The 57,671-nt window shown below is 46.1% G+C and carries 42 protein-coding genes, 1 tRNA gene and 1 pseudogene (2 of these 44 only partly in view); 24 read left to right on the forward strand and 20 right to left on the reverse strand.

Features of this window, described 5'->3' with window-relative positions; genetic code table 11:
- Both HMPREF1222_RS06155 and HMPREF1222_RS06160 read left to right on the forward strand, forming a co-directional pair.
- Positions 1 to 2,567, forward strand: the 3' portion of a protein-coding gene (locus HMPREF1222_RS06155) for a helicase-related protein (RefSeq protein WP_038076935.1). Its footprint begins 121 nt before the window's first position; the window shows 2,567 of its 2,688 coding nt (coding positions 122-2,688); its start codon lies beyond the left edge, outside the window; its stop codon occupies positions 2,565 to 2,567.
- Positions 2,568 to 2,626: 59 nt separating this feature from the next.
- The gene (locus HMPREF1222_RS06160) at positions 2,627 to 3,151 is read left to right on the forward strand and encodes a hypothetical protein (RefSeq protein ID WP_016518664.1); all 525 of its coding nucleotides are present in this window, start codon (positions 2,627 to 2,629) and stop codon (positions 3,149 to 3,151) included.
- A gap of 121 nt (positions 3,152 to 3,272) precedes the next feature.
- On the opposite strand, the gene pta is transcribed toward HMPREF1222_RS06160, so the two are convergent.
- The 3 genes and pseudogenes from pta to secA form a co-directional block, all read right to left on the reverse strand.
- On the reverse strand, positions 3,273 to 4,283 hold the full coding sequence (pta, locus tag HMPREF1222_RS06165; RefSeq protein WP_016518665.1) for a phosphate acetyltransferase: 1,011 nt from the start codon (positions 4,281 to 4,283) through the stop codon (positions 3,273 to 3,275).
- Positions 4,284 to 4,434: 151 nt separating this feature from the next.
- Entirely contained in the window at positions 4,435 to 4,584 is a 150-nt protein-coding gene (locus HMPREF1222_RS13410) for an SEC-C metal-binding domain-containing protein (RefSeq protein WP_425314952.1), read from the reverse strand.
- 86 nt (positions 4,585 to 4,670) lie between these two features.
- Positions 4,671 to 7,182: pseudogene (gene secA, locus HMPREF1222_RS06170) on the reverse strand (preprotein translocase subunit SecA); the annotation flags it as partial.
- A gap of 86 nt (positions 7,183 to 7,268) precedes the next feature.
- Between secA and HMPREF1222_RS06175 the strand changes: the two are divergent.
- Positions 7,269 to 7,967, forward strand: coding sequence for an HAD family hydrolase (locus HMPREF1222_RS06175; protein WP_016518667.1), 699 nt, complete (start codon positions 7,269 to 7,271; stop codon positions 7,965 to 7,967).
- A gap of 133 nt (positions 7,968 to 8,100) precedes the next feature.
- Positions 8,101 to 11,346 (forward strand): SpiroCoCo family coiled-coil protein, encoded by a 3,246-nt coding sequence (locus HMPREF1222_RS06180; protein ID WP_016518668.1) that lies wholly within the window; start codon positions 8,101 to 8,103, stop codon positions 11,344 to 11,346.
- Between the two features lie 2 nt (positions 11,347 to 11,348).
- Here HMPREF1222_RS06180 and ispF read toward each other — a convergent pair whose 3' ends face one another.
- From ispF to murI, 7 genes are all read right to left on the reverse strand, one after another.
- Positions 11,349 to 11,822: a 2-C-methyl-D-erythritol 2,4-cyclodiphosphate synthase gene (gene ispF, locus HMPREF1222_RS06185; protein WP_016518669.1), complete on the reverse strand. Its 474-nt coding sequence runs from the start codon at positions 11,820 to 11,822 to the stop codon at positions 11,349 to 11,351.
- Between the two features lie 166 nt (positions 11,823 to 11,988).
- Positions 11,989 to 12,696 (reverse strand): IspD/TarI family cytidylyltransferase, encoded by a 708-nt coding sequence (locus HMPREF1222_RS06190; RefSeq protein ID WP_016518670.1) that lies wholly within the window; start codon positions 12,694 to 12,696, stop codon positions 11,989 to 11,991.
- The gene (locus HMPREF1222_RS06195; RefSeq protein ID WP_016518671.1) at positions 12,665 to 13,261 is read right to left on the reverse strand and encodes a CarD family transcriptional regulator; all 597 of its coding nucleotides are present in this window, start codon (positions 13,259 to 13,261) and stop codon (positions 12,665 to 12,667) included. Before HMPREF1222_RS06195 ends, HMPREF1222_RS06190 begins: the two co-directional genes overlap by 32 nt.
- Positions 13,262 to 13,507: 246 nt before the next feature.
- Positions 13,508 to 15,415 carry an ABC transporter ATP-binding protein gene (locus HMPREF1222_RS06200; protein ID WP_038076940.1) on the reverse strand — a complete coding sequence of 636 codons (1,908 nt, stop codon included), beginning with the start codon at positions 15,413 to 15,415 and terminating at the stop codon, positions 13,508 to 13,510.
- Position 15,416: 1 nt separating this feature from the next.
- Positions 15,417 to 17,234, reverse strand: coding sequence for an ABC transporter ATP-binding protein (locus tag HMPREF1222_RS06205; RefSeq protein ID WP_016518673.1), 1,818 nt, complete (start codon positions 17,232 to 17,234; stop codon positions 15,417 to 15,419).
- 77 nt (positions 17,235 to 17,311) lie between these two features.
- Positions 17,312 to 18,262 carry a ribosome small subunit-dependent GTPase A gene (rsgA, locus tag HMPREF1222_RS06210; protein ID WP_016518674.1) on the reverse strand — a complete coding sequence of 317 codons (951 nt, stop codon included), beginning with the start codon at positions 18,260 to 18,262 and terminating at the stop codon, positions 17,312 to 17,314.
- Positions 18,262 to 19,050 carry a glutamate racemase gene (murI, locus tag HMPREF1222_RS06215; RefSeq protein ID WP_016518675.1) on the reverse strand — a complete coding sequence of 263 codons (789 nt, stop codon included), beginning with the start codon at positions 19,048 to 19,050 and terminating at the stop codon, positions 18,262 to 18,264. Before murI ends, rsgA begins: the two co-directional genes overlap by 1 nt.
- A 279-nt stretch (positions 19,051 to 19,329) precedes the next feature.
- On the opposite strand from murI, the gene HMPREF1222_RS06220 reads away from it, so the two are divergent.
- Together HMPREF1222_RS06220 and HMPREF1222_RS06225 are read left to right on the forward strand one after the other, a co-directional pair.
- Positions 19,330 to 19,938 (forward strand): putative ABC transporter permease, encoded by a 609-nt coding sequence (locus HMPREF1222_RS06220; RefSeq protein ID WP_016518676.1) that lies wholly within the window; start codon positions 19,330 to 19,332, stop codon positions 19,936 to 19,938.
- Between the two features lie 111 nt (positions 19,939 to 20,049).
- Positions 20,050 to 21,363: an AAA family ATPase gene (locus HMPREF1222_RS06225; protein ID WP_016518677.1), complete on the forward strand. Its 1,314-nt coding sequence runs from the start codon at positions 20,050 to 20,052 to the stop codon at positions 21,361 to 21,363.
- Here HMPREF1222_RS06225 and HMPREF1222_RS06230 read toward each other — a convergent pair.
- From HMPREF1222_RS06230 to HMPREF1222_RS06260, 8 genes are all read right to left on the reverse strand, one after another.
- Positions 21,330 to 22,061 (reverse strand): RNA-directed DNA polymerase, encoded by a 732-nt coding sequence (locus HMPREF1222_RS06230; protein ID WP_016518678.1) that lies wholly within the window; start codon positions 22,059 to 22,061, stop codon positions 21,330 to 21,332. The two genes, HMPREF1222_RS06225 and HMPREF1222_RS06230, sit on opposite strands and share 34 nt — an antisense overlap.
- Positions 22,062 to 22,146: 85 nt before the next feature.
- Positions 22,147 to 22,275 carry a hypothetical protein gene (locus HMPREF1222_RS13280; protein WP_016518679.1) on the reverse strand — a complete coding sequence of 43 codons (129 nt, stop codon included), beginning with the start codon at positions 22,273 to 22,275 and terminating at the stop codon, positions 22,147 to 22,149.
- Between the two features lie 22 nt (positions 22,276 to 22,297).
- Entirely contained in the window at positions 22,298 to 22,702 is a 405-nt protein-coding gene (vapC, locus tag HMPREF1222_RS06235; RefSeq protein WP_016518680.1) for a type II toxin-antitoxin system tRNA(fMet)-specific endonuclease VapC, read from the reverse strand.
- Positions 22,702 to 22,935, reverse strand: coding sequence for a type II toxin-antitoxin system antitoxin VapB (gene vapB / locus HMPREF1222_RS06240; RefSeq protein WP_016518681.1), 234 nt, complete (start codon positions 22,933 to 22,935; stop codon positions 22,702 to 22,704). The genes vapC and vapB overlap by 1 nt, the downstream gene beginning before the upstream one ends.
- 60 nt (positions 22,936 to 22,995) lie before the next feature.
- A complete protein-coding gene (locus HMPREF1222_RS06245) occupies positions 22,996 to 24,327 on the reverse strand; it encodes an ATP-binding protein (protein WP_016518682.1) in 1,332 nt (443 codons plus the stop codon).
- Positions 24,324 to 26,135: a TerB N-terminal domain-containing protein gene (locus tag HMPREF1222_RS06250; protein WP_016518683.1), complete on the reverse strand. Its 1,812-nt coding sequence runs from the start codon at positions 26,133 to 26,135 to the stop codon at positions 24,324 to 24,326. The genes HMPREF1222_RS06245 and HMPREF1222_RS06250 overlap by 4 nt, the downstream gene beginning before the upstream one ends.
- A gap of 547 nt (positions 26,136 to 26,682) precedes the next feature.
- Positions 26,683 to 28,593 carry a bifunctional metallophosphatase/5'-nucleotidase gene (locus HMPREF1222_RS06255; protein ID WP_016518684.1) on the reverse strand — a complete coding sequence of 637 codons (1,911 nt, stop codon included), beginning with the start codon at positions 28,591 to 28,593 and terminating at the stop codon, positions 26,683 to 26,685.
- 91 nt (positions 28,594 to 28,684) lie between these two features.
- A complete protein-coding gene (locus HMPREF1222_RS06260) occupies positions 28,685 to 29,821 on the reverse strand; it encodes a YibE/F family protein (RefSeq protein ID WP_016518685.1) in 1,137 nt (378 codons plus the stop codon).
- A 150-nt stretch (positions 29,822 to 29,971) separates the two neighbouring features.
- On the opposite strand from HMPREF1222_RS06260, the gene HMPREF1222_RS06265 reads away from it, so the two are divergent.
- From HMPREF1222_RS06265 to HMPREF1222_RS06280, 4 genes are all read left to right on the forward strand, one after another.
- Positions 29,972 to 30,373 (forward strand): hypothetical protein, encoded by a 402-nt coding sequence (locus HMPREF1222_RS06265; protein ID WP_016518686.1) that lies wholly within the window; start codon positions 29,972 to 29,974, stop codon positions 30,371 to 30,373.
- Positions 30,374 to 30,407: 34 nt separating this feature from the next.
- Complete coding sequence (locus tag HMPREF1222_RS06270; protein ID WP_038076554.1) at positions 30,408 to 32,504, forward strand: methyl-accepting chemotaxis protein; 2,097 nt, start codon at positions 30,408 to 30,410, stop codon at positions 32,502 to 32,504.
- A gap of 95 nt (positions 32,505 to 32,599) precedes the next feature.
- Positions 32,600 to 33,787 carry a patatin-like phospholipase family protein gene (locus HMPREF1222_RS06275; protein WP_016518688.1) on the forward strand — a complete coding sequence of 396 codons (1,188 nt, stop codon included), beginning with the start codon at positions 32,600 to 32,602 and terminating at the stop codon, positions 33,785 to 33,787.
- A gap of 576 nt (positions 33,788 to 34,363) precedes the next feature.
- A complete protein-coding gene (locus tag HMPREF1222_RS06280; RefSeq protein ID WP_006187746.1) occupies positions 34,364 to 36,457 on the forward strand; it encodes a methyl-accepting chemotaxis protein in 2,094 nt (697 codons plus the stop codon).
- A gap of 140 nt (positions 36,458 to 36,597) precedes the next feature.
- Here HMPREF1222_RS06280 and HMPREF1222_RS06285 read toward each other — a convergent pair whose 3' ends face one another.
- Positions 36,598 to 38,469, reverse strand: a complete 1,872-nt coding sequence (locus HMPREF1222_RS06285) for an MFS transporter (RefSeq protein ID WP_006187745.1) — start codon at positions 38,467 to 38,469, stop codon at positions 36,598 to 36,600.
- 263 nt (positions 38,470 to 38,732) lie between these two features.
- Between HMPREF1222_RS06285 and HMPREF1222_RS06290 the strand changes: the two genes are divergently transcribed.
- The 10 genes from HMPREF1222_RS06290 to HMPREF1222_RS06335 all read left to right on the forward strand — a co-directional run bounded on the left by HMPREF1222_RS06290 (position 38,733) and on the right by HMPREF1222_RS06335 (position 51,734).
- Positions 38,733 to 39,575 carry a hypothetical protein gene (locus HMPREF1222_RS06290; RefSeq protein WP_006187744.1) on the forward strand — a complete coding sequence of 281 codons (843 nt, stop codon included), beginning with the start codon at positions 38,733 to 38,735 and terminating at the stop codon, positions 39,573 to 39,575.
- A gap of 110 nt (positions 39,576 to 39,685) precedes the next feature.
- Complete coding sequence (locus HMPREF1222_RS06295; protein WP_016518690.1) at positions 39,686 to 40,141, forward strand: flavodoxin domain-containing protein; 456 nt, start codon at positions 39,686 to 39,688, stop codon at positions 40,139 to 40,141.
- 15 nt (positions 40,142 to 40,156) lie between these two features.
- Positions 40,157 to 41,179, forward strand: coding sequence for an ABC transporter substrate-binding protein (locus HMPREF1222_RS06300; protein ID WP_016518691.1), 1,023 nt, complete (start codon positions 40,157 to 40,159; stop codon positions 41,177 to 41,179).
- A 62-nt stretch (positions 41,180 to 41,241) separates the two neighbouring features.
- Positions 41,242 to 42,216: a FecCD family ABC transporter permease gene (locus tag HMPREF1222_RS06305; RefSeq protein ID WP_244870125.1), complete on the forward strand. Its 975-nt coding sequence runs from the start codon at positions 41,242 to 41,244 to the stop codon at positions 42,214 to 42,216.
- Positions 42,213 to 43,007 carry an ABC transporter ATP-binding protein gene (locus HMPREF1222_RS06310; RefSeq protein WP_016518693.1) on the forward strand — a complete coding sequence of 265 codons (795 nt, stop codon included), beginning with the start codon at positions 42,213 to 42,215 and terminating at the stop codon, positions 43,005 to 43,007. The genes HMPREF1222_RS06305 and HMPREF1222_RS06310 overlap by 4 nt, the downstream gene beginning before the upstream one ends.
- Before the next feature lie 223 nt (positions 43,008 to 43,230).
- The gene (locus HMPREF1222_RS06315) at positions 43,231 to 45,843 is read left to right on the forward strand and encodes a hypothetical protein (RefSeq protein WP_016518694.1); all 2,613 of its coding nucleotides are present in this window, start codon (positions 43,231 to 43,233) and stop codon (positions 45,841 to 45,843) included.
- Positions 45,844 to 45,873: 30 nt separating this feature from the next.
- On the forward strand, positions 45,874 to 47,211 hold the full coding sequence (locus tag HMPREF1222_RS06320) for a DUF5723 family protein (RefSeq protein WP_016518695.1): 1,338 nt from the start codon (positions 45,874 to 45,876) through the stop codon (positions 47,209 to 47,211).
- 253 nt (positions 47,212 to 47,464) lie between these two features.
- Positions 47,465 to 48,742 (forward strand): ribose-phosphate diphosphokinase, encoded by a 1,278-nt coding sequence (gene prs, locus HMPREF1222_RS06325; RefSeq protein ID WP_006187733.1) that lies wholly within the window; start codon positions 47,465 to 47,467, stop codon positions 48,740 to 48,742.
- Positions 48,743 to 48,815: 73 nt separating this feature from the next.
- Entirely contained in the window at positions 48,816 to 50,333 is a 1,518-nt protein-coding gene (creD, locus tag HMPREF1222_RS06330; RefSeq protein ID WP_016518696.1) for a cell envelope integrity protein CreD, read from the forward strand.
- 12 nt (positions 50,334 to 50,345) lie between these two features.
- Positions 50,346 to 51,734 carry an FGGY-family carbohydrate kinase gene (locus tag HMPREF1222_RS06335; protein ID WP_016518697.1) on the forward strand — a complete coding sequence of 463 codons (1,389 nt, stop codon included), beginning with the start codon at positions 50,346 to 50,348 and terminating at the stop codon, positions 51,732 to 51,734.
- A gap of 14 nt (positions 51,735 to 51,748) precedes the next feature.
- On the opposite strand, the gene HMPREF1222_RS06340 is transcribed toward HMPREF1222_RS06335, so the two are convergent.
- Positions 51,749 to 53,713, reverse strand: a complete 1,965-nt coding sequence (locus HMPREF1222_RS06340) for a fructose-bisphosphatase class III (RefSeq protein WP_016518698.1) — start codon at positions 53,711 to 53,713, stop codon at positions 51,749 to 51,751.
- A gap of 204 nt (positions 53,714 to 53,917) precedes the next feature.
- Here HMPREF1222_RS06340 and HMPREF1222_RS06345 point away from each other — a divergent pair, with 204 nt between their 5' ends.
- The 4 genes from HMPREF1222_RS06345 to HMPREF1222_RS06360 all read left to right on the forward strand — a co-directional run.
- Complete coding sequence (locus tag HMPREF1222_RS06345; RefSeq protein WP_016518699.1) at positions 53,918 to 55,573, forward strand: ABC-F family ATP-binding cassette domain-containing protein; 1,656 nt, start codon at positions 53,918 to 53,920, stop codon at positions 55,571 to 55,573.
- A 309-nt stretch (positions 55,574 to 55,882) separates the two neighbouring features.
- A tRNA-Lys gene (locus HMPREF1222_RS06350) sits at positions 55,883 to 55,955 on the forward strand.
- 76 nt (positions 55,956 to 56,031) lie between these two features.
- The gene (locus HMPREF1222_RS06355; protein WP_016518700.1) at positions 56,032 to 56,436 is read left to right on the forward strand and encodes an acyl-CoA thioesterase; all 405 of its coding nucleotides are present in this window, start codon (positions 56,032 to 56,034) and stop codon (positions 56,434 to 56,436) included.
- Positions 56,437 to 56,903: 467 nt separating this feature from the next.
- Positions 56,904 to 57,671: the beginning of a methyl-accepting chemotaxis protein gene (locus tag HMPREF1222_RS06360; protein ID WP_016518701.1), read on the forward strand. It continues 1,326 nt past the right edge of the window; the window shows 768 of its 2,094 coding nt (coding positions 1-768); it begins with the start codon at positions 56,904 to 56,906; its stop codon lies off the right edge, out of view.

Below are 57,671 nucleotides of genomic sequence, written 5' to 3' on the forward strand. Positions count from 1 at the left end.
TTATTTTACATGAAGCGGGCTATACGCAGACCGGCATAATCGGCGTTACCCAGCCGCGGCGCATTGCAGCGCTTTCGGTGAGCGAGTTTATTGCGAATCAGCTGCGGGTGCCGCTCGGCGAGCTGGTCGGGTACAAGATGCGGTTTGAAGATCATACCTCGCCGGATACCAAGATAAAGATTATGACCGACGGTATCCTGCTGCAGGAACTCAAACTTGACCCGTGGCTCAGTAAATATTCCGTTATAATGGTAGATGAAGCGCATGAGCGGAGTTTAAATATCGATTTTATCCTCGGTCTCCTCAAGCGGATTTTGCAGGAGCGGCAGGACTTTAAGGTGATTATTTCGTCTGCGACGATTAACACCGATATGTTTTCGATGTATTTTAACGAATGTCCGGTGATTAAAATCGATGCGATGACCTATCCGGTTACGCTCATCTTTGACCCGCCTGCGCTTACCGCCTCTACGGAAACCCTTGCGGCGGAAACGGCGCTGCTCGATAAAATCGCCGTGATTGTCGGGCGGATTTTGAGCGAGGGACGCCCCGGAGCAATCCTCGTGTTTCTCCCCGGTGAGCGGGCAATTAAGGACTGTATCGAGCGGCTTTCGCACGAGCCGTGGTTCCGTAAGCTCTATCCGCTGCCGCTGTACGGCCGCTTGAGCAAGGAAGAACAGGAGCGGGTATTCAAGTCCCCGCCGTTCGGCAAAAAGAAAATCGTCATTGCGACGAATATCGCAGAAACGTCCATCACCATCAACGACATTGCCGCCGTTATCGATTCGGGCCTCTCGAAGCTCAATTTTTACAACCCCTTTACCTACACGTCCAGCCTTGACGAAGCGCCCGTGTCCAAAGCATCGTGCAATCAGCGGCGGGGACGTGCAGGGCGGACGCAGGAGGGTGTATGCTACCGTCTCTATACCCGCAAGGATTTTGAAACCCGCGTGATGTACACCACGGAAGAAATCTACCGCACCGACCTGTCGGAAGTTGTTATGCGGATGGCGGAACTCGGTATCTACGACTTTGCAAACTTCGATTTTATCTCCCCACCCGGCAAAAAAGGTATCATCGGCGCGGTGGATACGCTCAATATGCTCGGGGCGCTTGAAAGCGATAACAGCCTCAGCAAGATCGGGCAGATGATGTGTCTGTTCCCGCTCAGCCCGCGCCAGTCCCGCATGATTGTGGAAGCGGTGCTGTATTATCCTGAATCGATTGAAGATGTGCTGATTGCCGCGGGCTTTTTGTCGGCACGCAGCCCATTCCTCTTCCCCGATGGGCAGGAACTTGAAGCGCGGAAAGCCCATGCGGCATTCCGCGATCCGCTCGGCGACTTTGTGTCGTTCCTTAAAGTGTACCGGCAGTACATGCAGGCTGAAAACCAAAAGCGTTTTTGCGAACGCTCCTACCTCGACGAGCGGATTATGGCGGAAATCGCCAATATCAAGGAACAGCTGGAACTGATTGTCTCCGATATGGGCGTGCCGATTCTCTCCGGCGGTAAACCGTCTGATTATCTAACGGCAGTTGCCCGCGGTATGATTCAGTTTGTGTGTGCGGCGCAGGGGCGGGATGTGTACCGCAGCCTTACCACTGAAAAGATTTCCATCCATCCGGGTTCTTGCATGTATAAAGAGCGGCCTTCCTACATCGTTGCAGGAGAAATCGTACACACCTCGCGGATGTACGCTATGTCGGTCTCTCCGCTTTCCAAAGACATTGTCGCGCTCGTAGCCCCTGCCCTCCTCGGCAAAAAAGCCGGACAGGAAGCGCGGGCAAAGGCCGGCAAAGGCGAAGGATCGGCCGCAAGTGCAGGCGAGAAAGGAGCCGGTTCATCGGAAAAACGGCAGGGCGGTGCATCCGGCAAAGTATCCGGCAGCGCAGGGAATGCCGCGGCACTGGGTGCCGCAGCTGCAGCAGAAAAACAGCCGCAGACGGTATCCATTTGCGGCACACCGTATATCGTACAAAAGATTAAAGGCAAAAAGCAGCTTCTGCTGCCGTGGGAGCAGTTCAGCCGCACGGTTGAGCAGCTGCGGGCAGAGCGGCAGCGAAAAAGAACGGATGAGCCGGACACAAACACACAAGAGAATATGCCGGACAGCGGCGGTATTATGTATGACGGCCGGTTGGAGCAGCTGAAAAACCTGCGGGCAAAGATTACCATCGGCAGCTATGAGCTGCTCGCCGGAGAAAAATTCGGCTTGGTGTTAAGCATTGCCGAAGCCTTTCCGTTGCAGCCGCTGGAATCGGACACGCCGTTCCCGCGTACCAAGAATTTTACGCTGCCTGAGGATACTGCAGCCCTGTTGGATCAGCTGCCGCTCATCTTCCGGACGGTAACGGCAAAACAGAAAAGCAAGCAGCTCGGTTTTATCACCCTGTTCAACGACGGGAACGGGACGTTTTGGCTTAAAACGTCCCGCGGCTTTCATACGGCACTGCACGAAAACCTCGCCTCCCTGCAGCAGCTCATCGACAGCGCGGGTGCAGAACTGAGTGAAGCGCAAACCGCCGCGGTCAACAGCCTCTACAGCAAAATCGCCAAGCTGATTTAATGCTTTTTCCGGTGCAGTTGCCCTAGTTTTTTATTCTTCTCTCGTTTATACTATAGATTATGGAAACTATGGAAATTTTAAAGCCGCTTTTGGAAAAAGGACTGTTGAAGGAAAGCCTTGCGTTAGCAGAAAGCGAAGGTAAAGAATTAAGCAAAATCAGCCATGAAGGACTTAACTTTGTAACAGCTTCTATACTTGCTGATGTTCCATCTGTTGAAAAAACCGAACTGATTAGAAGGACGGGAGCTTTTTTCTCCGCGCAGGATTATTGCAATTTGTTAAATGAAAAGGTTTTTACTATTCATCCTGTAACCCGAGACCGATTAAAAGATCAGGGAGCTTCATTAACCGATGAAAATATGAAACAATATTACGCCTGGTATAATATTTTTGATATTGCTTTCCCATGGCTTCCATTATCGGTATTTGAAGATCTGGTGATATATTTGCGAGATGAAAAAAGACTGGTGCTGGATAAAGAAACTCGCGAATTGGTGAAAGAAAATTTCTTAAATTCCAAACGGTACTCTGAAAGAGAATTAAACACCCTCTTTGAATCGCCTATTTTTGATAACGAAATTTAACGGACGGCGGGAGCTGCCCATACATTTTTAATACGGTTAAAAACATGGGGATGCCTCAAAAACCGGTTACTTTTTCGACAGCCCCATATCTTTATTAAACTTATTTAAGCTGAGCCGGTGCTTATTTATTTTTATCGGCCTGTACAAGCGTTACAACTGCCGTTACGACAATGTCCTCGACTGAACAGCCGCGGGACAAATCCGACAGCGGCTTAGCAAAGCCCTGCATAAAAGGCCCGTAAGCATCGGCTTTTGCAAAACGCTGCACTAACTTATAGCCGATATTTCCGGCATTAAGATCGGGGAATATCAACGTATTTACTTTATCGCGGATAGGACTACCGGGAGCTTTTCTATCGGTTACTTCCGGTATAAGGGCGGCATCGAGCTGCAATTCACCGTCATAGCAGAAATTAACCTTCCGCTCGTCAAGCAGTTTAACCGCTTCGCGTACTTTAAGGATGCTTTCATCCTTATCGCCGCCCGAACCTTTTGTAGAGTAAGATAGAAGCGCAACGACAGGTTCATGTCCGATAAATGCACGATAGCTTTCCGCAGCCGCTGTTGCGATATCCGCTAACTGTTCAGCGGTCGGATTAGGAATAACCGCAGAATCGGAGAAAATCAATACACCGTTTGTTCCCCATTCGGTACTCTTGGTATCCACAATAAAACAGGAAGAAGCAGTCTTAACTCCTTTCTTTACCCCTACAATAGTAAGTCCTGCACGCAATACGTTTGCAGTCGTATTTTCTGCACCTGCAACCATAGCATCGGCTTTGTCTTGAGCTAACATCATTGCGCCGAACCGTAAAGGATCATGCATCTCCTTTTTTGCTTCCTCAGGCGTCATTCCCTTAGCCTTCCGTTTTTCATATAAAGCTGTAGCAAAACCTTCCGTCCATTCGGAATGCTCCGGATCGATAATGGTGAAACCATCGGTCGCAACGCCTACTTTTTTACAGGCATCTTCAACCTCAGCTTTCTTTCCGATTAAAAACAGCTCGGCGGGAATTTGTTGATCGACAAGTATACGAGCCGCACGAAGAGTTCGCGCTTCCGTCGCCTCAGGCAAGACCAAGCGATTGTGATATTCTTTCGCTTTGTCTTTCATTATTTGAACAAACCGCATAATAAAACCTCCGGATTACATAACCATTGGGCATCTCTAAAAACCGAAATTTTTAGAGGTTCACCATTGCAATTTACGCGTAAGTTTACTATTTTCACGGTTTTTCTGCAAGTTCGCGCGGCAATCTATACGGAAACCGGTTTGTACAAATTCATCTTCCGCAGCAGTGCTTGTATTTTTTGCCGGAGCCGCAGGGGCAGGGATCGTTTCTGCCGACTTTAGGCGTAGTGCGTACCACTTGGACATTTTCCGGTTTGCTGCTTGAGCCCATCGGGGAGCCGCTTTGATGGAAGGAGCCCATAGAGCTGTGATGCGCAGAGCCTTGCGCGATACGGCGGTTTGAAGCGCGTGAGGATGCGGGTTCGTCGGTGCTGATCCGTACCAATACCAGTAAGGAGGCGATGGAGAAGCGGATTTCGTCGAGCATTGCGTAGAAGATGTCGAAGCCTTCGAGTTTGTATTCCGTGAGCGGGTTTTTCTGTCCGTAGGAACGGAGATACACCGCTTCGCGCAGGGCTTCCAGATTTTCCAAGTGATCGAGCCATTTGCGGTCTATCGCCTGTAAATACTGATAGCGGATAAACATATTGAGGTTTTCGTTACCGGCAAGCGCGACCTTTTCTTCGATATTTGCTTTAAGCGCGACGTAGATTTTCTGCTGCAGTGCGCTTGTATCGGAGCTTTGAGCCAGCTTTGTGTCTTCATCACTGAAGATGTAGCCGAACTTTGTCTTTAAGTTTGCTTGCAGCTCTTTCAGCTCGTCCTGCTTTTCCTTGCGGGAGCCGTGCTTAAACTGCTCGAATGCGTCATCGAGGTATTCTTCTATCGTAGTGTAAATACGTTCAACCAGATGATCGTCCTGCAAAATCTTATCGCGCTGCTCATAGATAAAGCTGCGCTGCTCGTTTAACACATCGTCGTATTCAAGGAGGTGTTTACGGATGTCGAAGTTGCGCTCTTCAACCTTCGTTTGCGCTTTTTCGATACTCTTGTTGAGCCACGGATGTTCGATCGGTTCTCCGGGTTCCATACCGACCCGTGCCATCACCCGTTTCAGGCTTTCGCCGCCGAATAGGCGCATCAGGTCGTCATCGAGGGAGAGGAAGAATTTTGAGCGGCCGGGGTCGCCCTGCCGTCCGGAACGTCCGCGCAGCTGATTGTCGATACGGCGGCTTTCGTGCCGTTCGGTACCGATAACATACAAACCGCCGAGCGATTTAACTTCCTTGTAGTCTTCCTGCCACTTCTTGTATTCTTCGTCGTATGTTTTTTGATAGGTTTCAGGATCGGCTTCGGTTCCCGCCCGCTTGCGTGCCCTAAATTCGGGGCTGCCGCCGAGCTTTATATCGGTACCGCGTCCCGCCATGTTGGTGGCGATGGTTACCGAGCCTTTTGCGCCCGCTTCCGCGATGATGAGCGCTTCCCGTGCGTGGTTTTTGGCGTTCAATACCTCGTGCCGGACACCTTTCCGGGTCAAAAGAGACGAAAGTTTTTCGGACTTTTCGATGGACACCGTACCGACCAGCACCGGCTGTCCGCGTTTATGCGCTTCGGCAATTTCATTGCAAAGCGCTTCCCATTTTTCCGCTTCGTTGAGGTAGACGACATCGTGTTCGTCCTTGCGGATAACCGGCAGGTTGGTCGGGATAACGACGACATCGAGCGAGTAAATCTTGTTGAACTCTACCGCTTCGGTATCAGCAGTACCGGTCATACCGGAGAGCTTATCGTACATGCGGAAAAAGTTCTGGAAGGTGATGGTTGCCATTGTGCGGTTGCGCTGGGCAATGCGGATATGCTCCTTCGCTTCGATAGCCTGATGCAAACCGTCCGAATAGCGGCGTCCTTCGAGGATACGGCCGGTGAACTCATCGACAATCTGCACCTGCCCCTCTTTTACGACATAATCGACATCGATGTGATAGAGGATGTGCGCGCGCACCGCCTGCGTAAAGTAGTGGATGTATTCAAAGTTTTCTTCTTCAAAGAGGCTTCCGTTGATCAAGCCCTGTTTTTGCAGAATGTCCTGAATGTGCAACATACCGGAGTCGGTAAAGGACACGCGGCGGCTCTTTTCGTCAATCGTGTAGTCGCCGACAATCTCTTCGCCTTCAAGCTCGTTGGGATATTCGCCCGTTTCGGGATTCTTTTTGACTTCTTCAAGCTGATCGACGAGCTTATCGACATCGAAATACCGCTTGGTGTCGTCCTCGGCGGAACCGGAAATGATGAGCGGGGTACGCGCCTCGTCGATAAGGATGGAGTCTATTTCGTCCACAACCGCGAACGAAAAGCCGCGCTGCACTTTTTCTTCCATTGTAAGCTGCATATTGTCGCGCAGATAGTCAAAACCGAACTCGTTATTGGTACCGTAGGTGATATCCGCATTGTAGGCAGCTTTCCGCGCGGCGTTGTCCATGTTTGACAAGATTGCCCCAACGCTGACACCGAGGTATGTGTAGACAGGACGCATCCAATCGGCGTCGCGTTCTGCAAGGTAGTCGTTGACGGTTACGATATGGACACCCTTCCCTGAAAGGCTATTGAGGTATGACGCTGCGATGCTCATCAGAGTCTTACCTTCACCGGTCTTCATTTCTACGATGCGCCCCGAATGGAGTACCAGCGAACCTAAGAGCTGCACATCGTACATACGCTCATGCAAAATACGCCGCGCCGCCTCCCGTGCAAGCGCAAAGGCTTCGGGGATAAAGGCATCGAGCGATTCGCCTTTTGCAAACCGCTCCTTAAACTCGGCTGTTTTTTGCTTAAAATCTTCCGGGGCAAGAGCAAGCGCCCATGATTCTTTTTCATTTATCTGATGAAGAACGGGCAGCAATGCTTTAATGTCCCGTTCGTGCTGTGAACCGAAAACGGCTTTAATTATTTTATCTGCAATCATTATATCAATGTACAGCGATTTAGCTGAAATGTCAATTTTCAAAAGAAATGGACAGGCCGTAATCATTATTATATAATAGAAGGATGATTATCAGTAAAATACCCGGCATTGAAGCTATTGCATTTGACATAGACGGTACGCTCTACCCTGCATGGAAACTGACATTGCGCGCTGCTCCGTTTTTTATCCGCAACATCCGCTTTATGCAAGCCTTTAGAAAAGTCCGCCGTATTTTACACAAGCATAGCGCATCGGAGCCCGATAAACCGCTGCCGGATTTTTTTAAACTGCAAAACGAACTGCTTGCAAGTCATCTTAATATCCCAGCACAAGAAGCGGGAGATTTTTTAGAGAAAGAAATATATCTGGGATGGCAAAAGATATTTTTGCATATCCGCCCTTACCCCTTTGCAAAAGAAGCGGTTATGCAGTTGAAAGAAGCGGGGTTTAAAATCGGGATTCTATCGGATTTTCCGCCCGAACAGAAAGGTTCCGTATGGGGCATTCTTCCGCTCTGCGATGCCGCGTTGGATTCCGAAGCGCTCGGCGCTCTTAAACCCTCCCGCATTCCGTTCCTTAAACTTGCGGAAGCTTTGAATACATCATGCGAACGTATCCTATATGTCGGAAACAGCAGAGCGTATGATGTTGCCGGCGCCTCCGCTGCCGGTATGAAAACCGCATATATCGCAAATCCGCTTATTTCGGTTTTCAGAAAAAAGTCTCCTTATGCGGATATTTCCTTTTCAAACTATCGTCAATTCTTAAACTATGTGTTATAATAGAAAAAGAGCGCTTCTCAAAATTTTATTTTTCGGAAGTTCTCTTTAGATTTATTTTAAAAAAAGCCGACCTTGAGCTTTTGAATATGTCTTATAAAATCGGAATTTATTTTAAGTAAGGGTGGAACTTAGAATGTCAATGCAACTTTTGACCTCTGCGATAACGCTTATGCTATCTCTCATGCTGATCCTTTTCTTCCGGCAAACGGACAAAAACAGCCGATCGATTGAAAAAGCAAAAAAATACGGCGACCGTGTTAAAGACGAAATAGAAGGTTTTGTCAAAGAACGGACACAGAATTTGCGCGATGCGGCAATAGAGCTTGACGCAAAACTTTCGCAGGCCATCGCTGCCGTCAACCGACTGGATTCCATCTATAACGATTTTATGAAAAAATCCGATGTACTGACCGCCCGTTCATCATCCATCGATGCAATAGAAAAGAACGTTGTAGGGGCGGAAGAAACCATTAAAACCGTTATGGACATGGCAGCGCTTGCGGAAAAAAACCTTGCGCGGGTCAGTCAAGAATCCGACTTTGTCGATTCGCTTGCAAAGAAAATTACGGACGCCCGAAGTGAATTGAATCATATTTCAAAACTCATACCCGAAATGCAGGACAGCTTTTACAAACAAAACCGCGAACATCTCCAGATGATTGAAGAACAGCTTACGGCCGGATTTAATAATACCATCACCGCTTTTGAAAACCGTGTTGCCGGCGCTCAGAAAAAAAGCGAAGAGCTGCTTGAAGTAACGTCAATTCAATTAAACGATTTGTACAAAAAAGCATTTACGGAGGCGAGCAAAAAAGCACAAAACCTTGAAGACGAATCTTTTGCCAAACTGCAAAGCCAAATGGAAGCGCAGATGCAGCACTACAAGTCGGTACTTGATGACCGTTCCGCCGCGCTTGAGGCGGAGATTACCGCCGGTATGTCCGAAAACAAAGCACTTACCGAAAAATTCAAAAAGGATTGGCAAGAAGAAGCAAATAAGCTTGAAAGCTCACTGCATTCTCAGTTCAGCGCAGCGGAGATCGCGTTTACGCAGCGCATCACCAATCTTGAAAAAGACTTGGATAAAACCGAGTCGGATATGCAGAATACGAACCGGCAGCTTGATTCGCGTCTCACCGAGTTTGAAACGGGATTAAATACCCGGCTCGAAAAAACGGCGGCGAAAGCGGCGCAAAGTATCGCTGCGCTTTCCCAGTCGGCGGACACAAAGTTTGCCGAATATAAAAAGCAGGCAACCTACTATTATGAAAAATTTGATAAGTCCATTGCGGGTATCGATAAGCTTTCCGCAGAAATGGAAAAGGCGCAGGAATCGATTAAAGATAGACTTTTGCAGGACTTCGGAAAACATACTTATACCATGCAGGAAAAATACAATGGTTTTGAAAAACATTTTTCAGAGCGGGCAAATGCGCTTGCAGGCCGCCTTCAGGAAATAACCGAACAGTTAACCGTGTTGCGCGAAGAATCTCAGGCAGCGCTTTCCGAAAAACTGCACACGTTTGAAACCGATTTTTCAAGCGAGCTGACCCGGCGCAGCGATGCCTTGAGCGGCGATATTCAAAAACTGCGGAATGACGTTACCGAACGGCTCGCGCTGATGGGATCGGAAAGCGAATCGGCGCGCAAAGATTTGGAAGATGCTTATAAACAAGATTTAAAGGCGCGGCTTGCGCAAACAGCCGAAGAATACAAGGGACACTTTGCTAAATTTAAAGACGATATAGCCGCAATCGAAGAAGGGATTGCCAAACGTATTACTGCAAGCGACGAAGCGCTGCTTGCGTATAACACTCAGTTCAAGGGCATGATGGATCAGACAAAGGAAAAAGCGCAAACCTACATGAGGAATGAGCTTTCCGGCCTCAAGCTTGAATTGCAGGAAACGATGCGGCAGCAGAGCGTCGAAGTTGAAAACGTTACCAAAGAGGTAAAAGCGTGGCTGGATACCGTTAAACAAGAATCCGGCGGGCAGCTGGACGCGGTTAAAACCGACTTTGAAACATGGAAGGCGCGTATCGACCAGCAGCTTGCCGATATGCGGACTACGGTTGACGAAAAAGTTGCTAACTTTGCCGCTTCGACGGAACGAGCTATCGAAGGTATCAGTTCAAAATACAATTCGCACTATAAAGACTTTAGCGTAAAAAGCGACGAAGCATTTAAACTGATGCAGCAGAAAATCAATGATCTGAATGCAAAGGTGCAGAGCGCCGAAGAAGAATTTACTACACAGGTACGCGGCGTTACCGAAAACTTTACACGCGATGCCGAACAGCTTACCAATGAGTTGGATAAACGGATAAACAATGCAACGGGAGAAGCAACTCATTCGCTGGATAACATACGCGAACTCGTGCACGGTCTCCGCTCAGAGGTGGAAGAAACCCAGCATGATTTGTTTGAAAAGATACGCCGCGATTCCGAGCAGCTGACGGAAACCGTCGAAGAAATCGATAAACGGCAAAATGCCTTTATTACGCAGACACGAGTGTTTGATCGTGCGGATGAGTTGAAGGCTGATTTGGAGCAGAATATCGAAAAACTGAAGGCGGAGGTTACCCGCTTTGAAATCTACCGTAATACAATGGATGATCTAAATCTGAAATACGAAAAAGTAACCCATCTGGAAGAGGAAGCAACCCAGAAAATCGCCCGGTTTATGGGTGAACGTAAAAATATCGAAATCTTGGAAAATGATTTTGCAAAGCTGAGTGTGCTGTCCGACTCGATGGATAAAAAGCTTGTCGAACTTGCTTCTGCCGACGACGAATTGCAGCGCTACCAAGTTCAAATTCGGCGCATTGAAGAGAGCATTGCCGATGTAAACACCCGCTACGACCGATTGGAGAAAAAGGGCGCCGTGCTCGACCAAACGGTACAAAGTATCGATACTGCTTTTGAAGATTTAAAGACTGTTGAAAAAGATATTAAGTCCGTACAGAGTAAGCTCTATACCATTCCGCCGGAACTGCAGGATATCCAAGAAAAGATGGAGTACCTTGTTTCCAATCAGGAAAAAGCGGACAAGGCGCGGCAGCAGCTTGATACCATCGATGAACTGCTTGGAGAGCTTGAAGGACGTATTGAAAAACTGCATAACGCCCGCGAATGGCTTGCCGGTACCGAAACACGCTTGCAGGACATATCCAAAAACTCCGAAAACCAGCTCAAGCTGTTGGCGGATTTGGTTAAGACTGAAAAGCCGGTCAATAAGACGGAAGGCGCACCGGCAGTCGGCACCCGCGAAAATGTATTGAAGCTCTTTAGAAGCGGATGGACGCAAGACGCGATTGCCAATGCGTTAAATCTGTCGCAGGGAGAGGTTCAGCTCATTCTTGAGCTTGCCGAAAAATAAGCCTATCGGGACAGCAGGCAGGTGCACCACACGGCGGCTGCCGTACCGCTGCCGATAACGCCGACTCCTTCGCCGGTTTTTGCTTTAACAAAAATTTGATCGATTCTTACCGAGAGGATTTCGGCAATAGAGCGGCGGATTGCATCACGGTGCGGTAGAATTTTCGGCTGCTGGATTGCAATAACGCAGTCGGCGTTTTCAAGTTGCCATCCTTCTGCCTGCACCCGCTGCCACACCGTTTGTAAGAGCTGCCGGGAGTCGGCATCTTTCCAGTGCGGATCATTCGGCGGGAAAAGCTCGCCGATATCTCCAAGACAGGCGGCTCCGAGGAGGGAATCCGCAAGGGCATGAAGCAATACATCACCGTCGGAATGCCCCGCCTCACCTTTTTCAAAGGGAATATGAACCCCGCCTAAGAGTAACGGTCTACCTTCCACAAGCGTGTGGAGGTCATAGCCCAGTCCAATTCGTATCATAGCGTCTTCCTTCCATAAAAAGTCAAGAAGAAAGTATCAACTTTCGATTGACTTTTTACGCACGTTCGCAACGAAGTGAGAACGTGCAGATGATATACAAGTTTGCGCACCGCAAACTTGAGTAAACAAAAGCCGTGTCATTGGTACGGCTTTTGTTTTACACTCCTTAAAGGTCTTCGCGGTAGGTAATTTTTTTATTTTCACGCGCGCCGGAACAGATGTAGACGGAGCCGCAATACCGTGCGTAGATTTCGCTGTCGTCGGTGTAGACATTGCCGTCATTGCAGGCTTGGCGGTGCGCGTACAGCAACTTATCAAAGCAGAAGCCTTGCGGCGTTTGTACGGCGGCAAGTCTGTCCCTCCGCAGATGCCGGATGATTTTTCCCGTTTCGTCAACCTCTTTTTGAGTGTCCGTTACAGGTATGGCCGGGACAGCCGCTCCGTGTTGTTCCGCTGCCGCCAATACCGACGCAATCACCTTACCGGAAACCCACGGACGCGCTCCATCGTGTACAAGTATATAGGCTATGCCTATATCCGCAAGAGGTAACAAGCCTTTGTACACCGACTCCTGACGGGTTGCACCGCCTTCAACAATATGGAGACTGTTTCTGTATTTTTCAAAAAAAGAGGAAAGCCGCGTATCGGCAGTCAACAGTGCATAAGCTGTTTCGATTTGCCCCGCCGGTACGGTTATGACATAACGGCTAAAGCGCCCTGCCTCTACAAAGGCATAGAGGCTCGCGGATAGAACCGATGTATGCGTATCGGAATGTAATGGGAAAAATTCTTTTTTTTCTCCGAATCGTTGAGAAGTGCCGGCCGCAGTGATGAGGACGGCATTATTCGTCGTCATCGAAATTGTCTTCGTCATCCATATCGCTCATGCCGTCGTCAAACATATCGTCATCAAGTTGTTCTTGTTTTCCGGCAGGGGCGTTTTTACTTAAAACTTCCAGATATGAATGAATCATCGCTTCGATTTCCGATTTCGGTTTTTGCAGCGCATAAGACAACTCATCGTAAAAAATGCGGTATGCGGAATCGTATAATTTACGTTCTTGGATAGGAAGTTCTTTGATTTTACTACGGTGGTAAAGAGAGCGGACAATGGAGGCATTGTCTAAGATGCTCCCCGTTTTGAATAAATCAAGGTTCATTTGATACCGCATCTTCCAATCGCTTGGAATAGGGTCAAATTTTTCGGACAAAAATGCCAACGCAGCTTGCGCTTCGTCGGCGGAAACAATTGTTCTAATACCTAACTCAGCCGCCTTCATCGCAGGCACCAGAACCGTCATATCGGATTCGTCGAAATAAATGACGTAATACGTCAGCATTTCATCTTTGAATTTCTTTTTGCTTATTTCGACGATCTCACCGACACCTTGACCGGGATAGACAACCCGTTCTTTCACTGTAAATGAACATTCAGTCATATATCGTTATTATAGCATAAAAAACGGCCTTGGTCAAAGGAGCCCCCTAGATCAAACGCATCAAACATTGTGTTCAGCAGCCCGCAAAATAATTCATAATTCATAATTCATAATTCATAATTCATAATTCATAATTATAAAAAAGCACCTCCGTAAGCCTTTGCAAATAGACAGTACAGATACTGATACGTTGAGGACACTTTTTTGCTGTACGACGCAGTAGATGTGCTGTATATTTGCAAAGGTCTAGTCAAGTTCGAAAGCTCCAGTGTAAAGGCGATAATACACTCCCTTCTTCTCCAGCAGGCTTTCATGCGTACCGCGCTCGATAATTTCGCCGTGGTCTAAGACCATGATGACGTCGGAGTTCATAACGGTGGAAAGGCGGTGTGCGATGACGAATACGGTTCTGCCTTCCATCAGTCTATCCATACCCTTTTGGATGAGCGCCTCGGTTCGGGTGTCGATTGAAGAGGTCGCTTCGTCTAAGATCATAACGGGCGGGTCGGAGACTGCGGCGCGGGCGATGGATAAAAGCTGCCGCTGCCCCTGCGAAAGGGAGTTTTTGTTGCCTTCAATAACGGTATCGTAACCGTGGGGCAGCATCATAATAAAGTTATGCGCATTGGCAAGTTTTGCAGCTTCGATACATTGCTCGTCGGTGGCATCCAAATTGCCGAAACGGATATTTTCCATAATATTGCCGGTAAACAAATTGACTTCCTGCAGTACGATCCCGAGCGAGCGCCGCAGGTCTTCTTTCTTAATATGAGTAATCGGTATACCGTCGTAGGTTATCGTACCGCTGTTAATATCGTAAAAGCGGTTGATCAAATTGGTAATCGTTGTTTTACCCGCACCGGTTGCTCCGACAAACGCAACCTTTTGTCCACGCTCGGCAAAGAGGTTTATATCCTTCAACACTTTTTTCTCGGGTGAGTAACCGAAATCGACATGTTCAAAAATCACCTTTCCGGTGAGCCGAGTCAATGTAACGCTGCCGTCTTCGCGGGTTTCTTTCCATGCCCACAGTCCCGTGCGCTCTGTCGTTTCGGTCAGCATACCGCCTGCTTCGTGAGCGTTTACAAGCGTAACGGTACCCGCATCCTCCTCAGGCGCTTCGTCCATCAGCGCAAAAATCCGCGAGGCGCCCGCGACGGCATTGATAACCGAATTGAGCTGATTGGAAAGCTGAGAAATAGGATTGATAAAACTCCGCGACAGCGTTAAAAACGAGGCAATGGTACCGAGCGTCAGCGTGTTGATACCGGCGATAGTCGGATTGGGAATTTTTGCAATGGCAAACCACGCACCGACAAGCGCGACAATCACATATTGGAGATAGCCGAGCGCATTCATAAACGGCATGATAACGTTTGCATACGTGTTTGCTTTTGCCGCGCTTTCCTGCCATGCCGTGTTTTTCTCCTTAAAATCGGCTTTTACCGCCTCTTCCCGGCAGAACACTTTAATCACCTTCTGTCCGTTCATCATCTCTTCAACATAGCCGTTCAAATCGCCGAGCGTTTCCTGCTGCTGGACAAAATAGTAGCCGCTCTTTCCTGCAACGAACTTAATCACTTTCAAAATTGAAAAAATGGAAGCGACAACAATAACCGTCAAGTACACGCTCTGGTACAGCATCGCAAAGAATACCGTCACAATCGTGCACACGGAAGAAACCAGCTGCGGCATCGACTGGGTAATCATCTGCCGGAGCGTGTCGGTATCGTTGGTGTAGCGGCTCATAATATCGCCGTGGGTATGCGTGTCAAAATAGCGGATGGGGAAGCTCTGCATCTTGCCGAACATTTCATCGCGGATACGCTTGAGCGTCCGCTGCGCAACATTGATCATAAGCCGGCTGTAAATCCATGAGCAGAGCACCCCGACGCCGTAAATTGAGGCGATAATCATAAGAGCCCGTAACAGACCGGTAAACACCGGATTAGTTTCCGCAAGCAGCGGCATAATATATTGATCTATCAATACTTGCAGGAACAGAGATGAAGCGGCGGTTGCTCCTGCGCTTAACAAAATACAGACCGTAACAATCACCAAGACGGCTTTATACTGTTTGAGGTACGCAAGAAGCCGTTTGACGGCAGGCATGGAAAGCTTCATTTCCGGTTTAGCTGTGTGAGCTGGTTTCATATTACTCATCGGAACCTCCGAAAGCCTCGGTTTTGGAAGCTTTTCCATAGTCATTTGTTACACTGTTTGTAGCTATGTCATCGGTTCCTTTGGATTGAGTTTCAAACACTTCCTTATAGATGGCGCTCGTTTGTAACAGTTCATCATGCGTGCCTACCGCCGTGATGGAGCCGCTATCGAACACGAGGATTTTATCCGCATGCTGCACGGAAGAAATCCGCTGCGCAATAATAATCTTCGTCGTTTCGGGAAGAAATTCCTTAAATGATTTTTGAATCAGCGCATCCGTTTTGGTATCTACCGCACTGGTCGAATCATCAAGTATCAAAATCTTAGGCTTTTTTAATAACGCCCGCGCGATACAGAGCCGCTGCTTTTGTCCGCCCGAAACATTCGCACCTCCCTGCTCGATATGGGAGTTGTAGCCGTCCGGCATTGCTTCCACAAATTCGGCGGCGCAGGCAAGGCGGCACGCTTCGGCAATTTCCGCATCGCTTGCGTGTTCGTTGCCCCACTTCAAATTATCCTTCACCGTACCGGAGAACAATTCATTTTTCTGCAATACCATCGCCACCGCATCCCGCAGCGTTTTTATATCGTAGTCCTTGACGTTCACGCCGCCGACGCAAACCGAACCTGCGGTAACATCGTACAAGCGGGGTATCAGCTGCACAAAAGAGGTCTTTGACGAACCCGTGCCGCCGATAATTCCAACCGTCTCTCCCGACCGGATACTTATATTTGCATCATCGATGACTTTTTTATCAGCACCGGCGGTATACATAAAGTCGGCATGGGCAAATTGAATTTCACCGTTTTTTACCGCCATTACCGGATGCTCGGGATTTTTAATATCGGGATGTTCGTTCAAAACTTCTGCAATGCGTTCCGCAGATGAGCGGGAAATGGTGATCATCACAAACACCATCGAAAACATCATCAAGCTCATCATAATCTGCGTTGCATACGAAAAAAGCGCCATCAGCGAGCCGGTCGTTAAGCCCTGCGCGGCATCGTTTCCGCTTGCGACAATCGCCCGTGCCCCGAACCACGAAATCAGAATCATACAGGTGTAAATACAGAACTGCATCAGCGGCATCATCAGCGTGATGTACTGCTCGCCTTTTGAAAAGCCCCGGTAAATCGATTCGGAAATCTTTTCAAACTTAGCAATTTCGTACTCTTGCCGGTTAAACGATTTTACCGCCCGCACGCCCCGCACGTTTTCCTGCACCACATTGTTGAGCTTATCGTAGGTCTTAAAAACCGCCGTAAAGATGGGATGCACGTTCCGGATAATGAAATAGATACCGAGTCCCAAAAACGGAATCATAAAAAGGAAGATCATGGAAATTTCCCTACTGATTCTGAACGAGGCAATCATCGCAAAGAGCATCATACCGGGAGCGCGCACTGCAAGTTTTACCAGCATCTGATAGGAGTTGAGCACGTTCGTTACGTCGGTTGTAAGCCGCGTTATAATAGAAGATGTTGAGAATTTATCGATATTGGAAAAAGAAAAGGTCTGCACGTTGTCGTACATATCTTGCCGGAGGTTTGCGGCGAACCCTGCCGATGCCTTTGCAGCGGTAACCGCAGAAAACACACCGGTGCTGAGTTGCATAAGCGCAAAAACCAACAGCGCCGCCCCGTACTTGAATACCGTCTGCATTGCACCGCGTTCAATACCCAAATCGATTAAATACGCCATACACGAAGGGATGATAATTTCAAACACCACCTCCGTAATAGTCAGCAGCACAGCAAAAACGGACGTCCGTTTATATTCCCGCAGGCTTTTTGATAAAGTTTTCAGCATGATGACTTATCGTAGCACAGTCTAAAAAAAATGAATATACGGCGGGTTGGAACGCAGAATTAACCGATACATTTGACCTAGTATTCATCCGCGGTAAGCAGTGCCAATTCGTCGCGCATGGAACGCCAGCTTTCGTATCGATCAGGGTGGATACGCCCTGCATTCAGCTCTTCCAAGATGCGGCACCCCTGTTCATGGATATGCGAGCAGGAAAGCCCGAATGCACACTGTAGCGCCGGCGCTTCCATTTCGGGAAAGTAAAAAATAACCTCTTCCGGTTTGATACCCCACAGTGCAAAGTGCCTGATGCCGGGCGTATCGATAATGTTAAACGACAGTTGTGTTCCGTCTTGAGCGGTGAAGGTCATCGGTAAAAAGACTCCTTGTGTTGTCGTATGAATGCCGCGGTCGTACTTAAACGAAATATCGGCGGTTTTCAATGCATGGCAGGGGTCAAGGCTATTCAGCAGGCTTGACTTCCCGACACCCGACTGACCGGTAACGGCACAGGTTTTACCCGAAAGGAGACGTGCGAGCGGTTCAAGTCCTTCCCCCGTCTTTGCGGAGACCTCGCATACCTGTATGCCGATGCGCTGCCAATCTCGTATCCGTTCCCGCACCGCTTCCGGAATACCCAAATCGATTTTGTTCACAATGATAAGTGCGGAGATTCCTTCCGCGGCGGCTTGAACCAATGTGCGGTCGGTAAAGCGCGGACGAAAGGGGGGATTGGCAGGGGTGGTAACGCAGAGCAGCAAGTCGATGTTTGCCGCTAATAGCTGCGGACTGCGCGTTTTCTGATTCCAGCGGATAAAACCGTTGCGCCGCGGCACAAGCGCCGTGATTTGCCCCTGATCGGGATGGATAGCGTCATATTCGATGTCGACCGTATCACCCGGTGCTAACGGATTGTAATACCCGCGGATTTCCTTGAGCTTCTTGCCTTTAATGGAACAGCGCACTACGTTGCCTTCGGGCGTCCGCACCGCAAAAAAATTATTTGCGCCGCTTAAAACCAGCCCCTGCATTACAGCGCACCCTTCCAGTCGAGGTCAAAAAGTCCGCAGTAGCCGCGGTAGAGCCCGTCGATGCGTTCGGTGATTTCGCCGGTAACATAGCAACTGCTGCGGGATGCTTCCCCACCGGACGGCGGAGGCAGCACATCCAATGCATGGGAAACAACGCCGGGCAAGGAATCGACAACCTTTATTTCCGGAGCGGCGCATTCGGTAAAGGTATCTGCAAGATGCAAAAAGTGAGTGCACGCCAGTACAATCGTATCGACACCGGCGTCTTTAAACTGCCGGATTGCAGGCATTACTGCTTTTCGTTTTTCTTCATCCGGGGCGGTAATCAGTCCGTTTTCAATTTTTGCAACCAGTTCCGCATCCGCTCGTCTTTCGATAGTACAATCGGCGGCAAATGATTCAATCAGTTTATCAAGATACGGATCGTTGATTGTCCGTGCGGTGGCAATAATCCCGATTCGTTTATTGGCGCTCACCTCCGCCGCGACCTTTACCGCCGGTACTGTGCCGACAAAGGGGATGGAAAAAGTTTTCCGCAGCGCATCGAGGGCAGCAGTCGACATCGTATTACACACAACGATAATCATTTCGGGATTCAAACGGTTTATTATCTTTTCGGTAACTCCGACGGCAAACCGGATAACCTCATCCCGTGTTTTTTCTCCGTAAGGGAAATGCTCCAAGTCCGCCACATACGCAGCGGGGGCTTGCGGCGCTTTTTGATGAAAATACCGGAAATACGGCAAACCGCCTATTCCCGAATCCAAAAAAACATATCTTTTATGCATTTAATTCAATACCTCGTAAAATAATTAAGAATTAATAATTATGAATTGAATCTATATCTGTAAAAAGCTTATGGAGTCAGTGTAGGATATGCGGTATATTCTGTCAATTATATAGTAAGGGTATCGCCGACTGGACTGGCATCCGGAAAGGCGTAGATACAACTTGACAGCCGCTGCCGGCACAAGTACATTGATTATGACCTTTGTTGCCCTTGTGAGGCAATCAGCCATGTCACCCTTTGCACAAAGATGTTTCTATCGTAACTGAGGTATCCGCAAATGTCTTTTCTCATACTTGCTTACCTATTTTTTATTGGTTCCGTATCCGGCTGGATATTGGAGGTTTTCTACCGGCGGTATATTTCTTCTGCAAATCCCGAACGGAAATGGATCAACCCCGGTGCGTGTACCGGACCATACCTTCCGCTGTATGGCTGCGGTCTGTGCATTTTATATCTTCTTGTTCAAGAAGAAACAGAAATTTTTCATATATATACAGCATGGCGCAGTGTTCTGACAGTCGCAGTTATGGCAATCTGTATGACGGTGATCGAATACATTGCCGGTATATGTACTCTGAAATTTGCAAAGGTACGCCTCTGGGATTACAGCCGCGAATGGGGCAATATACAAGGCGTTATCTGCCCAAAGTTTTCTCTGGCATGGGCATTTATCTGTATTTTTTATTATTTTTGCCTTCATTCATATATTTTGCAATCAGCCGGATGGGTTAAGCAACATCCATACGCATATTTCGGAATCGGTGTGTTTTATGGGATTTTCTCCGTGGATGCTGTAGAATCTGCTCAGCTTGTAGGCAAACTTAAAAAGTTTGCAGAGGAAAATCACATCATCATCCGTTACGAAGCAATTAAAATGGAAATTTGATTGTTTTTATCAAAATCATTCTTGATTTTACACTATTCTTGCAGAAATAGCTTGTATTTTATGAATAAAAGATGGTATTGTATGCGCAGTTGATGATAGAGGAGCTGCGCTATGGTGCTTGAGTTTTCTATAACAAATACATTTTCTATTAGTGAAAGACAAACTATTAGTTTTGAATCGGCTCTGAACGATCCCGCAACCGACAGGCAGCACTGTATAGACTGTAACGGTAAGAAAATACTCAAAATGGCGTGTATATACGGCGCAAATGCTTCAGGAAAAACAAACATACTTGAGGCGCTTCGCTTTTATGCGTATTTTATGCTCAGCTCATTTACCCGCTTAAAACCGGGTGATGCGATTAATTTTACTCCCTTTAAGTTTGATTCGCAGCTTCAAAATCAGCCCGGTGCGTTTGAAATTGTCTTGTATCTAAAAAATAGCGATACCGAAGGCTATACCCGCTATGAATATAATCTAAAACTGACCCGTACCGCTGTTGTCTACGAATCGGTATATTATGCACCGAAAGGACAGAAAAAACTGATCGTTATGAGGGATGAGCATACAGGTATAAAATGGGGTAGTGATATTCCCGGTCCTAAGAAAGCAATTGAAAACCTCGTGCGTCCGAATTGTTCGCTTCTTTCGGCAAGTCAGCAGCTTCCATTTCCCGCGTTAAAACATTTAACACTCTACTTGACCGTGTTCTTTGCCGGAATAATAGGTATGTCAAACGAGTTTTTACGAGGAAACGCGTTTGCTCACATAAGACCTCGGTTCCCTCAATTTAAGGACTATCTTGTGCAATTACTTTCTGCTTTTGATATGGGAACAATCAGCGATATAAACGTTGAACATATACCGATTACCGAAGATTTAGCGGCAACGCTTCCCCAAGAAATGCAAGAACGTGTTGTAAACTACAATGGAAAATTGACAGTGCAAGATGTGCAAGTAACACATCGCTATGATAATCATGACTATACGTTATCAATTGATGAAGAGTCGGCAGGAACAATACGGATGATAGAACTGAGCGCACTATTGCACTCATTGAAATACGAAAACATTGCTTACATTATTTCTATTGATGAACTTGAGACCTCATTACACCGTGAATTGATAGAGACGTTTCTCGAGCTTTTTTTGTATGTTGCTGCAGAGTCACAACTCATTTTTACCACACATGATCAAGATTTATTAGATTCCGGTCTTTTACGGGATGATGAAGTCTGGTTTTGCTATAAAACGGATAAGGGGAATAGCGTATACAATAGCATCACTGACTATACAGGGATCCGCAAAGGAGTTTCGCGCAAAAAGCTGTATAATGCCGACAAATTCGGTGCCTTACCGCTTGTGAACGTCAATGTATTGAAGGAGCTGTTTTATGCCGAGAAAAACTCGGAAAATACAAAGTAACAAAACGGTGCTGAAATTGGAAGAAAGAAATAAGAAGGATGAAGATAAATCTGCGTCATTTTGTAATGTGCATAAACTTTTTGAAGAGATTGAAAAGCTGAAGAAATAGTAAGCATCAAAACAGAACCTTGCGGAATGCCATTTGTTTGACCATAACGCATTGCACGAATGTATTTATCTATGATATTGCCGATTAAATTTTCCCGTCTCTGTTGCTTTGCGACATCTTTTGTGTGTAATGCCCATGCTATCGAATGGGTATAGAGTGCGCCGTAACAGTTTGTTATATCAGTTTCAATAAGGTACTCATAATCTAAAGATAATTCAATTGAGTGTTGTTCAATATTTTCCCACCATGCTAATATCTGTGCTTTCTGATTTGTTTGCAATGCATTTTCAACAACGGGAATACTCATACATTCTATGTCTGGATTTGCAGCAAAGTCTTTAAATCGGTTACAGATATCTTGCCAATGTGTTTCTTCTGTAATCGTTCTTGCAAGCTGTACATAAAGAATAGGATTGATTAATTCAAAAGGTCTCCAATCGTACTTTCCGTCTTTGTTTGCTGCTATAATATAATTGACATTCTCATAATTCTCGGGATGTACGTGCTTGAGTATATCAGGATGATTCGATAGAAAGTTATTAATAGAGGTTAGTAACGTACCAAAAGTAATATACGGCGGAAAATCCAATGAACAATATATTTTTGAATCTAGAAAAAGAGTGCTTCTTGCGCTTCTAAATCTAAGATAGTTTTTTGCAACATATTGGTGCTTCCTACCTCTTCCCCCGTTTCCTCTTCCCCGTAAGCAACCCCTCCGTCTTCTTCGCCGCTGCCGCCTTTTCTTTCCAGTTCAGTACAAACTGCTGTGCTCGCGTTTTAATTTCGTTTAATGATAATGCCATATTGCCCCTCCCCGATAGTGTCCTATTCCTTTGTCCAGTCTTCTAGTTTTATCCAAGGGATTCTCACAAATTCATCGTAATTATTCGTTACAACAATTAAATTTCTTGTCATCGCTTGAGCTGCAATTTGCATATCATACGGACCTATAATATTTCCTTTTTTTTCAAGATAGGCTCTAATCATACCATACGCTTCCGTATCTTCTGTTGTGAAATCAAGAATAGTATTAAAGTCAGCACAAAAGTCTAATAAAGCCTGCCGATTTTTTTCTCTCTGTTGACTTTTTGAAGCTCCGTATTCTATTTCCGCGATTGAAATAGCTGATAAAAAAAGATCATCGCTATTTGCCGAAAAAATCTTTTTAGTAAGAACAGGAAATTTATTTTTTATGAGAAAAATACAAATATTTGTATCCAATAAATACATTAAAATAAACTTTCTCTTTCCGGCAGTGCAGGCTGATTTCTTCCATCTGACATAAAATCATCGGAAAATTCCGATAGACTTTTCCTTAGATTTTCCCAAGGATGATTTTGAGGATAAAGAATTATTGTTGTTCCTATCTTCTTAATACTGAGTTCAGAATGGTCGATATGAAATTCTTTTGGAATCCTTACCGCTTGACTATTTCCGCTCATAAATACTTTTGCACAAGCCATATTACTCCTCCGTATATATCTTAGTATATACATAAGAGTTTGCAAATGTCAATATTCACCTTAAATCGTAAACTCGGCATAGTGTTCATCCGAGGTATCCGCCACTGCCTCCGACTTTGTATATGAAAACGAATCGGAGTTCAAAAGCCCGAGAACGTTCATACCCGGATTCTGATATAAAAGATCAAGCAGCTCGATAAAATCCCGGATAACTTCGCGCGGGGTGATGTTTATATCGGCGCCGATTCGCTCATATTCAATTTTGATAAACGCTGCCAAATCATCTGTGTTGATTTTCTGCTCATACCCGTAGAGCCCTGCGTGCATCGCGGCGAGTTTTTCACAGAGGATCAGCATTTCTTCCGCAGTAATCGGGTCAAGCCTGATCACCGGCGCGAGTAAATCCCGTGTGCCGGGCTTGGAAAACTTCCCTTCTGCAAGCCGGGAGCGGAGCGCCTCATAGCTGTAGACCCCTCGCCGTTTATCTTCAACCGCCTGCGGGGTCGCCCCCATGATAATACCGAGGTATTTTGCCTTTCCCTGCAAGGTGTCGTTGTACATGGTCAGCAGCTTTTCGTAGTTGTACTGGCGCGTAATGGAATTGGGAACTTTATAAATATTGACGAGTTCGTCGATCATAATCATCATGCCGGAATACCCTGCCAGCCGGAAAAAGGTTGCAAACAGTTTGAGATACTCATACCAGTCGTCATCCGTGATGATGATATTGACACCAAGCTCTTCCTTTGCTTCCCGCTTGAGGGCATATTCGCCACGGAACCAGCGCACTACCTTTGCTTTGGTTTCATCATCGCCGTTGAGGTAGGCATGATAATAAGCGGAAAGCAGTTTGGCAAATTCAAAGCCGTGCACCAGCTCGCTCACCGATGCGGTTACGGCATATATTTTTTGGTCGACCAATGCGGTAAGCGCAGGGTCTCCCGGCTGCAATCCGCTTTCGGTAAGCGCCTCGGTTTGCACCGTGCTGATCCACCGCTCCAGTACCAACGGCAGCGCGCCGCCTTCCGGCTTGGTCTTTGTGGACAGGTTCCCGATCAACTCGCGGTAGGTTGCAAGCCCCTGTCCGCGGGTTCCCTGCAGGCGGCGCTCCGGCGATAAGTCTGCATCCGCAACAATGAAACCGCGATCCATCACGTAGTTCCTGATAGCCTGCAGCAGAAAGCTCTTCCCTGCACCGTATCGCCCGACAATAAACCGGAACGACGCGCCGCCCTCCGAAATAATATCCACATCGTGCAGCAGCGCCTGAATTTCGCTCTTCCTGCCGACAGTGATGTAGGGCAACCCAATTCTCGGCACTACCCCGCCTTTTAAAGAATGCAATACCGCCTGCGCAATCCGCTTGGGTACCTTTCTATCCGATTCGTTCATGTTGTTTCCTCTCCCACTATCTTAGCAATCTCGTCCCGGTAATCTTCCACAAGGGTAAAGGTTTCTCCGTCGCAGTCAACCGCATTGTCGCCGATGTAATCGAACAAGGCTTCGTTGATGGAGTCGGCAATGACATGGGGCAGTCCGTGCTGTGCGGCAATCAGCGCTTGTACCGGCTCTCCGCGCAGCAGCATCCGCAACAGCCGGGCTTGTCTATCATCCAACGGAACCGATGTCATGGACGGCAGGACTGGTGCATTATCCAACGGAACGGATTTCCCGGACGAATTGACTGACCCGGATGGAATAGCTGCAGAAGATTCCATGCCGGCTTTGACGGATGCCTGTGTTCGGACTGCTGAGGCTGCTTCCGTATACCGTTCTGCAGACTCGGCGCTTTTCGCCGGCGCGCCCTGCGCATCTTCTTCGGTTAAAAGGCTGCCCTGAGTTTCAAGCGCATCCTGCCTGATTTTATCCAAACCGGCAAAATCAATCGTAATTTTCGGCCGCGCCGCTTCGATTTTTGCTTGCCGATCTTCCTCAATAACCGATTCGATATACGGCACTACCCATGCCGCTTCTTGCCGCTCTTTTAACGAATGTCCTGCCTTTAAGTATAAGCGCAACCGCCGGTCTGTTTCATGTAAAAAATCGGCAAGTATCTGTTTATTAAAATAGTAACTTTGATATGTCGAAATATACCATTCGCCCTGCGTAAAGCGATATGAACGGGATGGATTCAACTCATAGATAGTCTCTTTCTGTTTCTTAGGATTATAATAGAGCGTGTATTCGAGAGGGTACCAGCGCAGCTCTTTTCGATCGCCAAAGCAGAGGTAAAAAAGCGTTTTCCCATTCTTCCGGTATTGTGCCGACGCGAGCCTCCACACTGCTGCAAAAAGTCTGATTGCTTCCGCGCCCTGCTGCCGTATCAGTTTTGATTCGGAGATCTTCTTTCCGCCGAACGTGCAGAGTGCATTAAACACTTCCTGATCGCCGAATTTTTCCGGATTATGCAGAATTTCAATTCCGGCATCTCTTTCCAACAACCTGCCGTCGATATACTTGCGCGCTACTTCCGGAGGGATATTGTTGAGCACAGCAAAGCCCAACATCCGTTGGTGAAGATTCTCCCGCAGGTTCCTGTTCTCATATCTGCCGAAGCCTGCACCCGGGAAGACTTTTTCAAATTCCTGCATTTTACGGAGACTTTCTTCTGCGGATGCTGCTCCTATTCCATTTATCAGCTCATCCAGATATATCCGGACAAAGCCGCCGCAGTGATCCTGATAGTTGCCCTTTCGCAGTTCTGTCCGCCACGTAAAATAGCCGCGCAGCTCAGCTAACGATAAACTGTGATAAGTTAAAATAAAATAGCTGTTCAATGATCCATTCCATGGTTCATTATCTTCATAACTTTCCATGAATTTGCCCTGTACATAGAAATTTTTACATATCTGCTTAAATGTCCCGTTCCCGTATTGATAGAGGTTCCGCATCCGACGGATTTGTTCCGGAATCGGTTTTTGTTTTTTTAAGGATGACGCTTTTTGCAGATTTTTAGCACCGATCCCCATCGCTGCCGGTTGCTGTACAGTTGTATCCTGCTCCGATGTCTTTACTGCGAGCGTCTGACCGGCGAAAAGCGGGGCATCTTGATATTGCGCTTGTTCGGTATTCTTATTATCGAGAACGACCGTAAAGCCGTTTTGCTCACCGGAGTTGTCCGGCTCATCGTAAGAGCCTACTGTGTCCCGCCGTTTCTGAATCACTCTTTCAAAATCTTGTGCAAATTTTAACATATCCATAGCAGTCTTACACGTTATCCGGCTCCGGCATCATCGCAGGAGACCACGGCTCCATATAAGCTATGGTAATAAAACAAGCATGATTGTCAACATATTTGTACAGCGCCTCAGCATAAAAACAGGATTTTAGGAAGCAGAATGTAATGTCCTGCGGAGGAGAAGCAAGTCCTAATTCTCCCTCGAATGACGCCATTGCGGTTGAAACGGGATCAAATTAATGATGTAACACAGGATGTTACCCTTTCTCTTTACTGCTAAAAAGATAAACTACAGCAGAAAGTTACCATCGACAATTAACGGTGTTCCGGGTACTCAGATTACGTGGGTATCCGATAAGCCTCAATCGGTCAGTATAGAAGAAGTTTTCGGAGAAATACGGGGGGAACGATAGAAGGAATCTCTGAAACCTATACTTGGGAGTTTAACGGCTTTAGTCTCAACTAGGCGGCTCCCCACGGGTATACGTGCTTGAAAAAACAGAGAGCCTCTAAAACCTTACAGGCTTTAGAGGCTCTTCTCCGGTATTTTTACTTATTTGCTTTGTGTGTTATTGATTCAGATCGTGAATATTGATGGACTTGACGTTCGGGGTTCTTCCGTCTGCAGAAGTCGGGATTTTAATATTCCCTGCTCTGATTTCGTCCAAAATCTTGTCCCGTCCGGCAACGTTCGGATCAAAACCGATGATCTTCCAGTTGTAATTCACCTGAGGGGTAATAACTCCCTTGTCCTTTTCTTTTACATAAGCGCCGATCAGATCGCGTATGCGCCCTGCATCCTGCATTACTTCATACGAATCGTAGTATACGTCTTCCTGTGTTGCAAGTTTCAGGTTTTGCAGCGTACCGAAGCGGTAGTTGTTGACCGCAATTTTATACACCTTTTTAGGATCAAGGTCTTGCCCTTTTATTTTGACATTCTTGATTCTGTCCCCCGCTTCTTTTGAAATATCGATATCATAGTCGATACCTTCAAACATGTCGTAGTTGTAGCCGCGTACATTGGGATTGAACGAAATCGTTACATCGCCTTCTTTCGCGGTGTTGTAATATGACGCAGACCATTCCATGTATTTCAACAGGTTTTCTCCGGTCATATTAATACCCCTCAGCGTATTCGGATATTTATAGATAAAGGCGACGTCTTTTTTCTTAAAATCGCCTTTTTTCAGATTCATATCAGAGCGGAAGGCCGCGGCAGAAGAAACATCAGCTTTGGTATAATAGAGCTGTACATCGTTGATTAAATCGATGAGTGCGGTATCTTCAAGCTGAATGGTGGGCATAGTGGTAACTTTATCTTTTCCGGTAATGTAGTCCACATGCGGGATAAAGTCCTCGGTAACCTTTCCGACAATAACGTTTGCATCGGTAACGGACTGGTCATGCACAAACTCAAACTCTTTTTCCATTGCCTTATCGGCGGCAACTTTTGCGGTTTCTCGGTTTTCAGCTTTGACGGAAACAACCTTCCATGCGCCGTTGTCTTTTTTCACCTGCACTTCGCCCACGGCTAATGCCCAGCCGTAGCAGCCCGGTTCGATGATCCATGTTTTATCGCCGTTTTGACCGTCTATAAGGGTGGCATAGCGGGCGTGCTCATGTCCGCCGAAGATTAAATCGAATTCGGGGATTTGCTTTGCCATTTCGATAACGCCGCTATTGGTGCCGTATTCACCGTTGCGTCCAAGGTGGAACGCACCGATAAGCACATCGTATTGCCCCTTTAAAGAATCGACCGTTTGCCGTGCAACGGCAATCGGGTCTTCAAATTCAAGCCCTTTAAAGTGAGAGGGAGCAGCAGCTTCCCACATCGGGATATGCGGCGGCACCATACCGATAACGGCAACGCGGACACCTTCAATATTGAACAACTGATAGGGCAGTACGAAGTTGCTGCCGTCCTTGGTGTTTTTGATATTGGCGCTTACGACCGAACCGTTAAAGTGGCGGATATTGCGGGCAAGAAATTCCTTTTCAAAGTTGAACTCATGGTTGCCCAATACCCAGATGTCATAGTTCATATAATTGAGCGCCTGAATCATCGGATGGGTGTCGAGGTCGTTAAACAGATCGGCACTGTTGTCCTGCACCGTGTCGCCGACATCGATTAAGACGGTGTTGGGATTTTGTGCGCGCAATTCCTGTGCCAGCACGTAGGTTTTTACAAACCCTGCCGCAGGTGTTTCTTCGCAGACGGCATAATCAAAAGCATAGAGCCTTCCGTGTACGTCGCCCGTTACGCCGAAGGTAAGGGTAACGGCATCAGCTCCCGGCTGTCCCTTTTGAATAACCTTGTGGGTGAGCTTAACCTCATCCGATTGCTTTCCGCGCGCTTTTGCTGTGCGTGCGGTTGCCTGTCCCGAGCTCCGTGCTGCAGAATTTGTTTCAACGCAAGCAGTCAGCGAAAAAACAAAAATCAACGCAGCGGCAGCATACAGCATTCTTTTCTTGATCATGTGCATACTCCTTCACATTTTTTCAGAATCGCTAAAAATCTTATTCGAGTTTGCAGCGATATCCTTATATATAGTACGGATGCTATTCCGTCTATTTTCTCACTTTCTTTGCAGCCGGTATCTTCAATATAAAAAGAGCGACCAGCGCCGTACATGGAACCGCAGCGATAATACCGATGCTGCCGGAAATTCCGTGCATAATTTCTATCACAATGCGCGGTATATTGATAAACTGCTTAAAGCTCATGCCGTAGCCCCAAATCATCATTACGAGGGGCAGCGAAGAACCGGCAAAGGCTAAAATGAGCGTATTGCTCATGGTGCCGGTAATGTCTTTGCCGACGGTCAGCCCCGACTTAAAGAGCTCCCTTTTAGTAAGGCGCGGGTTTGCGGTTAAAATTTCCTGCATGGAAGAGGCAATAGACATACTGACGTCCATCACCGCGCCGAGCGAGGCAATCAAAATGGAGGTGAACAAAAGTCCGTCCAGCTGGAGATTATAATCCGGCGCCAAGTTGAGCAGCTGCTCACCGCCCTCCATATTAACGCCGGAAAGCTGCGCAAAATAGGAAACAATAGCCGAGATAATCCCCGCGATGGTGATGCCGGATACGGTACCGGCTATAGCGGCAAAGGTCTTGCGTGTAAAGCCGCTTATTAAAATAAAGCTGACAACAGTCATTAAAGACACCAATACGATGGAAACCGGCACGGGCGGGAAGCCTGCAAAGAGGGCGGGGATAAGCACGGTAACGATGAGCACGCAGGTAAACACAAGTCCGAGCGCGGATTTGAGTCCTTGCCCTCTTCCGAGCATGACCAGCGCGGCAAAAAACAGAGCCGCCAGTACAAAGACATGGGTGTCGCGTTTAAGGTTATACAGCCATACGGCTGTTTGCCCGCCGCTTTCACGCAGCGTGAACACCGCTTTTAAGCCCTTATAGGCAAAATTGCTGTGTAAGCTGCTCAGCGTGTTATACACTTCAAACTCTTCATTTTGATAGGTGCCTTCAAGTATTTTTACGCGGAGTTTTTGCGTACCGCGGGACCGTCCCTGCACAACCGGATCGGGAGAAAGGTCTTCTTCCAATACTTCCTCCACAATACCCGTGGCAAACTCTTGGGTAAACGGCGTATCGGGCTTGAGCTTATTTGAAATTTTGGGCATACCGATGCACAGCAGTACGGTAAGAATCAATACTGCCCCGGTAAATACTTTTTCTTGCATACTCTGTTATAAAATTATAACGCGGGATTGAAAGAATAGTCAACAAAAATTTATAAGTAATAATCCATAATTAAGAATTCGTATTCTCAAAAGATATAAAATATGCTATACATAGCCTTCCGCTTAAAAAAATTCATCAAGAGGTTAATAATGAAAAAACGTTTTTCTCTTCGTTACAGGCTTATTCTGATTTTCGGTATATTGATTGCAGCGGCAGGTACTACCGAAGGTCTTTTAGCAATTAGAATTGCCCGCAAAGCAGTAACAGAAAAAATCGAGGTGCATCTCATGGGTAAGGCACGCGATACGGCTGAAATTTTAGATGGAAAAGTAATGCAGTGGTTCCAATTACTGGAAGGTATCGCACGGGCGCCGCTGTTACGGGATTCAGGATTATCGTATCAGGAAAAAGCAGTCATGCTGCAAGCCCTTGCCGACTCTGACAGCGCTTTTCAAAAGCTCAATATTGTTGATAAAAAAGGAATAGGTTATTTACCGGACGGGCGCATCAGCGATATTTCCGCTATAAAATATAAGAAATATCCTCTATAATTGTTTAAAATAAGATAAAATGGGGTTATACAATATGTCAAAAAAAAGGTTCTCAATCAGCAACAAATTAATTATCATTTTCGGACTTTTAATTGCGGCAGCATCGCTCATCGAAGGTACACTAGCGCTCCGTATTGCCCGCCAAGCTGTAATCGAAAAAATAGAGACACAGCTTATCGATAAAGCGTTGGACGAAGCGGAAATTATCGACGCAAAAATAGCCGCGTTTTTTCAATTTTTAGAAGGCCTATCCCGCATACCGATACTATATGATACAACCGCTTCGTATCAAGAAAAATTACACGTGCTGCAAAAAGACGCAATAGCCAACAACAACACAATACTTGAATTGAATATCAGCGATCCCGCAGGGGTCTGTTACGCACAAAACGGCACAGTGGACGTAAACGATAGAGAATGGTTTAAAGCTTCAATACGAGGCAGCCGTTTTGTTTCCGATTTATTGATTTCAAAAACAACACAAAAACTTATCAGCACCTTTTCAATTCCGATTTATGATAATGAGCACCGTATTATGGGTGTTTTATCGGCTGATATTTCCGGCCTCTGGTTTAGGGATAATATTAAGGATATTAAAATAGGCAAAACGGGAAACTACTACATCATAGGACCGACAGGGGCAACGATTGCCGATCAGGATATTAATGCCGTAACAAGTATGCTGAACCCCAGTGAAGAGGGACTTACCAACGCCGAGCTGGACTCCTGCGGGAGATTTGAGAGACATGCCGTAGCTTCTTCGGAACCCGGCATCGGGTATTATGAATTTGAAGGAGTTTCTAAAATTGCGGCTTACACAAAACTAAAGTCGGCTGCATGGACAGCTATCGTATGCGCACCCGTACACGAATTTATGGAAACCGTAAACACACTCCGTACAAGCCTTATTTTAATCGGGCTCGGCATTTTTGCAGGAGCCGTTTTGATTGTCTATTTAGTAGCCCGCAATATGGTAAAACCTGTTAAACGGACGGTTGCGGCCTTAAAGAATATTGCTCAAGGGGAAGGAGATTTAACCGTTAGTCTTCCGGTAACGGGGAATGATGAGGTAACGGATTTATCCGAATATTTTAACGAAACCATTACAAAAATAAGAAACGCAATTAAATCGATCGGCATAAACTGTAATCAGATGGAAGAAATCGGAAATGAGCTGTCTACCAACATGACCGAAACGGCAAGCGCCGTACACGAAATAAGTACGAATATCGACGGGGTTAAGCACCAAGCGATGACACAGGCGGCAAGCGTTGCCGAAACGGCTGCAACCGTCGAAGAAATTGTCCGCACCATTAAGCAACTGAATACGGGCATCGAGATGCAGGCTGCAAGCGTTGCACAATCTTCGTCTTCCGTAGAAGAAATGGTCGCGAACATCGCTTCAATAGGACAAACACTCGCTAAAACCGACAGCGCTATTAAAGACCTTACCGCCGCGACCGGCGACGGTAAAGCGACGCTTGTAACATCGAATACCGTAACGCAGAAAATTGCGGAAGAGTCCGGCAGCTTGCTTGAAGCATCGAGCGTTATCCAGCACATTGCATCACAAACGAATCTGTTAGCAATGAACGCTGCAATAGAAGCCGCTCATGCGGGAGAAGCAGGCAAAGGTTTTGCCGTCGTCGCAGACGAAATACGGAAGCTTGCAGAAGAATCTTCCGTGCAGGGAAAAACGATTACCGCAACATTAAAAACACTCTCATCGGAAATAGAAACGCTTGCCTCTTCGTCAAAGACGGTAGAAGGAAAGTTCAATGCAATTTTTACTCTTGCAGAGCAGGTAAAGGAAATGAGTGCCCGCCTTACCGAAGCCATGAAAGAACAGGGAAACGGCAGTAAGGAAGTGCTTACCGCTATCAAGAACATCAACATGGTAACAACGGAAGTGCAGGCCGGTTCTGAAGAAATGCTGAAAGGCAGCGAAAGCGTTGCACAAGAAATGCGGAAGCTGGATGACCTAACCCGCATCATTACCGACAGTATGAACGAGATGGCATCGGGTGCAATACAAATCAACAACGCCGTACAGGAAGTGCACGAAATTACGCAGAAGAACAAACAAAGCATTCAGAACTTGGCCTTAGAAGTCAGTAAATTCAAAGTCTAATCTTTTGAAAATATTTTTTCCGATAAAAAGAAAATACCCCCACAACCCCTTTGACAAGAAAAACCAGTATATATTACAATAGTTAAAGGATGTTAATGATGAACGGATTAAATATATATCAGATTAAAAAATTGTTTAGAAAAATAGTATTAGCCGCTGTTTTAATTTGCAGCTTAACTTCTTTGCTATCTGCTCAAAATGTTGGATTGGTTTTATCAGGAGGCGGAGCAAAAGGTGCTTATGAAGTTGGAGTTTGGAAGGCTTTAACAGACGTAGGCATAACAGATCGTATTTCTGTGATATCAGGTACATCAGTAGGCGCTTTGAATGCCGGATTATTTGTTTGTACACCTGTAAAAGAAGCAGAAAAACTTTGGCGTAATGAAGTAGGAATCGATACTTTTCTCATGCCGGATACAGACACTGTTGAGGCTTTACTTGAAGTCGTTATAAAAGATATTTTATCCGGTGCTGCAAGGGCCAATCTCAGATATGCTAATGAAGAGGATAATTCTGAATTATTAAAGAAAGTAAAAAAAACAGCCTCTGTTGTAGGCAATTCAACAAGTAATCTTGTAAAATCTTTGGGAAAAGAGTTACTAGAATACAGTCAGGCTGATAAACACAATGAAGGGTTATTTAAACGAGATTCTCTTGAAGAAATTCTTGATAGATATATAACTCTCGAAAAAATCAAAGCTTCACCTTACAAAGTTTATGCAACAACAATCAGAAAAAGAATGTTAAAAAGGAAAGCTCTTGCAAACGCATTTTTGGACTATGATTCTTCACATTCTTTGTTACTAAATGAACAACGGTCAAGTTTAATCGTAAAACAAATTATGCTGGCATCATCAGCACTTCCTCTCGTTTATAGTTCACAGCCAATTTCCGCTGGATTAGTAGAAAATGGGAAAGTTATACGGGAACAATTTGAGTATATTGATGGCGGATTTACTGAGATAGGAGGGCAGAATACTCCATATAAACCTATACTGAGGGAAAATGTTGATATCATCGTTGTTGTTTATTTAAAATCGGAAGAAGAATTATTTACGATGACCGATCATAAATCGGAAATAAAAGAAAAACCCGTACTTATTTCAAAAGAAATGCTTAATGGTAAAAAGTTGATCGAAATAATACCTTCTAAGAATCTTGGCAACTTACTTTCCGGAACTGTTAATTTTAGCCCGGATAAAATTAATGCTTTAATAAATTTAGGGTATAACGATACGATGAAAATGTTCTTGGACGGACAGTTTTCGGATATATTCATGTAAAATTGCGCGAGTTCTCAATTTACAGCTAAAAATAAAATCGAAGGAAGCTTTTATGGCATTTGGATTTGATTCAGGAACACTGAAAGCTAATGGTTCAAACAAAGACCGGTATAGGGGATAAAATTCAGGCGACTATGGTTTTTGAAAGAATCGATGCTTTTTCAGCAGGATAAACAGAACCTCTTGCAAAATAATACGGATCAGGTATAATAGGCGCACGGTGCGGTTATCGGGATAATTCTCAAAACAACTTTCCATCATTACTGATGCTATCCAAAAAGTAAAGCACTATTAGGACATCTTATTGTGTCTTTAAACAGAGGAGGCCTTGACTAAATGAGAAACATGAGTATAATACCCCCCCCCCCCCCCCATCAATTAATCCATCATTGGCAATATGTAGCCGGTACTCAAATTTTTTCATCGCTTGATAGCCGAAACTATGTTACACATTGCCGAAATTCCACAACTCCTCATCATGACAATACATCTATCCGGTACAAACTATCAATTGGGAATCTCTAAAAACTTCAGTTTTTAGAAGTTTACCTTAGATTATTTATCAGGAGGTACTCTATGAAAAAGCGCTTTTCTCTTCGGTATAAGCTGATTTTAATTTTCGGCTTACTTATCTGGGCGGCATCCGCTGTCGAAATTGCGTTAGGTATTTTTATGGCACGCCGTGCTGTAATCGAAAAAATTAAAACACATCTGACCGACAAGGCTATCGATGTCGCAGGATTCATCGATGAACGCATTACGGCACGCTTTTTATTCCTTGAAGGTATTAGTCGTATGCCAATTCTCACAGATCCGACAACCTCATTGTATGAAAAGCACCTCTTCTTAAAAAGAGAGGGTGAGGCAACGACAAGAGTAGACGACATGTATATGATCGATACCGCAGGTAATATGTATCTCGCTGACGGACGAACACTTTCTATGAGCGATCGTGAGTATTTTAGGGCAGCAATGCAAGGCAAACAATTTGTAAGCGACGCTCATGCTTCGCGAGTTGACAACCAAACCGTTTTCGTTTTTGCAATGCCTATCTATGACAGCAAGCACACCATTGCAGGAGTGCTTGCTGCGCGGGTTTCTGTTCAACAGCTTGCTAATCTCATTAAAGATATAGTAATAGGCGAAACAGGCAACTGCTTTATTATGGGACAGACGGGAACTATTATTGCAAATAAGGATTCAAGCCTAACAGCCAAACAACTGAATGTGATAGAACAAGGAAAAAACGATCCGGTGTTTGCTTCTGCCGCAGCATTTTTGCAAAGAGCATTGCAGACGGATAAAAGCGAAGTCGGATACTACACCTATCAGGGCGTTCAGTACATATCCTCCTTTGCTAAAGTTAACGCGACCGGCTGGAATGCCGTTATACGCGCACCGGTAAATGAATTTATGGGAGATGTTAACCTTCTCGGAAAAACAATGGGGCTTATGAGTCTCGGTATATTTGTTGCTGTTTTACTCATTATATATGTTATAGCCACGAAAATAGTAAAGCCGATACAACATGCAGCAAGCGCCTTACAAGATATTGCACAAGGCGAAGGAGATTTAACGGTCCGATTGCCGATACGAGGTAATGATGAAATTACCGATATGTCGGAATACTTTAACCAAACAATTGCAAAGATCGGTACGTCAATACAGGCAGTAGGCGTAAGCTCAAACACAATGGAAGAAATTGGAACCGAATTGGCTTCCAATATGACTGAAACTGCAAGCGCGGTTCATGAAATCAGCGCGAATATCGATGGCGTAAAACAGCAAGCATTAACCCAAGCAGCAAGCGTTACCGAAACCGCCGCAACCGTTGAAGAAATTGTCCGTACCATCAAACAGCTAAATAGCAGCATAGAAATACAAGCAGCCAGTGTTGCACAATCTTCGTCATCTATAGAAGAGATGGTTGCAAATATTGCCTCTATCGGGCAAACGCTTGTTAAAACAGACAGTGCCATTAAAGAGCTGACAACCGCTACAGGAGACGGCAAAGCAACACTCGTAACAACCAATACCGTAACACAGAAAATTGCCGAAGAATCCAGCTCGCTGTTAGAAGCCTCAAGTGTTATTCAGCATATTGCATCGCAGACAAACTTATTGGCAATGAATGCCGCAATCGAGGCTGCTCATGCAGGCGAAGCAGGAAAAGGCTTTGCCGTTGTTGCCGATGAAATCCGCAAATTGGCAGAAGATTCTGCAACGCAAGGAAAAACGATTACCACAACACTCAAAAACTTATCCGGTGAAATTGAAACACTTTCCGCTTCATCGACGACGGTAGAAGAAAAATTCAATAGTATCTTCACCCTTGCCGAACAGGTTAAAGATATGAGCGCCCGCGTGACCGAAGCGATGCGTGAACAGGAAAACGGCAGTAAAGAAGTACTAACAGCTATTAAGAACATCAACATGGTAACCACGGAAGTACAATCCGGTTCTGACGAAATGCTGAAAGGCGGAGAAGGGGTCGCAGAAGAAATGCAGAAACTGGATAATCTTACTCGAATGATAACCGACAGCATGAACGAAATGGCATCGGGCGCAGTCCAGATTAACAATGCCGTGCAGGAAGTGAATGAAATCACCCAGAAGAACAAGCAGAGTATTGAGAAGCTGGCACATGAGGTCTCTAAATTCAAAGTATAAGTTAGGGGAAGACCTTTCTTTTTTTTCGATAAAAAGAAAGGCTTTCCCCTATGAATCCGCACCTTGGTTCTAGGGCATTAATTCGCCGGGCATTTCTAAAAATCCAATCGAGTTTTTAGAAATGCCTTAGAATACCTTTTTCAGCAATAGCGCTTTCCGATTAACAATTCGCATACTTCTTTTGTCTTGTCGTCGGAGTCTTGTTTCCTGCCGCCGGCTTCGAGCCGTTTAATTTCGTTTAAGATAATTTGATGGTTTTCCGGCGTAACCTTGAATTGAGAAGCAAACAAAATACCGAGCAGCAGCATACAGACGGGCAGTACAATAAACATCAATCTGATTTTATTGAGCGTTTCCTGTTTTTGCTGCGGTTTTTGAACTTGTCCAATCCCCGAATACTTAAACCCGATTGTATCCAATAGCACCTTCAAGCCGTATAAATCGGATTTGGTGTAAAATCTCTCAGGCGGGATTTTTTGATACACATTCCCGTCTTTTTTGTAGGAACACGTTACAAGGAATTTATTATGGGCTTGGGTAAAGTCTGCGCTATGGAACGACGGTACGATAAAATCTTCAAACACTGTTGCAGGGATCTCGGTAAGAGGTGTATTGCTTTCAAAGAAAGAAGCAGCTTGAGCTCCGGCGGAATCCTTATGTTTTTTATATACATTTTTTATAATACTGTCCGTATCGTTACTGAGGTATTTTAGGTGCAGGTTACCGTCTTCATACAGGGTATAGTATTTTTCAATTTCCGAAAACGGAAGCTCCGTATTGCCGCAAAGTGATTCGGCTTCTGCAAATTGGCTTTGCGTCAAAATTGACGGTACGGGGTTTTTATAGCCTATTCTGCTTAAACCCACCCCAATCGTCGGCATAATAATCAAACCTAAAAACAGCTTCCGCGCAAGCGTCATTGCGGCAGAGTATGTGCCGGTGCGCTGTTTCCCGCTCATGACGCGGTCTATATCGGAAATGAACGGCAGCAGTTGATGAGGGATTAAGTTATTGGCGGATATGCCTACACCCATCAGAACCATATTCAGTATCACCCAAATGCTGCCGGAAGTAGGTGTATGGAGTCCCATCAATAAAACCGCAATGATGAATATGGTAAGCGCCGTAATATAAACAGGTTTATGTCCTTTCCGATTGATAAACCAGCTATGTACCGGCAGCATTACCATCATGGTGATTAAAAGACTCCCCTGCGCAATGACAAATATACTTCCCTTGTTTAAATAATCGACGATATAAAAGAGCACAAATGACATAAAAATATCGAGGGCACCGAAAGAACACACGTACATCGCAATATGAAGTCTGCATGATTTATTTTGAAATAACGATAAAAAATTTTTTACAAACGAGTGGGAGATTTTTTCTTCATTACCTTCCTGAGGAAGTTCCCATGTTTCAAAATAAAGCGGAATCCACGGCAGTGCAAAGATAAGTGCAAACACACAACCCATGATAAAATATCCGTGGGCGCTTCCGTTAAAATAATCGATAATCGGCTGTGCTAAAACTCCACCGAGCAGCGTCGCAACAAACGAAAACATTAAACGGGTGCTATTAAGTTTATTCCGTTCCGAAAAATCTTTTGTTATTTCGGCGCTTAACGCTGCATAAGGAATATAGGACACGGTCGCCACCGTAAAAAAGATAATATAGGCAACAGTGTAAAAGATAAATTTACCTGTTTGGCTTTCGATGGTAACCGGGAACCAAATAAGGATAAAGGATAAGGCTATCGGTATAATGGAAACTAAAAACCATACGCGCCGTTTTCCAAACCTCGTACGCGGGGTATTGTCGGAGATATAGCCCATCATCGGGTCGGAAACCGCATCCCATACCTTGCCGATCGCCGGAATCAATCCTGCTAATGCGGGATGCAGCCCAATGACATTTACCAAATAATACATTGAAAATGTTGTAACAATAAAAAAGCAGCCGCCGCCGTACAGATCCCCTGCTCCGTATGCGAGGTATGTACGCCATGTCATTTTTCTTTCCTTTATGTTCATCCTTTTATCATACTATAGGCTATTGGATAATACAATCAAAACTTTTAACCTGTCAAAACTTTAATAGGCTGTAGGGAACCTCAAAAATACGGGCACTAAAATACGGGCACTGTTTGCTTAATTCAGTATTTCTTGTATACTGTAATGCGGCGGATGGGTGTAGCGTATGCAGAATATCATTTTAAATGTAAAAAATTACTTTAAAGAAAAATATCAGCCCAAGGAATGGAAAAAGTCAGCAGATGGAATTTGATTTTACTCAAGCTTCATTACAAGAAATCCTTAACTATACCCCCGATTTCCGCCGTGAAGCATATATAGACGCCACGCTGCGGATGCAAGCGGATGACAATATTGTCGGCGTGTTCGGCTCCGCGTATTCACAAGCACAGTCTTCTATTATCGACGAGGCGCTTATCTACGGCTGCGGCCTTGTACCGGTTCCTGTTGTCGGTGTGGATGCCTTTATTTTTAAATACGGCGATTATCCCTCCTGCGATGCAATCAAAAGTACGATGGTGTATTTAACAACGCAAAAGTGTCCGCTGTTGTATTCTTCCAAGATGTATGTGCTTGACGGCTGTTGCCCTGCGGTAGAAGCTGCGTTCCGGCAATGCACACAAAAACCTGTGCATGTATACGCAGATTCGGAAAGGCTTAAAGCGATGCTGCAGCAGGTATACGAGCGGGAGTATTCCGCTGCCCGCTATCGGGAAGCACAGTCTGCTTTTACAACGCTGAACGGTTTGCTGCAGCAGCTTGAACAAAGTGCGCTTTCCGGCAATGACTTTGGAATGCTTGCTTTTTATTCCCGTTTTATCTTTGAACTTGAGGAGCGGATAGCATTTTTGACACGGGTGTGCGAACTGCTGTCGTCCGCAGCAAATTGCGGACAGGCCGCACACTTCCCGCTTCCACCTATAAAGCGGGTGCCGGTTTCAATTCATTGCCCCGACGGCATTATACAAAAAATTACCCCAACGGCTGGAACTTATTTTAAGCCGGTGGGAGTACAGCGCGGAAGTTCTGCGGATGTTGCGTGTGCAGGATGTATTTATCCCGCCGATCAGTATGTGGAGTATTAAAGAGCCGTGCGGATTTGAAAAATGGTATGAGTACCGGCGCCGTATTTGCATCGCTGGCAGGAAAGTAGTACAATCGCTCCGTTAAAATTTTCACACACAGGAGAATTGCTATGAAAAAAGCCGCAATTATATATGCGTCTGTTCATCATGGAAACACGGAAAAAGTGGTAACCGCAATGGCACACGATATGCCGGTAACCTTGTTTAAGGTAGAGCAAGCCGAACATATCGATTTTTCCGAATATGATTGTATCGGTTTTGCTTCGGGAATATATGCGGGAAGATGCCATAGATCGATATACGCCTTTTTGAAAAATCACCGGCATGAACTCCCGAAACAAACTTTTGCCGTATGTACAAGCGGAGTAGGAAAAGGAAAGTACGCAAAAAAATTTGCGGACTATTTAGCGAAAAACGGTTTTACCGTACTGGGAGAATTTGAATGCAAGGGCTTCGACACCTTCGGTCCCTTCAAACTGTTCGGCGGTTTGGGAAAAGGACACCCTGACGATAAAGAGCTTGCAGACGGGGTTGCATTCATTAAAAAAATCATGTTACCATCTTAATAATAGGAGAACTCTATGCCTAAAAAAATATGTTCATTAGCAATCTTGGTTATGATGCTCGCTGCTTTGCCGGTATGGGCAGGCGGAAAGCAGGACAAAAAAGCATCGAAAGGGTTTGCGTCCGTAACCGATCATCAGGGGAGAACGGTTGTTATCCCCAACAAACCGGAGCGGATTGTTGCGCCGTTTTATATTCTCAGCAACACTGCATTAGCGGTCGGCTGTCGGGAATATATCGTATCGGGCGACGGCGGAAAAAGCGGTCGGCCGTTTATTAAAGAATTCGCTCCCGAACTGGCAGACAAACCCGCATGCGGCGGCGCAAAGAACCTGAACCTTGAAGCGGTTGCTTCTCTGTCTCCCGATCTTATCTTAGTACCGTTTAAAGCAGCGCAGCAGCTTCCCCAAATCGAAGCGCTCGGCGTTCCCGCATTGGTGATTGAACCTGAAACGATGGATAATTTTTTCAGCTATGTCGACATGCTCGGCACGGCTACCGGTAATCAGGCGCAAGCACAAAAATTGCTTACCTTTTATAAAACAATTTTAAGCGATGTCGCAGGCTTTATTAAAGGTGAACCGGCCGTATCCGTGTATGTCAGCAGCCGCTCCGATATGTTGAATGCGCTCAGTCCCAAAATGTTCCAAGCGGAACTCGTTGCCGCCGCCGGCGGAAAATTGGTAAGCGACGATATTACCGACGTATATTGGACGAAGGTTTCGTTGGAGCAAGTCCAAAAATACGCCCCGCAGGTGATCGTTGCGGCAACAGGTTCAAAGGTAACTCCGGAAGAACTTGCAGGAAAGACCGAATGGAAGGGCATCCCCGCGGTTGATAACGGCAAGGTCTATGTATTCCCGTCAAATGTAGACGAGTGGGATTCTCCCATTCCGTGCTCATGCCTCGGCGTTATCTGGCTTGCAGATAAACTGCACCCGGGAAAAATCCCTGCCGATTATCTGGCAGAAAAGACCAAAGCCTTTTATCGGGACTTCTTCGGTAAAGAAAAAGACCTTGCCTCTCTTGATGTAAAATAAGCGGCTAACCGTTAAAAATTTCAATGCATTACCGGAGTAAGCTGATTTTTGCGGCCGGTATAATGCCCCTAGCTGCGCTGATATTCTCGATGAGCTGGGGGCGTTACCCGCTTTCCTTCGTTAAGATATTCTCCATCCTATTCCATACCGATGCGTTTGCCGCGGTGAGCACAGCAGATTACAATATTTTTATGAATATCCGACTGCCGCGCACCCTCTTTGTCTTCCTTTCAGGCGGCGCGATCGGTTTAAGCGGGGTTAGCCTGCAAAGTTTATTCCGTAATCCGCTGGTAGCACCCGATATTATCGGGGTTTCTACCGGCGCTTCGCTCGGTGCGGCAATCGCTATCGTGCTGCTCCATACGACTTCGGCAGGCATTCAGCTCTGCGCCTTTGCAGGCGGCATCGGGGCGACGCTGCTCGTGCTCAAGCTGTCGGATATCGGCGGAGAACACAGCCTTATCCGTTTGGTACTGGCGGGCGTCATCATCAATGCGCTTGCCGGAGCCGGCGTATCCCTTATCAAATACATGGCGGATCCGCTCAACGAGCTGCCTGCTCTGGAGTTCTGGCTGATGGGCTGCTTTAACGTTATCACGTGGCGGAAGCTCGCAGTGTTTTTACCGATTGCCGTTGCGGGCTGCAGCTTTATCCTGTTATTCCGCAGGCAGTTGAATATCCTCTCGTTAGGTGATGAGGAAGCGGCCTCGCTCGGTACGCCGGTAAAAAAAATGAGGATGCTGTTCATTATCGCCTCGACGCTGCTGGTTGCAAGCGTAGTGTCAGCCGCCGGCATTATCAGCTGGATCGGGCTCATTGCGCCGCATGTTATCCGCCAGCTGTTCGGTAATAACAATTACAAGGTGGCGCCGCTTTCTTTTATGTGCGGCGCATCGCTCCTCTTGTTTGCGGACACCGTTGCCCGTTCCATCTCCGGGAACGAAATACCGGTCAGCATTATCACGGCGATAATCGGAGCGCCGATTCTTGCACAGCTGATGCTCCGCCGGAATAACGATATTTGGATCGGAATATGAACGCAGCTTTTGAACTTGACGGCGTTACGGCGGTGCGGGGCACGCAGACTATTCTGAAAGATCTCCGGCAGCTCATTCCGCAACAGCAGGTTATTGCGCTGATAGGCCCGAACGGAGCGGGAAAGACCACCCTTTTGCGGCTGCTCGCCGGTTTGGATGCGCCCGCAGCGGGTACGCTTTCCGTACTGGGAGAAAACGCCGCGCATCTTACGCGCAAACGGTTTGCTCAAAAAGTATGCTATATTCCGCAGGGACACTCCGGCGTCTTTACCTACACGGTGCGCGACTTTATCGTTATGGGGCGTAATCCGCATCAAACAGCTCTCCAAACACCTTCGCAAAAAGATTGGGAATATGTCGATCATGCGCTTGATGTTTTTGGGTTAACGCAATTTGCCGGCCGCTATTACAGCCAGCTCAGTTCGGGAGAGCCGCGGCTTGTGATGCTTGCCCGCGGTATGGTGCAGGATGCTCCCATCATCCTCTTGGATGAACCGACCGCCAATCTCGATTTTTACAACGAGCATAAGATTATGCAGATTACCCGTAAGCTTTGTACAAAAGCGCACAAGACGGTGCTCGTTTCCATTCATAACCCCGCGCTCGCGCTGCAATATGCCGACCTTATCTACTGCATTTACAACGGGGGCATCGCCGCGGTAGAAGAAAAAAGCAACCCCGATTTTGAACGCAACATTACCGCAATGCTGAACGCCATGTACGCCGAAAAAGGCAGCGGAACCATACGGTTGCAGCGCATCGATGATATACCCTTTGTGTATTTGAAATAGCCGCGGTATTTGTGCAAGTTCCGGTGTATTTTTACTTCTTGCCTCTCTCTTATTGGGAAGCGCTAAAAACCCAACCGAGTTTTTAGCGGTGCCCTTATCTATTTTTACCTTGTTTTTGGGTAAATAACATGATATATTTTATTGTGTTATTGTTTTGCAGCAAAAGCTTTTAAAGCTTTCCGCAGCATCATGTCTATAAATATCTATAAAGTAGGGGGGGCTTATGTTTTATTATAAATATCGTAAGTATGCTGTGTATGCAGGGGCGTTTATTGCATTATTTTTTACCGCGGCGTGCAGTTTGCAGCCTGTTTCAAGTATGAGAGTAAAAGCAAAACCTAGCATTTATGTGCCGCTCGGTTCCGAAAAGATTACGGTAAGCAATATCGACGAGGAATTGGGGAAAATGATGGCTGGAAACGAAGATTCATCTTCAGAGGCAAAGGCACGCATATTCCGCTATACGCCGTCCGATGCGGCCGATGAAGATAAAGATCAGCTCCGTTATTTGATTCACTATCCTGTACAATCGTTCAATTTTGATATAAGCAATTATTTCGGCACGAATGCAGTTACAAGCAATACGGGACTGTCATACAATGTAGATGAGAGTATTTCGATCCCTAGTTTGGAAACAACCCAAACATGCACTATGGCGGAAGCGACTACCATAAATGATAAATTGCTGGAATATTTTAACAATCCCGATCCGGCAACTCTGCCGTCGAAAAGCATTCCTGCAGGGATGCCGATCGGTTATTCGCTGCCCATAGATATTTCTATTGCATTTGAAGGTTTTGATGAACTTACATTCGGAGGCAACTCAGTTGCTTCTTTGGAATTTTCGGCAATTTTACCTGAAGGTATGACTTGTTCGTTTTCCCATACTCAACTTATAAGCGGCGGTAATACCTTTCAAGGATATCATTCGTCCTCGAATGCGGTAAGATTTTATATTTATGATAATAAGCCGATACGCAAGGATATCCGCATTACCGGAACAATGGAGTTGGCCGGAAACGTATCACAGGGCGGAACGGTTACATTTCAGCGCAAACTTGAGGGAACTATAGAAGAAGCGAAGGGTGTAAACGCTCGTCTTGAAAATCTTACGGTGGGAGGCAGTCAGAGCGTCGCACTGCCGCTGCCCGATGATTTTAAAAAAGCGGTTATCGAAGAAGGAAATCTAAAGTTTTCAATCCGGCAGCCTGCCGGGTGGGACGGCATATCAATAAAAGAAAAAACAAAAATAGAGCAGAGCGGAAGTAATGGGCTGCTTATCGATCCGCCGGAGTTCCGCCCATTAGGCTCTCCCATTTCTCTTGCAGGGTTAACGCTCAATGATTCAAAAACACTGACTTATACGCCGAAGCTTGAGGTAATATTGACGGATGCCACGTACCGTAAGCCGTCTGAATCCTTATCTGCCGATTTCAGTTTTGCTATTCAAAAATTTACCGAGCTTACTTTGAAAAACAGACCCGATTTTGCAGTGTCGAAATCCGAAGCTGTTCCCGAAGAGATGGAAAACTGGGTTAAGGAAATAGATTTTAATAAAGTAAGCGCAAAGGTAAAACTGTATAACGGATTGCCGACAGAAAATCCTATTAAACTCAAGCTGTCGTCAGCTTCCCTTCATATACCGCCGAACGTTCAAACATTCGATTCTCAAACAACCACGGAACATACTTATGAGAGCGCTTCAAATTGGACATTGGATGTGGAAAATACAAGCAATCTCGATTTGAACGTCGGTGTGGAACTTCCGGATTATAATGAAACCGATAAAACGTTCACTTTAAAAAATATTGCGGCCGGCAGTAACATAAAAATCAGCATTGAAACAAGTTTTGATCTTGATTGGAATAAAATTACGCTGAAAGCGCACGGCGGTCAGCAGTTCTCTTATCCGAAAGAGCAGGACAACTTTATAGATCTGTCCTCCTTTGCAAAGCTGAAAGATATAGGCATCCGACTGCCCGATATTCCGGTATATGTGTATGCCGGTTCAGCTTCCGGTTTGTTGAAAGACCAACCGATCAAAATAGGTTTATCGACACGCTATACGGAGAAAGACGGAGCAACCCCGCAACCGATGATAATATGCAATGAAGCTCCCTGCGAGCTGCAGAGCTTCCCTGCCGAAAAATTTGCCGGTGATACCAAAGAATATACGGGGGATATTCCGAAGGCCAGTGTCGCTATAAAAAAAGGAGAGCCCGGTGTTGAACATACTTTATCGGAACTCTTTAATAAATATCCGACGGGCGTCCAGCTTACCTACACATTGACTATGGGTGAAATAACCGTGGACCGTGCCGCATATAATGATATAATAAATAAAGGCGGAAAAGCCGAAATAAAGCTGGATGTGCTTTTGGATGTACCGCTTAGTTTTGATATTGAACCCCAACAGCGTATATCGCTTAAACCGTTTATGCAAGCTTTCGGAGAGAGAGACCTCTTTAATAGAAAAAGTGCAGACGAGAAAATAATTGATATTGATAACCGACTTATTGATGCAGTGGATACTATTCAGTTGAATGTAAACATCCAAAGCGACTTAGGTATTCAACCCGGTATCATTTTCCAAGCAACGGATAGCAACGGTAAACTTCTTATAGAAAAGAAATTGTTGTCGGCTGCCGGTGAGCCGGACAAGCTCTCCAAAGAAGACTGGGAGTTGCTTCAGAATACATATCCCGTATATTCTGAACTTTTCCTTGAGTTTCCCGAAGGTAAGCGTACTGTTAAACTTAAAAAGGAATTTACGCTGTCTGCATCGTTGTCTGTTTACGCGGGTACGCAGATCGATTATCCTGTCGATTATCTATAATGCATTAATACCGGTTCCGGAGGATATAAAATGAAAAAAAAGTGCCTTATTTTAGTATGTATGGTGATTGGAGCGTTGGCAGCTTTCGGGCAGACTACCGCAACTGATAATGGAACGCAAAAAGATATCTTACAGCCGGTCGAAATGAATGAGCCGACGCAGCGGACTAAGCGGCTTCCGCTTTCGATGCATACGGGATTGGTTATTTCGGGAACTGCTGCTAATAATATGTTTTCAGTGATGGATTTTTTTAAACCGAAATCTGATACCAATCCGCAGCTTGTTATCGATTTTAATGAACTTTCGGCAAAGACGATAAAGTCGGGTATTCATGCAGGCGTTTTAGTTGACTTTGATTGGTTCTTTCAATTCACAGTGCTGGGAGAGCATACGGTAAAATTTTCCACTACAATTAATGCGGATGGATGGGCAAATGTCTCAAAAAGCTTGCTCGATCTTATTGCACAAGGCAATACGGCGAATGCAGACGGAAAGCCAATCACGGGCTCCCTCAATGCAAAGATCAATGCTTTTGCCGATACGGGCGTTATGTATCAGCTGAAAAAGCCGAATTACGGCTTTTCTGCGCGGCTTGCATATTTTATTCCGCTTGCATATATGTCGAACCCGCAAGCGGCATTTACTCTATCGCCTAACAACAGCGGCAGCGGTATTGACGGGCTAACTATCGAAGCCGAAGGTACCGCAAATATTTACGGGCATTTGCCGGCAATGGCAGCGAGTAGAGGACTTTCCGTTGCAGACCTCTTTAAAGATTGGGGGCTTGATTTAAGTTTGGCCGGGTCATATACCCCGACAAATTGGGTTACCGTTACCGGCGGAGTAAGTTATTTGCCTCTTAAAAGCGTAGAAATGACTACGGGTATACGGAACCATTTTAAGTTTAAAGGGACGGTTGATAATATTCTGAAAACTATGACCGGTAAAAGTATGGACGGTAAAGGTATTATTGATTTAGATAAGGATAATACAACCGAACTACTGAAAACCGACCTTCCCCCGACAAAGATTATGCGTCCGTGTAAAATTCAAATAGGAGCGGATTTTAGACCGTTCCGAAATGATTACCTAATCTTATCGCCGTTCTTTGCATTTCCGGTCATTAATGCAAAGCCCTACTATGTGGATGGCGGTTTGAAAATTGAAAGCCGTTTTGCAAGAGCGCTCGGCGTATATTTGGACAGCCGGTATATTGAACGGATATGGCGGCACGAACTATGTCTTTTTGTAGATTCACGCTGGTTCTCCTTCCAGCTTGCCGCATCGGTTGCCTCGCAGGACTTTAAACGGACATTTACTACACTGTCCGGGGTTGGGGTAAAGTTCGGTATTGGTATCGGTTTCTAGGATGTCCTTCTGAAAATATACGACGCATCTACTGCGTCATACGACAAAAAAGTGTCCTCAACGTATCATAGATACGCCTGTGGTACTTTTTTGCCTAATTCCTTGTATCTGCATCGTCTATTTTCAAAAGGCTAACGGAAAGCTAAATCTGTGTGTACCCTAATGCGTTTACCCTGCAAAAAACGATTGAATTTTTTTTAAAAATATGTAAACTAATTTCCGAATTTATTTCGACATGAGAGGGGGCGCGGGTATGATATACTCCGGTTCTGCGAATTTGGCAATTCTGGCGTGTCCGGGCGGTGAACATTTTGCCGATGCCGTAATTCAGCATTTAAAGCATATTTATGTAGAAAAACTTAATAGAAAAATAGATAAGTTAACAAAACGGTATAATTTACAAAGAGAACACCTTATTCGCGACATCAACTTTTACAACGACCTTATTTCTTCCGGTTTATATGAAAATAACGATATTGAAAAAATCCGCATTCCGCGGTTTAAAGTTAATGCCCGTTTTACCTATTTTATGAACGGCGAATTTAAAACTGAAATATTGGAATGCATCCGCGGAAAAAATGTCTTTATTTTTCAGGATGTAGAAAACCATTATCCCCTTTCGGTGAACGAAGGTAAAAATCAACACGTTTTTTCGGTGAACGACCACCTCATGTCGATGATGGTAACTATCGATGCCGTACGGTATGCCGGCGCAGCTCATATTACGCTTGTGGTTCCCGTATATCCGTATAGCCGGCAGCACAAAAAGAAGGGACGTGAAGGCTTGACCGCCAGTATGCTGGGGCATTTCTATGAAACGCTCGGTGTCGATCAGATTATCACGTTGGATATCCACTCTCGCGAAATTGAAAATTCCTTCCATAGTGCCCGTATTGAAAATCTCCATGCAAGTTATCAGATTATTCGGGAACTTACAAAAATCGAAAACCTTGCCGATCCAAACGCAGAGTTTGTAATTGTGGCTCCCGACAGCGGTGCGGTAGACCGGAATAAATTCTATTCCAGCGGCTTAAAAAAACCGCTTGCAATGATTTACAAAGAGCGGGATTATTCCGTTGTTACTCAGAATGCAAAGCAAACGAATATTGTAAATATCAATTTATTAGGCGATGTCAACGGAAAGACGGCATTCCTTGCCGATGATATGCTCGGGACGGGAGGAACGCTGTTAAAGGCGATGGAGTTCCTCAAAAGCAAGGGTGCAAAAAAGGTTATTGCGGCTGTGAGTTTGCCGTTTTTTACCGGCGATGCAATCCAACTTTTTGACGAGGCATATAAAAAAGGTCATTTCTACCGCATCATCGGCACTAATGCGGTATACCACGAAGAATTACTCAAGAAGGAATGGTATATTTCTACCGATGTTTCAGGCCTGTTTGCGCAGGCTATTTCGCGGCTGCATCATAATCAATCTTTAAGCGGCTTGTTGGATAATAGAGATATTATTGAGCGGATGCTGCACGCCTCGGATCCGAACGGACAGCATAAGACGGATAATAAGCAGAACTAAATAAAGCCGTATTTTCGTATTTACATACAACGAATACCGGACAAGGTAAGGCAATGCTTCAAGGGAAACTTATATGGAAATAAAACAATCGACGGATACGACTGTTGCAGGAATGCTTAAAAAATCGCTGTTTCCTCATCAGGCGGCATGGATAAAACCCGTAATCATCTTTATTATGATGCTGCTATTGCTTATTCCTCTTGCGTTTATCCGTTCGCTTGTCAACGATCGGGAACGATATCAACGGACTGCCGAAGCGTCCATCATGGAACCGGTGGGAGGTGAACCTGTTATCGAGGGACTCGTGCTCGCCGTGCCGTATGACGAATTGGTCGAATATACGGATTCTTCCGGGAAGGTTATCAAAAAGGGAAAAAAAACGGACTATATCCTCACGGTTCCTGAAACATATAATCTGGTAACACAGATTGATCCTTATCGCCTTTCGCGGGGTATATTTACCGTACCCGTTTTTAACGGCGATCTTGCGGTAACCGCCTCATTCTCCGGTTTCCAATTTAGTCAATTCAATATCGCGGAAAAAAATATCCGTTATAAGGATGCGGTGCTTATCCTTGGAATAAAAGATAAAAAGACATTAACCGCTTATCCTGCGCTTTATGGGAACGGTAAACCGCTGCTTGAAGCACTGACTGTTCCTGCAGGAGCCTCTCCTTTTCGCAATGCCGTTTATTACATGATGTCGGAAGATGTCGTGCGTTCCGGTTTTTCGATAGAGGGTTCCGTTTCCATCCAAGGGGGTAAAAGCCTGTGTATCGTACCCCTTGCTGCGGATAACAGCTTTGCAGTGCAGTCGACATGGTCTGCGCCCAGTTTTTCGGGGGGATGGCTGCCGAAGAACCGTACGCTCGACGATTCGGGGTTCACCGCCGACTGGCGTATTTCCGGTTTAAGCACGGTATTTCCCCGCAGCTGGAGAGCTCAAGATTTCGACCTAGCCAAAGATACGGATGTGTACGATGAATATGGCGGGTATACTGCAAAATCGACATCGGAGTTCCGAAGCTCGCCTGAAACGGTAAAAATCGGTTTTATCACTCCCATTAATCATTATTCGCAAGTAAAGCGGTGTATTACGTATGCGCTCCTCTTTTTGGCGGTACCGTTTTTAGCGATATTTTTATGCGAATTGTGGAGTGCCGTGCGGATTCACCCTATTCAGTATTTCCTTATCGGAATTGCCGATGTGTTATTTTACCTGTTGCTCCTGTCTTTTTCCGAGCATGTTGCATTTAACTTGAGCTATTTGATTGCCACTGCCGGTGTGTGTACCGTTGTCGGGTTCTATACCGCTGCAATTTTTAAGCAAATCCGTTGGGGCGTTTTGTTGACGGCGGTGCAAGCGGTATCCTATTTCTTGCTGTTCGGGATTTTGCAATCGGAAGATTATGCGCTGCTGATCGGCAGTATCGGTATCTTCTGCGTTGTTGCGCTGCTGATGTTCCTGACGCGGCGGGTTGACTGGTATAGTTCCCGCTTTGCTTCCGTACATACTCATCAGGAAGATGCCGACCGGGGAACGCCTCAAAGAGCAATTACCGGCAAGCTTTCGTCCGGCGATATCGAATAATCGAATAGATTCATGCATCACGGTATTTTCTGTGCGGATATCGGGACGTCGTCGTTAAAGGCGGCGTTTGTTACCGAGGATGGAACGGTACTCAAGTTTACACGCTTGCCGTTCCCGCATCCCGCTCAAGCGGTAGATTGGGTTCAAGCCTTTTTTGCCACATGGCGCACGCTACCGGCGGATTATGCGGTAGAAGCGGTATGTATTTCGGGAAACGGCCCCTCGATTGTCGCCGTGCCTCAAACATACCGAGCACCGGGAGTAAGTACAAACACCGCGGGTTCACTGTCCGCGGCTGTTCCGTCCGCCGGCGGTATAAACCGTGCTGACCTTATTAACGGTATTATTGAAGCGGCAAAACACGACACGTTGTTTTTGTGGAATGAGCCGATGCCGCAGGGTATTACCGTTTCGGCTATACCGGCGGGCGCTTCGCTTTTTTTGCCGCGGATAGCGGCCTTCCATGCAAAATATCCCGATATATTCGCTAATGCCGCGCGGCTTTTTTCCGGGCCGGAATATCTCTCCTACCTTTTGACCGGCGCCGCCGTAACGAGCCTCCCCGATCCGCGCTACGAAGCGGCGTATTGGCGCCAAGAAGATCTTACCCGCGTTGCGGAAACGTTCCTGCATATCGACGCCGGCCGGCTTACCGGTTTGCTGCCGCCGTTTGTAACCGCCGGCATGGTGATCGGCCGCTTTTGCGGTATCCCCGTAATTGCAGGCGTCCCCGATTTTATCGCGGCGCTTATCGGAACGGGCACGCTGACGGCAGGCACCGCTTGCGACCGCGCCGGTTCAAGCGAGGGGCTTAATGTCTGCATCCCGCAGCCGTGCCGCGCCGAAAAAACGCTGCTGTTGCCGTCGGTTATTCCCGATTTATGGAATCTTTCATCCGTTATTCCGTCCTCCGGCGCTGCGTTTTCCGCATTTTTGGTTTCTCACGGGTTTTTAGGCAACGATTATATCGCCGCGCTGGAGCGGATTACGGAAGAACCTTTTGTTGCGTCGGGTGCATACCCCGAAACCTTTGCAGGGCAGGGGCGTGCCTTTGTAGAGGGGCTCGCGTTCCGTATCCGGCGCGGTTGCGATGCGTTGGAACAAACTTCCGGGTTTCGCCCTGTGTATACGCTGTCCGGCGGGCAGGCGCACAATACGCTTTGGTGCCAAATGAAAGCAGATATAACCGGCAGAACCTTTGCGCTTCCCTATTTTGCCGACGGAGAGCTGATCGGCGATGCTGCGTTGGCTCTCTACGGACTCGGCAACGATAAAGGCAGGGGAGAGAATCTCGCTTTGATTGCGCAGCGACTTATCCGCATCAAGCGGTACTACGAACCGGATGCAGCGCTTGCACACCGGTATACGGAAAAATTCTTATCGCATTCCGAAACGGCATAACACAGGAGCTGCCGTTAATCCTGCTGTTTTAAAATTCCCTTGTTGTAGGCGCTAATCAGCATTTCCAAGTTATTGATTTTTTCCTTCATATCGGCTCCGGTGTCGGTGTCTGCAACCCGCTTCCGTTCAACCAAGGTTTCAATCACTTCTTTGGTAGATTCAATGTCGAAACCCTCGCGTAAAACCTTGTCCACGGATTCAAACGGATGATGACTGATGAGCGTCATCCCATAGGAGTTATAGGTGAGTGTGTAGCCTGCAATGCCGGTGGTCTTTTGGTAGGCTTTGGAAAATCCGCCGTCGATAACCAAAAGCTTGCCGCCCGCTTTAATCGGGCTTTCGCCTTTTGCGACTTTGACCGGCGTGTGTCCGTTGACGATGTGCGCGTTACCGCTTAAGCCGAATTCTTTCAGTATCCGCGCGGCAAGCGTGCCGTCATCCTGCTCCATCAGCTTATAGTACGGCGAAGACGGTTCTTTGTGCGTTTCCTTATCGTCGATAAAGTAGCGCTCAAAAGTGGTCATCTTTGTTTTGCCGAACAGCGTCGAATCCTGATTGCACCAGAGGAACCACAGAAAGTCCGCATTTTGCCCGGAAAAATATGCTTCCCGCGCCATTTGGTCGTACTTATCCATCAGGCTTCTACCGTAATATACTGCCCCGTCTATCTCTTTTTGCTTAAAGCTGCCGTCCTCGTTCAATAAAAGGCAGGCATGGAAAAGGAGGTTATCGTTATAGCGCCGGTACATGCTCCCCTTTGCGTACAAAAACCGTACATGCTGCTTGAGCTTTTCGCTCGTAGCAAATGTGTTGGTCAACGTATCGATAAGATGCTGTTCTTCGCCGGTAAGCGCCGTTTGATGGGCGGGATCGATAGTCGGGAACGAGGTGTCGTTGAGCGGATATGTCTTTCCTTCAATTTCGACGGTACCTGCAGTAGGGTTGAGCGTCCGCAACAGCCGCCGGTGTTCCATATTATACGCAGGATTTTGCTCGATGATGTTCTCTTCAACTTTGAATTGAATGATACTGATTGCCTTATGCATTTTTGCCAGCAGCTCCGCGTCGACGTCGAAAGGCTTTTTATCGTTTACTTTGGGCATGAACCGCGTGCAAGGGTCGTCTTTATAGACATGCTGGGCAAAGCTTACCAGCGGCAAAAGACTAATTCCGTATCCGTCCTCGATAGCGTCGATGTTGGAATAACGGAGCGCAATCCGTATGGCCGTTGCAACACATGCGCGGCACCCTGCTGCAGCCCCCATCCATAGGATGTCGTGGTTTCCCCACTGGATATCAAGGCTGTTTTGCGCCATCAGCGTATCCATCACCTTGTGCGGGGACGGACCTCTGTCGAATATGTCGCCGATAATATGCAGGTGATCGATGGTACATTTTTTTATCACCTCCGACAGCTCTATGATGAATAAATCCGCCCGCCCGTATTCCACAAGGCTTTTAATGATTTCGCTGTAATAATCCTTCTTGTTAAAGCGGTGCTCATCTTCCTGCAGCAATTCTTCCATTATGTAAGCGAAATTTTTAGGCAGCAATTTCCGAACCTTCGACCGCGTATACTTTGAGGCAGTCGCCCGCGCAACCCGCACCAGTCGGTAAATGGTCAGCTCGTACCAGTTTGTTAGGTTAGCCTTTTTTTCCGCTTTGATCAGTTCGAGTTTTTCCCTCGGATAGTAGATAAGCGTTGTCAGTTCTTCCAAATCGTCGGTGCTAACCGTTGAGCTGAGTTCTTCGGAGACTTTCCGGCGGATAGCGCCCGAAGCATTCTGCATTACATGGTTAAATGCTTCCGCTTCTCCGTGTATATCGGTTAAAAAATGCTCGGTGCCTTTCGGTAAATTCAGGATGGCTTTAAGGTTGACCACTTCTTCAACCGCTGCCGTAACATTGGGGAACGAGCGGGATAGTAAATCCAAATACTTTATATTCTGCTGTAAGATTTCTGCCGGTATACTTTTCATATATTTCTCCTTATACAATATACGGTAATACGCATACGGCCTTTTGTCAAATGAAATACACCGGTTTGTAAGTCTACTTATACAAATAGAGTTAGTTTCAGAACCGGCAGGCATGATTAGTTCCGCAAGTTCATATTGTAGTTTTCGCCCCGTGTAGTTTTCGCCCCGTTCACTCTTTTTTTCTTTTAGGCTATACTGTCCTGTATGATTACAGTAAGCGATGTCAGTTTAAAATTTTCGGAAAAACCTCTTTTTAAAGATGTTAATTTAAAGTTTACCCCGGGGAACTGCTACGGGATTATCGGAGCGAACGGGGCGGGAAAGTCAACCTTTCTCAAGCTGCTTTCGGGCGAATTGGAGCACGATAGCGGCGAAATCAGCATTACGCCGGGAGAACGGATGGCGGTGCTGCGGCAGGATCACTTTGCGTTTGACGACTATTCGGTAAAAGACACCGTATACATGGGGCACCCGCAGCTCTATAAGATTATGAAAGAGCGGGAAGCAATTTACGAAAAAGAAGATTTCAGCGAGGAGGACGGCATCCGTGCTTCGGAGCTGGAAGGTGAATTTGCCGACATGGGCGGCTGGGAGGCGGAAAATCAGGTAGAGCAGATGCTTTCCGGTCTCGGCTTGGAAGAGGCGAACCACGAACGCATGATGAGCGAACTTGACGAAAGTCAGAAAGTGCGTGTGCTTTTAGCGCAGGCGCTGTTCGGCAATCCCGATATTCTCTTGTTGGACGAACCGACAAACGGTCTCGACCTTGAATCCATCAGCTGGCTTGAAGAGTTTTTAATCGAGTTCCCGAATACGGTAATTGTAGTGTCCCACGACCGGCACTTCCTCAACACCGTGTGTACGCATATCTGCGATATCGACTTCGGGAAAATCCGCATGTACACCGGTAACTACGACTTCTGGTATCAGATGAGCCAGATTATGCAGCGGCAGGCGCGAGACCAGCAGAAAAAACGCGAAGAAAAGATGAAAGACCTGCGTGAATTTATCCTGAGGTTTGCCTCGAACGCTGCAAAGAGCCGCCAAGCTACCAGCCGTAAAAAAGTATACGACAAACTCGCGCTTGAAGAGCTTGAAGTTACCACACGAAAATTCCCGTATGTTCATTTTAAGCCGGATAGAGAAATCGGAAACAACGTTGTCCGCGTAGAAAAGCTCAATTATACGTCTAAAGAAGAAGGTTCCGGCAACGGCATTGTACTACTTAAAGATTTCAGCTTAACGGTAAACCGCACGGACAAAATCGCCTTTGTCGGGCAGGAGCATAACGCAAAATCGGCATTCTTCGATATTATCTCCGGTGTTAAAACCGCCGATTCGGGCGATGTGTATTGGGGACAGACCGTTACACAGGCGTATTTGGCAAAGGATAATTCCGCCTACTTTGAAACCGATTTGAACATTACCGACTGGCTGCGGCAGTTTTCTACCGAACAGGACGAAGCTTATGTGCGCGGCTTCTTGGGAAGGATGCTCTTTACCGGCGATGAATCGCTTAAACCCGTTAAGGTGCTTTCGGGAGGAGAAAAGGTACGCTGTATGCTCAGCAAGCTGATGCTTTCCGGCGCCAATGTCCTCATTATGGATGAGCCGACCAATCACCTCGACTTGGAAGCGATTACCAGTTTGAACGAAGCGCTCATCGCCTTTCCCGGTGTCGTACTGTTCAACTCGCATGACCACGAGTTTATCTCGTCGATTGCCAATCGCATCGTAGAAATTACCCCCGGCGGTGTAATCGACCGCATGATGCCGTTTGACGACTACATCCGCGACGAGCACGTCCACGAACTCCGCAACGAATATTACGGCGGTACTGCAAAGAAGATATTGATTTAAGCAGTTTGTCTATGGAAAAATGTGATAAATCACCATAAAATATCTGGGAAAAATGTGATTTTTACCTCGAATAATGCTGGGAAAATGTGATAAAACGTGATAGTATACGGTCATGGATTACAGACTCCGCCGTAAAGTAGACGACTTTCTCATACATTGGAAGCAGAATACCGATAGAATGCCTCTGATAATAAAAGGGGCACGCCAGGTCGGAAAAACTTCATCCATAGAGCACTTTGCAGAAAGCTAAGGCGGCCGCTTGACATAACCGTCAATATTCTATATACTCGTCCTGTTATTTAAAGATACGGGCTATTAGCTCAGTAGGTAGAGCAACGCCCTTTTAAGGCGTGGGTCGATGGTTCGAATCCATCATAGCTCAAAAAAAAGACTGCAAGGCTGCTTGCAGTCTTTTTTTTTACACGATTAGTTTCGATGTGCCCAAAAGGAGAAAAACAATGACACACCCGATAGAAGTAGAAGTTAGAAGTTACGAACTGGATGCATATAATCACGTAAACAACGCCGTATATTTAAACTATTTGGAATTTGCCCGTATGGAATACCTACGGAGAATCGGTTTTGATTACGTCGGACTAATCGAAGAAGGCTATATGCTCTATGTAACGCATATCGATATTCACTACAAATATTCCGCACGGCTTTACGATAAACTCCGCATCGACGTTACTCCCATCAAACTCGGTAAGCTTTCGGGAACGTTCCGGCAGGTAATTACCAATCCGGAAGGATATGTCTGTGTTGAAGCCGAAGTTTCGTGGGGCTGCGTAGATAAAACCGGCAAACCGGCAAAGCTGCCGGACAAGTATTTTGTCGAAGGCCTAATCCCAGAGAAAAACTAATACAAAAGGCTTCTTTGCACGGCAGATTTAATATCCCGAGGCATTGAAGCAAGGCATGTCAATTTTATCTTTCATAGTATTTATTGTTGCTCAAGTCTTACCTAGACACCGCGGAACAAAAGGGTTATACTTTTTTTGTATATAAGCAATATACGTGTGGATCCGCTTATTATTATCTTTCAAAGGCGGACAAGATAGGCGGATGTCTTTTTTATTCATTAAAAGGAGACTTGACAAAATGAATGAAAAAAGTATAATACCCCCCCCCCCCCCAGCACACCCACCACCTACCGTTTAATTGGTAATACTGAATGGGTGATTGGTAATCGAAATTCCTACAAAATAATCTACTTTTTAGATTCCTTCTCTGGGAAAGAATTTTATATGCGGTTGTAAGGTTACCACAACTAATACCCTGCAGCATCATCTCAAATTACTATATCCATTATTTTATTGGGAGGTTTACAATGAAAAAACGTTTTTCGTTAAAAAAGAAATTCATTCTTATTTTCGGGATTCTGATTGCCGCCGCGGCTGTAATCGAAATTGTATTAGCTGTCATAATTGCCAGAAAAGCTGTAACCGAAAAAATCGAAGACCATCTTATCGACAAAGCAAATGATACGGCCGAAATTATAAACGGAAGGGTCACATCACTGTTACAATTTATCGAAGGCATTTCTCGTATGCCGATCCTTAGAGATACAACCGCATCATCCGCCGCAAAACTGGCTTTTCTTGCTAACGAAGTGTCTTTTAATGAAAAAATAATAGAATTGAATATGACGGACGCACAAGGACAGTGTTTACTTGCCGATGGAAGCGTATTATCCGTTGTTAACAGAGATTGGTTCCGCGCAGCTATCGCAGGAAAATCCTTCTTTTCGGAACCATACATTTCGCGTGCAAACGGCCAATTGATTAACACCCTTTCCGTACCGGTCTATGACGACAGCAAAACTATTGTAGGAGTGCTGTCTGCAGACGTCTCGGGTTTGCTGCTATCGCAAAATATTGCCGATATTGTCGTAGGAAAAACCGGCAACTGCTATATCATGGGGTCAACTGGAATTATTATTGCAGATAAAGATACCGATTTAGTAGAAAAACAAGACAATATTATCGAACAGGCAAAAACGGATTCATCCCTTGCTTCAACCGCCGCTTTTTTACAGCATGTTCTCGACACTAACAAGGGCGAAGTCTGCTATTATGACTATCAAGGCGTTAACTAC

It is taken from the genome of Treponema vincentii F0403 (assembly GCF_000412995.1).
Classification (GTDB): domain Bacteria; phylum Spirochaetota; class Spirochaetia; order Treponematales; family Treponemataceae; genus Treponema; species Treponema vincentii.

What these genes read in the sequence shown, in the direction of transcription:
- HMPREF1222_RS06160 (WP_016518664.1), top strand. Translation starts at nt 2,627, where the DNA reads ATGGAAACTATGGAAATTTTAAAGCCGCTTTTGGAAAAAGGACTGTTG.
- pta (WP_016518665.1), bottom strand. Translation starts at nt 4,283, where the DNA reads ATGCGGTTTGTTCAAATAATGAAAGACAAAGCGAAAGAATATCACAAT.
- HMPREF1222_RS13410 (WP_425314952.1), bottom strand. Translation starts at nt 4,584, where the DNA reads ATGGGCTCCTTCCATCAAAGCGGCTCCCCGATGGGCTCAAGCAGCAAA.
- HMPREF1222_RS06175 (WP_016518667.1), top strand. Translation starts at nt 7,269, where the DNA reads ATGATTATCAGTAAAATACCCGGCATTGAAGCTATTGCATTTGACATA.
- HMPREF1222_RS06180 (WP_016518668.1), top strand. Translation starts at nt 8,101, where the DNA reads ATGTCAATGCAACTTTTGACCTCTGCGATAACGCTTATGCTATCTCTC.
- ispF (WP_016518669.1), bottom strand. Translation starts at nt 11,822, where the DNA reads ATGATACGAATTGGACTGGGCTATGACCTCCACACGCTTGTGGAAGGT.
- HMPREF1222_RS06190 (WP_016518670.1), bottom strand. Translation starts at nt 12,696, where the DNA reads ATGACGAAGACAATTTCGATGACGACGAATAATGCCGTCCTCATCACT.
- HMPREF1222_RS06195 (WP_016518671.1), bottom strand. Translation starts at nt 13,261, where the DNA reads ATGACTGAATGTTCATTTACAGTGAAAGAACGGGTTGTCTATCCCGGT.
- HMPREF1222_RS06200 (WP_038076940.1), bottom strand. Translation starts at nt 15,415, where the DNA reads ATGAAACCAGCTCACACAGCTAAACCGGAAATGAAGCTTTCCATGCCT.
- HMPREF1222_RS06205 (WP_016518673.1), bottom strand. Translation starts at nt 17,234, where the DNA reads ATGCTGAAAACTTTATCAAAAAGCCTGCGGGAATATAAACGGACGTCC.
- rsgA (WP_016518674.1), bottom strand. Translation starts at nt 18,262, where the DNA reads ATGCAGGGGCTGGTTTTAAGCGGCGCAAATAATTTTTTTGCGGTGCGG.
- murI (WP_016518675.1), bottom strand. Translation starts at nt 19,050, where the DNA reads ATGCATAAAAGATATGTTTTTTTGGATTCGGGAATAGGCGGTTTGCCG.
- HMPREF1222_RS06220 (WP_016518676.1), top strand. Translation starts at nt 19,330, where the DNA reads ATGTCTTTTCTCATACTTGCTTACCTATTTTTTATTGGTTCCGTATCC.
- HMPREF1222_RS06225 (WP_016518677.1), top strand. Translation starts at nt 20,050, where the DNA reads ATGGTGCTTGAGTTTTCTATAACAAATACATTTTCTATTAGTGAAAGA.
- HMPREF1222_RS13280 (WP_016518679.1), bottom strand. Translation starts at nt 22,275, where the DNA reads ATGGCATTATCATTAAACGAAATTAAAACGCGAGCACAGCAGTTTGTA.
- vapC (WP_016518680.1), bottom strand. Translation starts at nt 22,702, where the DNA reads ATGTATTTATTGGATACAAATATTTGTATTTTTCTCATAAAAAATAAA.
- vapB (WP_016518681.1), bottom strand. Translation starts at nt 22,935, where the DNA reads ATGGCTTGTGCAAAAGTATTTATGAGCGGAAATAGTCAAGCGGTAAGG.
- HMPREF1222_RS06245 (WP_016518682.1), bottom strand. Translation starts at nt 24,327, where the DNA reads ATGAACGAATCGGATAGAAAGGTACCCAAGCGGATTGCGCAGGCGGTA.
- HMPREF1222_RS06250 (WP_016518683.1), bottom strand. Translation starts at nt 26,135, where the DNA reads ATGGATATGTTAAAATTTGCACAAGATTTTGAAAGAGTGATTCAGAAA.
- HMPREF1222_RS06255 (WP_016518684.1), bottom strand. Translation starts at nt 28,593, where the DNA reads ATGATCAAGAAAAGAATGCTGTATGCTGCCGCTGCGTTGATTTTTGTT.
- HMPREF1222_RS06260 (WP_016518685.1), bottom strand. Translation starts at nt 29,821, where the DNA reads ATGCAAGAAAAAGTATTTACCGGGGCAGTATTGATTCTTACCGTACTG.
- HMPREF1222_RS06265 (WP_016518686.1), top strand. Translation starts at nt 29,972, where the DNA reads ATGAAAAAACGTTTTTCTCTTCGTTACAGGCTTATTCTGATTTTCGGT.
- HMPREF1222_RS06270 (WP_038076554.1), top strand. Translation starts at nt 30,408, where the DNA reads ATGTCAAAAAAAAGGTTCTCAATCAGCAACAAATTAATTATCATTTTC.
- HMPREF1222_RS06275 (WP_016518688.1), top strand. Translation starts at nt 32,600, where the DNA reads ATGATGAACGGATTAAATATATATCAGATTAAAAAATTGTTTAGAAAA.
- HMPREF1222_RS06280 (WP_006187746.1), top strand. Translation starts at nt 34,364, where the DNA reads ATGAAAAAGCGCTTTTCTCTTCGGTATAAGCTGATTTTAATTTTCGGC.
- HMPREF1222_RS06285 (WP_006187745.1), bottom strand. Translation starts at nt 38,469, where the DNA reads ATGACATGGCGTACATACCTCGCATACGGAGCAGGGGATCTGTACGGC.
- HMPREF1222_RS06290 (WP_006187744.1), top strand. Translation starts at nt 38,733, where the DNA reads ATGGAATTTGATTTTACTCAAGCTTCATTACAAGAAATCCTTAACTAT.
- HMPREF1222_RS06295 (WP_016518690.1), top strand. Translation starts at nt 39,686, where the DNA reads ATGAAAAAAGCCGCAATTATATATGCGTCTGTTCATCATGGAAACACG.
- HMPREF1222_RS06300 (WP_016518691.1), top strand. Translation starts at nt 40,157, where the DNA reads ATGCCTAAAAAAATATGTTCATTAGCAATCTTGGTTATGATGCTCGCT.
- HMPREF1222_RS06305 (WP_244870125.1), top strand. Translation starts at nt 41,242, where the DNA reads ATGCCCCTAGCTGCGCTGATATTCTCGATGAGCTGGGGGCGTTACCCG.
- HMPREF1222_RS06310 (WP_016518693.1), top strand. Translation starts at nt 42,213, where the DNA reads ATGAACGCAGCTTTTGAACTTGACGGCGTTACGGCGGTGCGGGGCACG.
- HMPREF1222_RS06315 (WP_016518694.1), top strand. Translation starts at nt 43,231, where the DNA reads ATGTTTTATTATAAATATCGTAAGTATGCTGTGTATGCAGGGGCGTTT.
- HMPREF1222_RS06320 (WP_016518695.1), top strand. Translation starts at nt 45,874, where the DNA reads ATGAAAAAAAAGTGCCTTATTTTAGTATGTATGGTGATTGGAGCGTTG.
- prs (WP_006187733.1), top strand. Translation starts at nt 47,465, where the DNA reads ATGATATACTCCGGTTCTGCGAATTTGGCAATTCTGGCGTGTCCGGGC.
- creD (WP_016518696.1), top strand. Translation starts at nt 48,816, where the DNA reads ATGGAAATAAAACAATCGACGGATACGACTGTTGCAGGAATGCTTAAA.
- HMPREF1222_RS06335 (WP_016518697.1), top strand. Translation starts at nt 50,346, where the DNA reads ATGCATCACGGTATTTTCTGTGCGGATATCGGGACGTCGTCGTTAAAG.
- HMPREF1222_RS06340 (WP_016518698.1), bottom strand. Translation starts at nt 53,713, where the DNA reads ATGAAAAGTATACCGGCAGAAATCTTACAGCAGAATATAAAGTATTTG.
- HMPREF1222_RS06345 (WP_016518699.1), top strand. Translation starts at nt 53,918, where the DNA reads ATGATTACAGTAAGCGATGTCAGTTTAAAATTTTCGGAAAAACCTCTT.
- HMPREF1222_RS06355 (WP_016518700.1), top strand. Translation starts at nt 56,032, where the DNA reads ATGACACACCCGATAGAAGTAGAAGTTAGAAGTTACGAACTGGATGCA.